At 57.9% G+C, this 57671-nt stretch carries 55 protein-coding genes and 1 tRNA gene (2 of these 56 only partly in view); 9 read left to right on the top strand and 47 right to left on the bottom strand.

What is annotated here, in order from left to right; genetic code table 11:
• The 28 genes from AC097L_RS09115 to ureE all read right to left on the bottom strand — a co-directional run.
• Positions 1-80: the beginning of an NAD-dependent epimerase/dehydratase family protein gene (locus AC097L_RS09115; protein ID WP_479586012.1), read on the bottom strand. Its footprint begins 841 nt before the window's first position; the window shows 80 of its 921 coding nt (coding positions 1-80); its start codon is at positions 78-80; its stop codon lies beyond the left edge, outside the window.
• Complete coding sequence (locus tag AC097L_RS09120) at positions 73-954, bottom strand: glycosyltransferase family 2 protein (protein ID WP_479586334.1); 882 nt, start codon at positions 952-954, stop codon at positions 73-75. Before AC097L_RS09120 ends, AC097L_RS09115 begins: the two co-directional genes overlap by 8 nt.
• Before the next feature lie 99 nt (positions 955-1053).
• Complete coding sequence (locus AC097L_RS09125; protein ID WP_479586013.1) at positions 1054-2094, bottom strand: glycosyltransferase family 2 protein; 1041 nt, start codon at positions 2092-2094, stop codon at positions 1054-1056.
• Positions 2085-3038, bottom strand: coding sequence for a GDP-L-fucose synthase family protein (locus AC097L_RS09130; protein WP_479586014.1), 954 nt, complete (start codon positions 3036-3038; stop codon positions 2085-2087). Before AC097L_RS09130 ends, AC097L_RS09125 begins: the two co-directional genes overlap by 10 nt.
• 12 nt (positions 3039-3050) lie before the next feature.
• Entirely contained in the window at positions 3051-4145 is a 1095-nt protein-coding gene (gene gmd, locus AC097L_RS09135) for a GDP-mannose 4,6-dehydratase (RefSeq protein ID WP_479586015.1), read from the bottom strand.
• 150 nt (positions 4146-4295) lie between these two features.
• Positions 4296-5276, bottom strand: a complete 981-nt coding sequence (locus AC097L_RS09140) for a lysylphosphatidylglycerol synthase transmembrane domain-containing protein (protein ID WP_479586016.1) — start codon at positions 5274-5276, stop codon at positions 4296-4298.
• Positions 5277-5284: 8 nt separating this feature from the next.
• Positions 5285-5971, bottom strand: a complete 687-nt coding sequence (locus AC097L_RS09145; protein WP_479586017.1) for a glycosyltransferase — start codon at positions 5969-5971, stop codon at positions 5285-5287.
• Between the two features lies 1 nt (position 5972).
• The gene (locus tag AC097L_RS09150) at positions 5973-7181 is read right to left on the bottom strand and encodes a protoporphyrinogen/coproporphyrinogen oxidase (RefSeq protein WP_479586018.1); all 1209 of its coding nucleotides are present in this window, start codon (positions 7179-7181) and stop codon (positions 5973-5975) included.
• Between the two features lie 21 nt (positions 7182-7202).
• Positions 7203-9437 carry a hypothetical protein gene (locus AC097L_RS09155; RefSeq protein ID WP_479586019.1) on the bottom strand — a complete coding sequence of 745 codons (2235 nt, stop codon included), beginning with the start codon at positions 9435-9437 and terminating at the stop codon, positions 7203-7205.
• A gap of 262 nt (positions 9438-9699) precedes the next feature.
• A complete protein-coding gene (locus tag AC097L_RS09160) occupies positions 9700-11595 on the bottom strand; it encodes a hypothetical protein (RefSeq protein ID WP_479586020.1) in 1896 nt (631 codons plus the stop codon).
• A gap of 23 nt (positions 11596-11618) precedes the next feature.
• Positions 11619-12599, bottom strand: a complete 981-nt coding sequence (locus tag AC097L_RS09165) for a rhamnosyltransferase WsaF family glycosyltransferase (protein ID WP_479586021.1) — start codon at positions 12597-12599, stop codon at positions 11619-11621.
• A gap of 254 nt (positions 12600-12853) precedes the next feature.
• The gene (locus AC097L_RS09170) at positions 12854-13837 is read right to left on the bottom strand and encodes a glycosyltransferase family 2 protein (RefSeq protein WP_479586022.1); all 984 of its coding nucleotides are present in this window, start codon (positions 13835-13837) and stop codon (positions 12854-12856) included.
• Positions 13838-13845: 8 nt separating this feature from the next.
• Entirely contained in the window at positions 13846-14778 is a 933-nt protein-coding gene (locus tag AC097L_RS09175) for an NAD-dependent epimerase/dehydratase family protein (RefSeq protein WP_479586023.1), read from the bottom strand.
• A complete protein-coding gene (locus AC097L_RS09180) occupies positions 14775-19037 on the bottom strand; it encodes a rhamnan synthesis F family protein (protein ID WP_479586024.1) in 4263 nt (1420 codons plus the stop codon). Before AC097L_RS09180 ends, AC097L_RS09175 begins: the two co-directional genes overlap by 4 nt.
• On the bottom strand, positions 19038-20135 hold the full coding sequence (locus AC097L_RS09185) for a DegT/DnrJ/EryC1/StrS family aminotransferase (protein ID WP_479586025.1): 1098 nt from the start codon (positions 20133-20135) through the stop codon (positions 19038-19040).
• On the bottom strand, positions 20132-20542 hold the full coding sequence (locus AC097L_RS09190) for a sugar 3,4-ketoisomerase (protein ID WP_479586026.1): 411 nt from the start codon (positions 20540-20542) through the stop codon (positions 20132-20134). Before AC097L_RS09190 ends, AC097L_RS09185 begins: the two co-directional genes overlap by 4 nt.
• A gap of 12 nt (positions 20543-20554) precedes the next feature.
• Positions 20555-21511: a GNAT family N-acetyltransferase gene (locus AC097L_RS09195; RefSeq protein ID WP_479586027.1), complete on the bottom strand. Its 957-nt coding sequence runs from the start codon at positions 21509-21511 to the stop codon at positions 20555-20557.
• A complete protein-coding gene (locus AC097L_RS09200; RefSeq protein WP_479586028.1) occupies positions 21508-22434 on the bottom strand; it encodes a glycoside hydrolase family protein in 927 nt (308 codons plus the stop codon). Before AC097L_RS09200 ends, AC097L_RS09195 begins: the two co-directional genes overlap by 4 nt.
• 3 nt (positions 22435-22437) lie before the next feature.
• Positions 22438-23115: an acetyltransferase gene (locus tag AC097L_RS09205; RefSeq protein ID WP_479586029.1), complete on the bottom strand. Its 678-nt coding sequence runs from the start codon at positions 23113-23115 to the stop codon at positions 22438-22440.
• Positions 23116-23122: 7 nt separating this feature from the next.
• Entirely contained in the window at positions 23123-23881 is a 759-nt protein-coding gene (locus AC097L_RS09210; RefSeq protein ID WP_479586030.1) for a class I SAM-dependent methyltransferase, read from the bottom strand.
• Positions 23882-23919: 38 nt separating this feature from the next.
• The gene (locus AC097L_RS09215; RefSeq protein WP_479586031.1) at positions 23920-25305 is read right to left on the bottom strand and encodes an ABC transporter ATP-binding protein; all 1386 of its coding nucleotides are present in this window, start codon (positions 25303-25305) and stop codon (positions 23920-23922) included.
• On the bottom strand, positions 25295-26128 hold the full coding sequence (locus AC097L_RS09220; RefSeq protein ID WP_479586032.1) for an ABC transporter permease: 834 nt from the start codon (positions 26126-26128) through the stop codon (positions 25295-25297). Before AC097L_RS09220 ends, AC097L_RS09215 begins: the two co-directional genes overlap by 11 nt.
• Positions 26129-26428: 300 nt before the next feature.
• Positions 26429-26516: transfer RNA gene (locus tag AC097L_RS09225), tRNA-Ser, on the bottom strand.
• Positions 26517-26570: 54 nt separating this feature from the next.
• The gene (locus AC097L_RS09230) at positions 26571-26936 is read right to left on the bottom strand and encodes a 6-carboxytetrahydropterin synthase (RefSeq protein ID WP_479586033.1); all 366 of its coding nucleotides are present in this window, start codon (positions 26934-26936) and stop codon (positions 26571-26573) included.
• Positions 26937-26939: 3 nt separating this feature from the next.
• Positions 26940-27578: a 7-carboxy-7-deazaguanine synthase gene (gene queE / locus AC097L_RS09235; protein ID WP_479586034.1), complete on the bottom strand. Its 639-nt coding sequence runs from the start codon at positions 27576-27578 to the stop codon at positions 26940-26942.
• A 61-nt stretch (positions 27579-27639) separates the two neighbouring features.
• Positions 27640-28296, bottom strand: a complete 657-nt coding sequence (gene ureG, locus AC097L_RS09240; RefSeq protein ID WP_479586035.1) for an urease accessory protein UreG — start codon at positions 28294-28296, stop codon at positions 27640-27642.
• Positions 28297-28344: 48 nt separating this feature from the next.
• Positions 28345-29133 (bottom strand): urease accessory protein UreF, encoded by a 789-nt coding sequence (locus AC097L_RS09245; RefSeq protein ID WP_479586335.1) that lies wholly within the window; start codon positions 29131-29133, stop codon positions 28345-28347.
• Positions 29111-29686: an urease accessory protein UreE gene (ureE, locus tag AC097L_RS09250; protein WP_479586036.1), complete on the bottom strand. Its 576-nt coding sequence runs from the start codon at positions 29684-29686 to the stop codon at positions 29111-29113. The genes AC097L_RS09245 and ureE overlap by 23 nt, the downstream gene beginning before the upstream one ends.
• Positions 29687-29753: 67 nt before the next feature.
• Here ureE and AC097L_RS09255 point away from each other — a divergent pair, with 67 nt between their 5' ends.
• Positions 29754-29978, top strand: a complete 225-nt coding sequence (locus tag AC097L_RS09255; RefSeq protein ID WP_479586037.1) for an AbrB/MazE/SpoVT family DNA-binding domain-containing protein — start codon at positions 29754-29756, stop codon at positions 29976-29978.
• Positions 29975-30361, top strand: coding sequence for a type II toxin-antitoxin system death-on-curing family toxin (locus AC097L_RS09260; protein ID WP_479586038.1), 387 nt, complete (start codon positions 29975-29977; stop codon positions 30359-30361). Before AC097L_RS09255 ends, AC097L_RS09260 begins: the two co-directional genes overlap by 4 nt.
• A gap of 18 nt (positions 30362-30379) precedes the next feature.
• Here the strand turns inward: AC097L_RS09260 and ureC are convergent, their stop codons facing one another.
• The 4 genes from ureC to AC097L_RS09280 are packed head-to-tail and all read right to left on the bottom strand — an operon-like array spanning position 30380 to position 32895.
• Entirely contained in the window at positions 30380-32098 is a 1719-nt protein-coding gene (gene ureC, locus AC097L_RS09265; RefSeq protein ID WP_479586039.1) for an urease subunit alpha, read from the bottom strand.
• Positions 32098-32403 (bottom strand): urease subunit beta, encoded by a 306-nt coding sequence (locus tag AC097L_RS09270; protein ID WP_479586040.1) that lies wholly within the window; start codon positions 32401-32403, stop codon positions 32098-32100. Before AC097L_RS09270 ends, ureC begins: the two co-directional genes overlap by 1 nt.
• Complete coding sequence (locus AC097L_RS09275) at positions 32400-32585, bottom strand: hypothetical protein (RefSeq protein ID WP_479586041.1); 186 nt, start codon at positions 32583-32585, stop codon at positions 32400-32402. Before AC097L_RS09275 ends, AC097L_RS09270 begins: the two co-directional genes overlap by 4 nt.
• A gap of 7 nt (positions 32586-32592) precedes the next feature.
• Positions 32593-32895 (bottom strand): urease subunit gamma, encoded by a 303-nt coding sequence (locus AC097L_RS09280; protein ID WP_295954086.1) that lies wholly within the window; start codon positions 32893-32895, stop codon positions 32593-32595.
• 88 nt (positions 32896-32983) lie between these two features.
• Between AC097L_RS09280 and AC097L_RS09285 the strand changes: the two genes are divergently transcribed.
• From AC097L_RS09285 to AC097L_RS09295, 3 genes are read left to right on the top strand one after another with little or no spacing between them, the layout of a single operon-like run.
• A complete protein-coding gene (locus AC097L_RS09285) occupies positions 32984-36553 on the top strand; it encodes an ATP-binding protein (RefSeq protein WP_479586042.1) in 3570 nt (1189 codons plus the stop codon).
• Positions 36543-37556, top strand: a complete 1014-nt coding sequence (locus AC097L_RS09290; RefSeq protein ID WP_479586043.1) for a response regulator — start codon at positions 36543-36545, stop codon at positions 37554-37556. Before AC097L_RS09285 ends, AC097L_RS09290 begins: the two co-directional genes overlap by 11 nt.
• Positions 37557-37561: 5 nt before the next feature.
• Positions 37562-38191: a flavin reductase family protein gene (locus tag AC097L_RS09295; RefSeq protein WP_479586044.1), complete on the top strand. Its 630-nt coding sequence runs from the start codon at positions 37562-37564 to the stop codon at positions 38189-38191.
• A 48-nt stretch (positions 38192-38239) separates the two neighbouring features.
• Here the strand turns inward: AC097L_RS09295 and AC097L_RS09300 are convergent, their stop codons facing one another.
• Positions 38240-39166: a LysR family transcriptional regulator gene (locus AC097L_RS09300; protein WP_479586045.1), complete on the bottom strand. Its 927-nt coding sequence runs from the start codon at positions 39164-39166 to the stop codon at positions 38240-38242.
• A gap of 104 nt (positions 39167-39270) precedes the next feature.
• On the opposite strand from AC097L_RS09300, the gene AC097L_RS09305 reads away from it, so the two are divergent.
• Positions 39271-40149 carry an aldo/keto reductase family oxidoreductase gene (locus tag AC097L_RS09305; protein WP_479586046.1) on the top strand — a complete coding sequence of 293 codons (879 nt, stop codon included), beginning with the start codon at positions 39271-39273 and terminating at the stop codon, positions 40147-40149.
• Between the two features lie 76 nt (positions 40150-40225).
• Here the strand turns inward: AC097L_RS09305 and AC097L_RS09310 are convergent, their stop codons facing one another.
• The 3 genes from AC097L_RS09310 to AC097L_RS09320 form a co-directional block, all read right to left on the bottom strand.
• Positions 40226-40831 carry a hypothetical protein gene (locus AC097L_RS09310; protein ID WP_479586047.1) on the bottom strand — a complete coding sequence of 202 codons (606 nt, stop codon included), beginning with the start codon at positions 40829-40831 and terminating at the stop codon, positions 40226-40228.
• A gap of 156 nt (positions 40832-40987) precedes the next feature.
• Positions 40988-41710 (bottom strand): YebC/PmpR family DNA-binding transcriptional regulator, encoded by a 723-nt coding sequence (locus AC097L_RS09315; protein WP_479586048.1) that lies wholly within the window; start codon positions 41708-41710, stop codon positions 40988-40990.
• A gap of 84 nt (positions 41711-41794) precedes the next feature.
• Positions 41795-42970: an MFS transporter gene (locus tag AC097L_RS09320; protein ID WP_479586049.1), complete on the bottom strand. Its 1176-nt coding sequence runs from the start codon at positions 42968-42970 to the stop codon at positions 41795-41797.
• Positions 42971-43165: 195 nt separating this feature from the next.
• Here AC097L_RS09320 and AC097L_RS09325 point away from each other — a divergent pair, with 195 nt between their 5' ends.
• From AC097L_RS09325 to AC097L_RS09335, 3 genes are read left to right on the top strand one after another with little or no spacing between them, the layout of a single operon-like run.
• Positions 43166-44116, top strand: coding sequence for a diacylglycerol/lipid kinase family protein (locus AC097L_RS09325; protein WP_479586050.1), 951 nt, complete (start codon positions 43166-43168; stop codon positions 44114-44116).
• On the top strand, positions 44113-44916 hold the full coding sequence (locus AC097L_RS09330) for a metallophosphoesterase family protein (RefSeq protein WP_479586051.1): 804 nt from the start codon (positions 44113-44115) through the stop codon (positions 44914-44916). Before AC097L_RS09325 ends, AC097L_RS09330 begins: the two co-directional genes overlap by 4 nt.
• On the top strand, positions 44906-45712 hold the full coding sequence (locus AC097L_RS09335; RefSeq protein ID WP_479586052.1) for a phosphatase PAP2 family protein: 807 nt from the start codon (positions 44906-44908) through the stop codon (positions 45710-45712). The genes AC097L_RS09330 and AC097L_RS09335 overlap by 11 nt, the downstream gene beginning before the upstream one ends.
• A 54-nt stretch (positions 45713-45766) precedes the next feature.
• Here AC097L_RS09335 and rbsD read toward each other — a convergent pair whose 3' ends face one another.
• From rbsD to AC097L_RS09390, 11 genes are all read right to left on the bottom strand, one after another.
• Complete coding sequence (gene rbsD / locus AC097L_RS09340; RefSeq protein WP_479586053.1) at positions 45767-46171, bottom strand: D-ribose pyranase; 405 nt, start codon at positions 46169-46171, stop codon at positions 45767-45769.
• A gap of 8 nt (positions 46172-46179) precedes the next feature.
• Positions 46180-47181, bottom strand: coding sequence for a LacI family DNA-binding transcriptional regulator (locus AC097L_RS09345; RefSeq protein ID WP_479586054.1), 1002 nt, complete (start codon positions 47179-47181; stop codon positions 46180-46182).
• Positions 47182-47185: 4 nt separating this feature from the next.
• The gene (locus AC097L_RS09350; RefSeq protein ID WP_479586055.1) at positions 47186-48148 is read right to left on the bottom strand and encodes an ABC transporter permease; all 963 of its coding nucleotides are present in this window, start codon (positions 48146-48148) and stop codon (positions 47186-47188) included.
• Positions 48149-48164: 16 nt separating this feature from the next.
• The gene (locus AC097L_RS09355) at positions 48165-49697 is read right to left on the bottom strand and encodes a sugar ABC transporter ATP-binding protein (RefSeq protein ID WP_479586056.1); all 1533 of its coding nucleotides are present in this window, start codon (positions 49695-49697) and stop codon (positions 48165-48167) included.
• Between the two features lie 57 nt (positions 49698-49754).
• Positions 49755-50711: a substrate-binding domain-containing protein gene (locus AC097L_RS09360; protein WP_479586057.1), complete on the bottom strand. Its 957-nt coding sequence runs from the start codon at positions 50709-50711 to the stop codon at positions 49755-49757.
• Positions 50712-51155: 444 nt separating this feature from the next.
• Positions 51156-52628, bottom strand: a complete 1473-nt coding sequence (locus AC097L_RS09365) for a GGDEF domain-containing protein (RefSeq protein WP_479586058.1) — start codon at positions 52626-52628, stop codon at positions 51156-51158.
• A 99-nt stretch (positions 52629-52727) separates the two neighbouring features.
• Complete coding sequence (locus AC097L_RS09370) at positions 52728-53921, bottom strand: MFS transporter (RefSeq protein ID WP_479586059.1); 1194 nt, start codon at positions 53919-53921, stop codon at positions 52728-52730.
• 74 nt (positions 53922-53995) lie between these two features.
• Positions 53996-55084: an ABC transporter ATP-binding protein gene (locus AC097L_RS09375; RefSeq protein WP_479586060.1), complete on the bottom strand. Its 1089-nt coding sequence runs from the start codon at positions 55082-55084 to the stop codon at positions 53996-53998.
• 147 nt (positions 55085-55231) lie between these two features.
• Positions 55232-56131 (bottom strand): carbohydrate ABC transporter permease, encoded by a 900-nt coding sequence (locus tag AC097L_RS09380; protein ID WP_479586061.1) that lies wholly within the window; start codon positions 56129-56131, stop codon positions 55232-55234.
• Between the two features lie 3 nt (positions 56132-56134).
• The gene (locus AC097L_RS09385; RefSeq protein WP_479586062.1) at positions 56135-57049 is read right to left on the bottom strand and encodes a carbohydrate ABC transporter permease; all 915 of its coding nucleotides are present in this window, start codon (positions 57047-57049) and stop codon (positions 56135-56137) included.
• A 119-nt stretch (positions 57050-57168) separates the two neighbouring features.
• Positions 57169-57671 carry the final stretch of an ABC transporter substrate-binding protein gene (locus AC097L_RS09390; RefSeq protein WP_479586063.1) on the bottom strand. The gene runs 748 nt beyond the window's last position, so the window shows 503 of its 1251 coding nt (coding positions 749-1251); the start codon falls outside the window, past its right edge — the gene reads right to left on this strand; its stop codon occupies positions 57169-57171.

The following is a 57671-nucleotide window of genomic DNA, read 5'->3' on the forward strand; positions in this document are numbered from 1 at the left end:
GACAAAACGCATGCACCGACCATGCTGCTGGCCCCTAATACGCCGACGGGATGAGGTATATGCGTTTCGATGTTATCCATGGCCTAGACCCAATGCCTTCCCGGTGCGTTTAGCAAGGAAATATGATGCCATCATTGCAAAGCGCAGCCACACGCCTACAGCCACCAAGCCCATCAGCACACCGGGATACTGGTGGCGAAAGAATTTGCGATAAAAGCGCATCATTCCTTTGTGCTTATGCCACTCTACAAAAATGGGCCTACCACGGCTGCTGATACCTAGAGCATGCAAAATATGCGCGGATGGTACGAATAAGATTTTCCAACCCTTTTGCTTAAAGCGCATACACCAGTCCAGATCTTCGCAATGCAAGAAGTAACCGTCATCCCATAATCCCACCGCATCCACTGCTTGCCGCTTGACTAGCATGCAGGCACCTGAGATGGCTTCAACTTCGATAGGGCCGGGAGGTAATGGTTGCTGGTGCAAATGAAAATCAAAAAACAATTTTGGCCAGCGTTTTTCAAAACGATTCAAACCAAAAGCCCGCACAAAAGACCGCCAGGGCGTAGGAATAGCGCGCCGCCCGCCGCCTTGTTCTGAACCATCCAGATTCATCAGCAGACCACCCACCATCCCTACCAATGGGTCCGCTTGCAAAGCCCCCAGCAAAGTAGCAACAGCTGTTGCATCCAGGTCACAGTCGGGATTTAGAAACAGTATGTAGTCACCCTTGGCTCGCAAGAAACCGACATTACAGGCAGCTGCAAAACCTAGATTGGTACCGTTCTGTAACAGGGTTAGTCGGGTATCGGCCAAATACAAACGGGCGCATTCATCCATACTTGTATCGCGCGATGCATTGTCGACCACCAACACTTCATCCACTTGCGGCAGGGCTGAACCTACGCAGTCAGAGAGAAGCTTGCCAGCGTTGTAATTTACGATCACCACAGAAATCAAAATACGCCTTTTATTATGGGTTCTTATCTGGTATCCCTACTTGTGCCATATAACAGGTCACTTTGTACGTCGCAATTTTGTATTTTCCATTTAAGCGGATTCGAATAAGTCGCGAGCAATGCTGTGAAAACCACGCCCAAACTTGTTGTAGCGCCCGGTTAGGGCCTCACGCAACACAGGCAGGCAACGAGCTAAACGATGCCTAGGCAGTGCTGCACGAAAGCGCTGGTGTGCCAGTTTTTTTTGTACTCTTTCAACCACTGCAGAAGGGATGATGTCTCCAAATTGACGTAATCGCGTTAGCAAGATTTCAATCTTCAATGCACGGCTAGCCAAGGTGTGATCACGGGAGGCAAACGCTTTGCGCACCTTTGCAAAAAGCGGTTCTCGGCGCGCACCTATCTGGTTGAGTGCATGTTGACGGTAATCTACCAGCGGCTCTTCAAGCACATCAACGCCGGCCATCGCGGCAGCCACTATAGCCAACCATTCATCGTGTAGCCATTCTGCGGGAAAGGGCAATGTGTACTGCAACAATGAACTGCGAAATACCGTGGTGGCACCAGTAACAAGGTTTCGGCGTAAAAAAACATCTAAGGCGCGTTGCTTGTGAATCCATTCCAACTCAAACGGCTGAACTTCTAATGCGTCAAATAGCGAATCCGGTAAGCCAACTCCATCGCCATCGATAAGCCGGGCATTGCTGTGGAGCAGAAGCAAGCCAGGGCGTTGTTCAAATTCTGCCGTAATGCGAGCCAAGCGGTCAGGATGCCAAATATCATCTTGATCGCACAAAGCAATCAGGTCACCAGTGCATGCAAGGACCGCTTGTTCAAAGTTTTTGGTCACTTTGAGAGGCGCGTTATTGCGCAAAATGTGCAGTTGAAGGGGAGCGGGCGCTTGCTCTTGCAGCTGTTTTTTTTGACAATCAGCAATTGCTGATTGGATTAACTCTACGCAGTTGTCGCCAGACGCATCGTCCGATACAACGATCTGCGTCGGCATCATATTTTGCTGGCAAATACTCTGAATTTGGTCACCTATAAAACGGGCACCGTTATGGGTGCACAAGGCTACAGAAACCAACAGCGCTGGATGCGAGTTTGGCGTGCTATCGAAAGTTAGCGGCACAAGTAGTTTTCATAAGTCTGCTGAATCCCATCGGTCAGGCTGGTGGTGGGAGCCCAACCCAACTGTCGTATCTTGCTGATATCCATCACCTTACGCATTGTGCCGTCAGGCTTGCTAGTGTCTTGCACAAATGTGCCCATGTAGCCCACTACACCTGCAATCGTTTCAGCCAACGCCCGGATAGTCAGATCTTCGCCTGAACCAACGTTAATCAGAGGGCAGCGCAATGGATCAGTAAGTGCGTCATAGCGTGTGGCATCCAGGGTCGCCAGAAACACCAGTGCATCTGCAAGGTCATCTACATAAAGGAACTCACGCTTGGGGGTACCGCTGCCCCACAAAACGACTTCTGCTGCGCCGGATACCTTGGCATCGTGCATTTTGCGAACCAAGGCCGGTAGCACATGCGAATTGTTGAGGTCGTAGTTGTCGCCAGGGCCATACAGATTGGTAGGCATCGCCGCCAACCATTTCGTACCGTATTGGCGGTTGTAAGACCAGCACATCTCAATACCAGCAATTTTGGCCAGGGCGTAGGGGCGGTTGGTGGGCTCCAGCACGCCGGTCAGCAAATACTCTTCTTTGATGGGCAGCGGGCAATCTCGTGGATAAATACACGAACTGCCCAAAAAGACCATACGCTCCACTTTGCAAGCATGTGCCGCCCGGCAAATATTCGCCTCAATAAGTAAATTACCCATCAAGAAATCAACAGGGTACATATTGTTGGCTTGGATACCACCTACCCTCGCTGCAGCCAGGAAAACTAGCTGGGGGCGCTCTTGTTCGAAAAACCGCTGTGTGGCGACTCCGTCTTCCAAGTCGAGTTCGGCATGTGTACACACCACCAGATTAGTATAGCCATGAACTTGCAGATTGCGCATGATGGCACTACCAGCGAGGCCCCGGTGGCCTGCTACATAGATTTTGCTATTTTTGTCCATTTTTAAAACTCTTCATTCGTGATAATCGTAAGTGGTATAGCCGTGTTTCTTAACCAATTCATCGCGTTGCGCACTTCGCAGATCAGACCGCACCATCTCCGAAACGAGCTCCTGAAAGCTAATCTGCGGTGTCCAGCAAAGCTTTTGCCTGGCCTTACTTGCATCGCCTAGTAGTGTTTCCACTTCAGTGGGACGGAAGTACCGTGGATCTACTTGAACAATACATTTGCCAGTCGCAGAGTCGTAGCCTTTTTCATCAACGCCTTGGCCCTCCCAGCGCATATGGATACCTAGTTCCAAAGCTGCTGTATTGACGAAGTCGCGCACGCTGTATTGCACGCCCGTGGCTATAACAAAGTCTTCGGCTTGCGCCTGCTGCAACATCAGCCATTGCATTTCTACGTAGTCTTTGGCGTGGCCCCAATCACGTAACGAGTCAATATTACCGAGGTACAAACAGTCTTGCAGGTCAAGCTTAATACGTGCCAAGGCCCGTGTAATCTTGCGTGTGACGAATGTCTCGCCACGGATGGGGCTTTCGTGGTTAAACAGAATGCCGTTGCAGGCGTAGATACCGTAGGCCTCGCGGTAATTTACCGTAATCCAGAATGCATACATCTTGGCCACCGCATAGGGGCTGCGTGGATAGAACGGAGTAGTTTCCTTCTGCGGAGTTTCTTGTACCAAGCCATATAGCTCGGAGGTAGAGGCTTGGTAAAAGCGGGTCTTCTTTTCTAGTCCTAGAATGCGGATGGCTTCCAAGATACGCAGCGTACCAATACCGTCGGCGTTAGCGGTGTACTCCGGGGTCTCAAACGACACCGCCACATGGCTCATCGCAGCCAAGTTATAGATTTCGTCCGGTTGCACCAGTTGGATAATGCGAATCAGATTGGTGGAGTCGGTCAGGTCACCGTAGTGCAGCTTGAATTTTGCATTATCGACATGCGGGTCCTGGTAGAGATTGTCAATACGATCTGTATTAAAGAGCGAGGAACGGCGCTTCACGCCGTGCACGATGTACCCTTTTTTTAACAAAAATTCAGCTAAGTAAGCGCCATCTTGGCCTGTGACGCCTGTAATCAGTGCAACTTTTGGGTCTTTCAATTTGATATCCTAGTAAATAAATTTATGAATTATCGTCGCAGTTTGAGTTCTTGGACTAAATTTAGCCCTAAATTTTAACCGGTAGACTGAAGTGAACTTTTAAGAAAGCGGTTTAAAAATAAAGCATTAATATTTTTGATGAATTTTTTCTTATTGTAGAGAAATATGATGACTCTTTAAAAAATATGGTAAACCGAGTAGTCGCGAAAGCGCTCCGATGATTTGAAAAAGTAAGCCAATAACGGCTCCATTTTGAATCAATAATAGGTGGGAAAGCAAAAAATCAAATGCTGCAGTTCCCAGGCCAAAACCTCCAGCAACACCAAAAATTCCGCCAAATATAGCAAGTGGAAAAACTATGAATCCTTTCAATGGATTTATGATATCCCCAACAGCATAAGCAATAAAAAGTAACGCAGTGCACCAAAAAATATGGTTAAAAATAGAAAGTACTAAGCTCGCGACAAGTACACTTGGGTTCTCGCGTAAGGCATTGAACGAGCCAATCATTTGCTTTAAATGAAGTCCCCAAGAATGTACCATTAACCAGTTATTGATGCGGTTATTATTGTAAAGACGGCGTGCCCCTGCAATACGAAGAAAAATTAACGGCCCAATTCCTGCTAAAAATGATAAAGCTACTACTAGAAATCGAGAAGGCAAATCTACCAACAAATTCCACCCGATGACACTAACTATCGCTGCAAGCAAAAAAAGTCCCAATAAGCCGATGACGCGATCTATTGCCACCGCCATAACTGCACGGGTCCGTAAGCCTGCGCCAACATATTCAGCGACATAACCAGCTTTCACAAAATCACCTCCATTTGAACTGGGCATTGCAAGATCAAAAAATGAGCCGATCATTGTCCAGCGCAATACTTGGGGATGTGAAACATTAATGCCCTGACTCGAAAGTATTAGCTTGAAGCGATAAGAGACAATCCAGAATGGAGGCAAAGTCAGCAAAAATGCACCCGCGAGCCATGGCCAAGTTTTTGTTAGTGTAATGATTACAGATATATCAATCCGATTGAAATGAATCAATAGTCCAATGATTGAAATTGCAATAACTAATTTAAACCATATTGATTTTACAATTTTACGAAGCATGCTCGGGTGATTATTCATGTTTTTCCTTAAGCGTTTCGTCGTAATTCAAACCACAAATAAGACAGCAACCGCTTACCCGTAGGCCAGATTTTGAAGTGTGTCTCGCCGTAACCTCGAGAAATTTCTTTAGTTGGAAATTCAACTCGCAAAACTCTTAGTTTGTATGAACGAACCACCATTTCGATATCGATAGAAAGCCCCACATCGAGTATTTTCATACGGTTAAAGGCTTCGCGTTTCCAGCCTTTGAAGCCGTGTAATACGTCTCGCACCCATGGACCTTCGCGACACCAAACCAAGGCGGCAGCGGCGGCTAGGCCCATGACGGCCCATTTACGCGGACGGAAAAAGTGCTCATCTTCTTCGTTCACAGATCCCGGCAGTTGCCTACTTGCGATCACCAGATCATTCCCCTTATCAAAAAGCGGTCTGAATTTGAGGAGGTCTGCCGTCGGCAATGTGCCTTTTGCGAAAAATACGACCACCGCGTCCCCTGTTGCCACTTCATTGGCATGAACGTACGCGGCATTCAATCCACGCTTGGGTTGACGATGAACCTTTATCCCCTGGCCTTCCAGGTATTCAACAGTGCCATCGGTGCTGCCACCATCAACTGCAAATACTTCATCGAACTCACTAATCGGCAGATTAGGTACATCAGCCTGACAACCCTGTAATTCATTCCAAACTATCAAACACAAAGAAATTTTCACACTACGACCCAAGTTTCAGTTGATTTGCCATCTGCAGCGCTTCGGCCACAGCGACGTCGGAATTCATGTGTTCCCAACGGCCCCAACGGCCAAGTCCGATCACACCATTGGCTTTCGCCCACGTCAGAATCGTCTCAACCGCTTCCGGCTTGCCGAGCGTGTTGATTGGATACGCGAACTCGTTGTGGAAGCGAGGCCCATGTGTTGCCGTTGAACGTGAAGCGTTAGCCTCCGTCCAGTAACCGCGAGCACCCGTCGAGAAATTGGATCGGAGCAGCAAGCGATGGTGCGGAACCGATTCGTCTGGTTCGTAAGTCCAATGTGCCTTGCTATCCAACGTCTCCTGATGATAATCGACGTCGATCGGGGCATTCTTCAAAGAAGATATGGCAGCTTTGACGTCATCAGGAATGGCGCAATACCCTGTCCACAACGTCCACGGAATGGACGATACGATTGTTTCAGCTTGCCACCGCCCGTTGACCGTACGGTTAGCCAGATCGATGCTCTCTACCGAGCAATTAGTGACCAGAGAATCTCCCAACGCTTCGCCCATGCGGCGCCAAACTTCGCCATAGCCGAATTTCTTGGGGTACAAAAATGTGCCGTGTGCAGGCAATGCCCCCATCGGCTTGCCTTCAAGGCAACTCAACAAGGTTTCGCGGAAAGAAACATTGGGAAGCTTGTACAACCAGTAAGTACCCAGTGCATCTGGATCCATCGACCAGATTTTGCGGTTGTAGGGCAGCATATATTCCTGCGCAATACGATCACCCAATTTCCAGTTGATCCACGCGGCGAAAGATTCAGGCATCGCTTCCCCACGAATGCAACCGGCCTGCGCTATGGACTCTAGGTAGTCAGCCTGTACCTCGGTGGGAAGTTGCCAGAGATTTGCTTCCAGCGGATGGTCCACCTCGACATCCCGAATGCGGATCTTTGATACGCGATCGTAGAGGTCCCATTCTTCACGCGGCATGTAGCGGAACACGAAGTCCAGTACCTCCTTGCGCTTCAGGTCCAGAAAATGCCCGCCGCCAATGTCCAGCGGGGCGCTGTCCACCATTTCGGACCGGCATAGACCGCCGGAAACGGCTTCTTTTTCGACCACGAGGATCTGATTAAGTGGACAACCCGCATCGACCAAGGAATGGGCGAGAGTCAGCCCGCTGGGACCGGCGCCGAGAATGAGGTATTTGATTTTTTTCATATTAACAATTAAAAAATAAAACTAAGAACTTCTTCGTTTAATGCGTATGCCTTGCATAAATGGAATATCCGTTGACTCTGAAGATGAAGTCAATTTAACTTTGAAAGATGTTGAGTTTTGCCTGGCAAGATGAATAAAAAATGGATTTTCTTTATTTATAGCAATTGGGTCAATTTTACCGAGAGAAATCCATTTGCCATCGTCCCATGAAACACTCACATCAAAAATACGCTGACCAATTGTAATTGGCCACAATTCCCAAAAATCCAAATCAATCTCAATATCTGATTTTTCAAATTCAATACCATATTCAAAATTTCCATTGCGATTAGTTCTGTAGTAATCGGAGTTTATGGAAATATTTGGATACTCATATGTTCTATCATCGCCGGAAATCCACCCGTAATTTTTCAGCCACGAAATGCCTGTGGTTTTGAGAAAAACATCAAAATGTTTATCTGAGAGAGTTCCTTGGCTTAATCCAATCTTTCCCATTGCTCCCAAATCAATTGCAACAGTTTCACCAGGATAGGCGGAGTCCTTCCCCAATTTTTTTTCCACTGATTTTGAGAAAAAATATGAATGAAAGTCTTCAAAATTCTCAAAAACTTTAACAGTTTCACCCTTGGGGTCGCGTGAATTAAAACCAGTATTGGCTACGACAATAATTTCAGAAGGATCAATAGTTCCGGGATTATCTTGCCATGGGGGGCAAACTAATTTTAATTTATCATTACGCCACCCGCCAAGTTCACAGGTATATGGCGCGCCCAATATCTTTGTTATATTTATAAAAGCCGGCCAATATGTTCCAAATTTTGCTTGAGATAACTCGGAGCTTGCGACGTCGCGCATTGCCGGGCCAGGTGTATAGGCATCGATTGATGTCAAAGGAAACTGTTTTTCAGAAGATGAAAAAAATACAACGACTTTCTTTGGTGATTTATTTATTGCTAAGGCAATCTTATTGGAAATCGAATTGTCAATAGCTCGCACTGAAGGCACTATAAAAAACTGCAGTCGAATGAAAAGAATAAAAATAAAACCGACAAGAATACCAAGAATGATATTTCTGATGCGCAGATTTAGTCGGAAAGAGTCTGGCATGAGACATAAGACAATGAATATCATAGTCAAAGGCACATATCCATAGCGTCTTGGCAGTACATGCGGAACGCTATCCGTTAAGACAACTATAAAAACATAAAAAGCAAAATAAAATAAAACAAAAATCCCAAGCGAAAAATTGAACCACAAAGGGTTCGCTTCCTCTTTGTTGACTGTATTTTCTTTCCTTTTCTTTTCGTGGTGAGTTAATAAAAAATAAACCCCGGTGGCAAGTAGTGTCCATGTCAAAATTAATTTTCGATAATTCTCTCCAGATAACTCAATTATTTGATAGACTAGGAATATCCATATACTCTTTATTGCAACATGAATTCTGTAGTTCCAATAATCGGTGTCGTGTGAAAGACTCAAATTAAAACGGTGTGGTTGAACGGAGTTTGCTGCAAAAATCTTCCATACAATGTAATGAAAAAGGATAGAAAAAATCATTGTCGAAACAACAACTATTGCTGTTCGTAAACGTAATCGGCTACCTCCAAAATAAGAAAATAATATAATTAAAATAGAAGCCGGCAAAAGGTGCATTTCCCCGGTAAGCCCAAGAAGTACTCCGAAAAAAATCGCCGCAGCATTCTTGTTTTTTTCTTCGATCCACCAACCTAGAAGAAAAATGCTGCAAAAAGCTAATTGAACTGGAAAAATCAAATAAGAAAAATGATGAAAACATGATGTCCAAATAAATGGAGAGAAAATCCAAATCAATCCTGATGATAAAGCCGCGGCAGCGCTAATCTTCAAATTCTTCAGTGTTAAAAATAAAAACCAACCCGTCACTGCTTGAGACACAGATATAAACAACGAATAAATCTTAGCTGAATGGATGCCTAACGACCATAGAATGAATTGAATAACCCGAGAAATTCCATATGTTCTATATTCATTTGGTAGGTCCAAACAAAAAATCTTTACTAAAGTTCTTGTCCATCCAATTTGATCCACGAGACTAGAAAAGCTTGAGGGGAACGCGATGTCATCGTATACCAGCGTGGCATTGGTCCAGTAACAAATTATCACTACAATTGCAGCAATGGCAAAAATAAACTCATAACGTAAAATTTCATCTCGAAAAATATAAAATTTCTCGAAATTATTTTTAACTCTATTTTTTAAATAAATGTCTCTTAACATATTGTGAAAATTGAGGAGTTAACCTAAGAAATTGCCTTCTTAGATATTTGAAAAATATCGCAAAAGTACTTAAAATATACCTAAAATTTTAAACTTATCAAAAATTTTTGGAAATAATGCGGCCAGTCAAAATGGTTAAGCTAATAATTGATGGCGAGATGCCGCTTGAGGGGTTAATTAATTCAGAAGTACGTGCAAACTAAATATTATTTTAATCAGGTGGAAATCCGATCTTTTCATTACATCTGACCATTATTATTGTTTAATATGATTCGTCTGTGTATTCCGTTGGTATCTTGTTGTCCCTAATAGAATATCTAGATATATAAATTAGTCCAAGTACACCCACAACGCCCATAAACGGAAAAATCGGCAGCATATAGCGCGCTTGGCTGCCGCTCCACGAGCTAGCGTCCAGGATGGCAAACAAGCCCACGCGCGCAAAAATCGCCGCCGACAGGAGCATGAACAACATGGACTCGGCCGACCTTGTGCGCCGAACCAACCAGATGGCGTCAAACATTACGAATGCGCCGCAAAGCAAATAATGCAACCACACATACACGCGACAGAGATGGTTGAGAAATCTGCTGGCCCGTTCCCGTGGTTCGGCCACCTCCAGGCGATCCACTCCCACTCGCAGGTCAGTGGACAGTCCAGCGTAGGCCAATGCGGTCACGCGCCCCTGCTGCAAGGCTGATAGCGCCACTGATTGAACACGTCCCTCGGGCGTTTGCAACTGCAAGGTCGCCGGGGCCTTGAAACCCTGCGCCGATACCAGGAAGCCGTAGGCGCCTGGCACGTCGGCTCTGACCGGCCCCAAGCTCTGCCAGACGATTTGCCCGTCCTCGCCGTCCAGTCCGACCTTGCTTCCCATTGGCGCCGTCACCCAGCCGCCCACTGTGGCCGCCAGCGCTGGTGCCCTGCGGCCGGTCACGGCCACGTACTGGGAAAATTGCGCCGGACTGGCGTTTTCCGTCGGAGTTTCTAGATTTTCGGCGGCAGGACGAATGACCAGCAGCAGAATCCGGCGTAGCGAAGCCGGCAAGTCTGGCGCCCATTTCTTGATGTCCGGGTCGACAAAGGATGAGAGTACGAATCGCTTCTTCAGGCGCCTATCAGCAAAGGCCCGCTGCAACTCTGCGGCCACTGCTGCGTACTTGCGCTCGGCCAATGCCGCTGAGGCATGCCAGCCACTGCGCGCCGCCACGTCCCGCAAGGCCCAGTAGAACCATCCATTCGCGATCTCCCCCTTCGCAGACACATAAGGGCTGGCGATCGCAACCCATTGTTGGCCCGTGGCACCCGTAATTGCAGGTTGCAGTTCCCGCAGGGTGGGACTTGCCTGGAAGCCGAGTCTTAGCATTTCCTGCGTGACTGTAATCTGCTTTGGCGTGGGACCTGTGTCAATGCTGTTCAATGCTGTCATGGCACTCTTATAGCCCGGTGCATCCAGCTCTTGACTGGCCCAGATACCCCATTTCGCATAGTTTGCTGCCGAAAACCCGAGGCCCAGTAGTACGGTTGCCAGCAGTGGCAGCCCAAGTAGCGGGATCAGCAAGCTGTAACGAGAGGCTGGCGACCACCAGTTCCAACGGTCAACCAAGGACCAGAGGGCCAGCAGCCCCAGCGGCACCAGCAGGACGACACCTTCTGAACGTGTGTGATACGCCGCACCAAAACCGACTCCGTAGACCACCATTGCACAGCGGCGCGCTGCCGACGGCCCCTCTTGGCGGCGATTCCACAGTTCCATGCCCGCCGCCAGCACTGCTGTCGACAACACCGTCAAGAGCGTCTCAGCCAGGGCGCGGTCGAAGATGCGAATGATGTAGGGGTGGAAGGCCAGAAAAATGAATAACACCACGGCCGCCCAGGTTACCTGTGTCAGCCGACGCAACGCGTACGCGAGATACCCGCAGGCCACGAGCCAGGCAAGGTCGATCGCCAGTCGGGCAGGAATACCCAAGAGATCAACCCCCATCAGCCAGACCGCGTAGGTGGGCAGATGGATCAGTGTCATCTCACTATAAGAACCCTGCCAGATGCGGTTGAACGCCGTCTCTACGTACCAAAATTCGTCATGCGGGGCGTTAAGCGCCAGGATGTCCCGATTGCCCGTGAGATAGAGCCGAAAGGCCATCAGGAGCAGCAACACGGCCCAAAGCATTCTTTTTCGCGTCACGGCTGTTCACCCGTCAGTTCAGCCAGCCCTTCGGCCATTCGGGCGGCTTCGTGCTCCCACGATGTGGCCTCCGCAAACGCTGCGCCAGCCTGTCGTATACGCTGCGCCACAGTCGGTGTTTCTAGCACCTCCACCACGGCTTCCACCAGGCTCTGGATGTCGGGGTCGGCTAGTTTGGCATTGTCATCGTTGAGCAACCACTGCGTGTAAGGCGCGCGGTTGCTGATCACCGGCACGCCGCTGGCCATCAGTTCCAGCGGCAGTAGGGAAAGATTGGAGCAGGACAGCACCAAGGCTGCGTCACAGCGCTGGTACAACGCAGGCAATTGGTTGAGTGCCATCAGCCCGGCGTGCTCGCAGGGAAAGGGAATCTCATAACCACGCACATCCCACCCGGCAAGCACTACGCGCATCGAGGGCACCCGCTTGGCCACCTCTCTTAACACCAATACCCCCAACTCGAAGGCGCGCCGCGCCGTGGGCGGCCGGGCGTAGAACATGACGCGGCGTACTCCGTCGTCGATACGCGGCGCCAGCGGGAGGTGGTACAGGTCTCGGTCGTAAGAAAAACCAACGGCATAGGTTTGCATGCCGTGTTCGTTATGCAGCTTCTGCGCTAGCCAGCCTCCGGCCGTGAACGCAGCAAAGCCGAAGCGGTATGTTGCTTCGGCCAAAAGGGCATCGCTGCCAGCAGGGTAGAACCAGGGCTCGTAATCCTGCACGAAGTAGCATTTCTCCAGACTGCCACGGAATCGCCGCACGTAGTAGGCCGTGGGCCAGGACGTGGCCATGGCAAACCAGGCAGCCGGCGTGCGAGCATCGTCACCCACGTAGACATCCGCTTTAAGCGGAAAGAACCAATCGGTGATTTCTCGCCGAGCCGCCTCGGCCGACTTGGGGGCGGGCTCACCGACGATGACGATGTTGTTCTGGTAGCCCAGGTCTTCCAGATTGCGGATGAATCTGAAGATGTTCAAGTGCCCGCCCGAGCCTTTACCGACCGGTGGGATGAACCAATTAATGGTTTTGGGCGACAACTGCTGCGCTGTCGGAGCCTCAGGTCCGAACGCCGCTCCCAGCAGCGCGTCGTATGGTCTAGTGACCGAGACTTTGCCAAACAGCTTGTCGCCCTTCACGAGGCGCCGATGCAGAAAACGGGCCAACGCCCCCCAGCCGTTCTGCTGGGCATACCGAACCGCCTGGCCGCACTTGCGCCAAGTACCCGCCGCGCTCATTCGGCGCTAGCTCGCGCCGGCATGGCAAGCAGGCGCTGGTCGCGTGACAAGCACTTGCGCAGGGCAAGAGGAATCCGGGCGCCGTGGCCTCCAAGAAAGTGCCCCATGACACGCATCCAGTTATCGAGCGGCATGGCCAGCACTTCTCCCCAGTGGCCTTTGACAGCGCCAGTTCGAAAGGCAAACTTGGCGTCCCGCAGCGTAAGACCAATGAAGGCGCGCAACGCGTGCCGCAGACCTGTGCCGTGCTGGTAGTCGAACAGCCTGCGAAGCGCATAGGACTCGTCAAAGCTGCGCTGAAAGCGTTCAAAAAAACCGTAGTCGTGGGAATGAGCTACGACGGCATCGGACGCGTAAGCCTTGCGGTAGCCGGCCTCGACGATCAACCGCGCCCAGGCCTGGTCTTCTGCGAAATCGACCTCTGGGTAGGGGATTTCCTGCCACACTGTTCTCCGCAGCAAAGCATTGTTATCTGAAAAGAAATAAAGAAACTGCCGGTAGCCCTCTTCATTGGCATACCGCACCGGGTCATCAAGCTCCACCACGGGCCGCGCCAAAAAGCCCTGAAAGTGCGCCACTAACTCCTGCTGAGTGAAGATCGAGGCCTTAGGATAGGCCACATGCCGGCCAAAGACCCCCGCAATCTGCGCGTCGGACTCGGCCGTCTTGAGCAGTGCGGCCAGCCAGCGGGAATGCATGGGCAGCGCGTCGTGGGTGATCATGGCGATGAATTCACCCGTGGTGTTGCTGATGGCGAAATTACGTGTCTTTCCATGACCGAATTGGTGCGACTCTATTTCGATCAATCGAATCTGCGGATATTGCCGAACTAATTCGACCGTTCCGTCAGAAGAACCAGAGTCGACGACAAGCACCTCGAATGCACCGTCAATCTCCTGGCGCACTACGGCGTCCAAAACAGCCTTTAAGGGTAGACCCGCATTCTTGGTCGGGATGATGATGGAAGCCTTGAAAGGCATGGAAACACTCATTTCTCAATTAAATGCCGCATGTACGCTGCCGTTTGCACAATACCTTCTTCCAGACTGATCTTTGGCGACCAACCCAATTCGTCGCGGGCCAGTGTGTTGTCCAGAATGCTGACGGGCACATCAAACGCGCGCCCCGGGCGGTAGTTCCTCACCATTGGTGCCCCCAATACTTGCTCAATCAATCTAATGACGTCGTTGAGACTAGTGCCTTGACCCGAGCTGATGTTGAACACGGATTTCGGGCCGTCGTAGACCACCGCTCGGGCAAAGGCGTCCGCCACATCGCTGACGTACAGGTAATCCCGCGACACGCTGCCATCGCCCCATATCTCAATCGGTTGACCCTGGATGGCTCTGCTCAGAAACACTGCCACCGCACCTTGTGCGGTTTCCACGCGCTGCCGATTTCCGAAGGGATTGGACACCCGCATGATGTTGGCCTTGATGCCATGCAGGCTCTGGTACATCAGGAGGTACTTCTCGATCGCCAATTTGGTGATGCCGTAAGACACCAGTGGTTCTGTTGGGTGTTTTTCATCGATCGGCAGGTAACTCGGATTGCCATAGACGGTACCACCCGAGGAAATAAAAATGATCTTTTTGATTTTCTGCACCACCATGGCATTCAACAGCTGGAGGGTGGCCACCAGGTTGCTCTGTACGTCGTAGATCGGATCTTCGTTGGAGCTCTTGGGCAAGGTGGTCGACACCAGGTGGAGCACCACATCTACGCCACTGACAGCGATAGTGACGTCATGCACACTCATCAGGTCACCCGTGAGCCATTCGACCTTTTCGTCAGCAGAGAACACACGGTACGGCACCACCCGAGGCCGCTCGAAAACACGTAGCTCGTGACCGTCCAACAGCAGGCGGTCGGCAATAGCAGAGCCAATGAATCCCCCGCCTCCAAAAATAGCAATCTTCATCGTGATACACCTTGGATGTTCGTTGTTGCGATTTTCCAAGAGCCACAGGGTACAGCCAGCGCGATCAGTCGCTCAAGGGCGTGCAGCAAACTTCCATCGTAGGGAAGTGGCTCTTCAGGATAGTCTTCCCAGCCCAGTTGCAAATCAGCAATGGGCTTCAAAGCGGCGACTCTGGACCAGAACATGGTCCCGACAGGATAAGCAAAATGTGAGGGAATGCTGGAAACGCCAATATTCCGGCCGATGGATTCCGCAATGGCTCCATTTTTTTCGATACCGGTGATGTAGGGGTCGTCCGGGAACACCATGCCGATGGATGAATCCTGCTGCAAGCGGTCGATGATGATGTCCATCATCGGGCCAGAGGTGCCACCGATGAGGTTCTCCATCAGAAAATGGAACCAGGTCTTTCCCATGTTTTCGTCTTTGACGTCTTTGCTCTTCTTGGTGTGGATGTGGCCCACCAGGTCGTAGGACGTCAGTATTTCTGGCAAGAAGCCCGTCAAAAACGGGCCAATGTCCCGGCCACGGTTGGGCACTACCCGCATCGCAGTCACGCGGCCGGGATAGGTCGCCAGATAGGTCTTTGCCAGCCCAAGCGCCGACTCATCCTTGACGCTGATGAACAAATCCGCCCGGTGCTGGTTCAGGCCCAGACGCTGGATGATCTCCGGCAGCAGGTCTACATAGTAGGCGTGGACGTGCAACGCGACCCGCAGGCCGTCATGCGCCACGGTGACCGGCCCATCGAGCGGCGTGAGCACCGGGTAACGCCAGGCCCCATCAGGCTGGCCAGACTGCAAATAGTCGGCCAATGGATCTGCGCCAGATGCAGCGACGCCATGCAGTTCTTGGTAGATGCCTGGGTGGAACCCGGGGAACGGCTTGCGACGTCCGATGCCGCTGGCCCAGGCACGCACATAACGACGTGCCACCTGTGCTGCTGGGAGCGCATCCGGGTAACAGGCCACATCGGAGCGCAACACCTCTGCGGCAAGCACGGCTTGATAGTCACCCTTTTCGCGTAGAGTACGTTGGCCAACCGTATGGGCAAGCGCCTCAAGATTCTGAACGTAGCGCTCCATGTCGAAGTACTGCAGCGCCGCTTCACGGCATTTGGCACCAACCTCTTCGAGCAAGCCGGGTACTGAAGAGAAACGAAGAATTTTCTCGGCCGCATCGGCGGTATCCAGGTACGCGGCGACGCAGGTTTCCGCCAGCCCGCTGGCCTGCAGAAAATCGGCAATGCCGGTGGTTTTGTCGAAGCAGACCACGGGCACGCCGATCGACATGGCATCAATCGCCACATTGGGCAGAGGATCCAGCCGAGAGGACAGCAGCAGAACATCCGCTTCGTCGTAGGCCGCCTCGATGGCAGAAGTTTCACCGAGAAAGGCGACGTGGTCCTCTAGCCCGGCGCGCCGGATCTGGTCATGCAGGTAGACGGAATAGGCCACGTCGTGGTCTGGGTCATAACCGCTGCCGATCCACACAAAACGAACTTTGCGCGGTCCGGCGAGACGCTGGACGCGGGCCGCGCATTCGAGGAACAGGTCGACCCCCTTGCGCAACTGCACAAAGCCGGCGCCTAACACTACCAGGGAGTCCTTGTCCAGCCCGGAAGGCCGGATCAACCGGCGCAGCTTCGTCGCCTCCTGGTGCTCCGCTGCGGCGTCTTGCGTCGACGTCGGCAGCAAGCACTTGCCCTGCGGCATGACATGGACCGCCACCGCATCCAGATCGGGAAAGGTCGAGAACGCATTTTCCTTGGTTACATTGGCGGAAAACACCACCTCGCTCGACCAAAACAAGGCATCTCTGAAAGCACTTTTCGGTCGGGTGTACGACGCAAACTCATGCACGAGGCTAATGGCCGGCACAAAATGCTCGGCCAGAACGGGCAGCAGGTAACGCGACTCGATGCTATTGACCAGGGCAAACTTGAAATCGAAACCCTGGCACAGCTGGGTACCCACATGATGTGCCACGAAGGGATTGCCACGCACTGAGAGCGCGACACAGACTGTCGCGCCGGTGTCCTTGAAGGCGTCGAGCAGATCGCCGCCCCCCAGCAGCAACGCCACAACGTTGTACTTCCTGACCAGCGATTGCACTAAGTTGAAGCTCAGGATAGGGGCTCCGGTACGCGACGCCTCGTGGCTCACCACGAGCACCGTCTCTCGCCCCGCAACAAACTGCGGGCTCTTCGAGAAGTCGAACTCGGGTAGTGCCCAGAGCCGGGCTTCTTTGTGGCCATGTAGCAGAAAATGATCTCTCGGGTCGACACCGGCCGCAGCCAGATCCGGATTCAGTTTCAGATAGGTTACGCCGTCGAAATTTGGCGGCAGGCTCTTTTCCGCCACCAGATAGCGCTGCACCCGCAACTTGAGTCGGCGTGCAATCCCGACCCGTGAAATCAAATGGCGAATACTCATGGTCAACGGACGTTTTTTTAGCAAGTCCGACAGAATTCGGATCGGTTTTGTGATGCGCCAGCTCGTCGAGCTGCGCAGAGCTAACACCTCGCGGGTCAGCGCGTGAACGTGCTCACTGTCAGCATGCGCTTTGGCTTCGGCTGTCAGTAAGGTTTGCTGCTTCTCGTACAGGCTGTTTTCCATGACGACAGCTTGCTCCCCAAGATGGGTGACCTGGCTGGCCAGCGCGTGAAGTTGCTCACCGTCAGCACGCGCTTTGGCTTCGGCTGCCAGCAAAGTGTGCTGCTTCTCGCCCAGATCAACCTCCAGCGCCATCGCGTTACGTACCACCTGGTTCAGTTGCTTACTTAAGATTTGTGACTGCGCTTCGTACTTGACCAATTCCTCGCGCTGCGCATCAATCAAATGCAGCTTGGATTCCAACCCGAGCTCCTTGGCCCTAAGTTCGTCTAGAAAGCGCTGAAAAACATTTTCGCGGTAAACACGTAATGGTGGAATCAGTCGTGCATCGACAGGCCGGGAGAAATCACAGCACCGGACCAGGACATTTTCATCATGGAATTTTTCGTAGTGAGACTTCGCCATTTCGGAATGCCTGCGCAATATGTCGGCACCGAGTCCTTCGATGGAGCCCAGAAATTCGGCCTCGTCGCGCCACACCAAAGCGTCCGGGTAAGCGATGTCTACACCACCGTGGAACCGCGAACGATAGCTCTCGTGCATTAAAAGAGGTGTGCCCGCAGCCATGGCCTCCAGCGTCGCCTTGCCCCCACCGAGAGGAAAAGATGAGATGTAGAGATCGACCCGCTGCACCACCAGCGTATTGGCCACCGAGTCGACCCAAGGCAGATGGATGAAACGGTCGGCAGGCACGCCCTGATCCGCCAGGCCGGCCAGTAATTTTTCGTGTTGCCCTGCGTGCAATTCACCGATGTGCACATGAACGCCTTGGGTGCGAGCCAACAACTGCGGAATCAGCGACCAATAGTCATACAGGTACGCACCTTGCTCGAACTTTTCCGGCCGGCCGCTGGAACAAGTCACCAGGTGGCCTTGGCTCATAAAAGGAGTGTGTCGCGGCTGGATCGCCCCCAGATTCACCGTCAACGGCCAATAATGATTTCGGGCATGACCCAGCTCATTCTTGCAGTGGAAATATCCCATCTGGTGGGGGTCCACATGAATGAACTCTGTGTTCGCCGCACCAAGACTCAAATGGTGGTCGCCATGGTGGATGAACACAACCTCTTCTACCCAGCCAATTGCTTTTGCAGCAAAAGCGGACGCCACACCCAAGGCATCTTGGTTGTGGGTGAGCAGCAGCAGCCTTTTGGGTGCCAGCGAGTAAATCAGCTGAAGTATGTTCGAAAATTTTTCTTCACCGTCACGGCCTGTCAGGATGGTCGCCGGAATCTTATTTTCGAGCGAGAAGTCGGCAGAAAGCTTCGAGTCCAGTCGCGAAAAACAGTCGGTCAGCACGAGGCTGACAGGGCTGTCAAAGAGATGTAGCCGAGCTATATCCTTGATCAGTTCGTTGTGTCCCCCGGCTTTCGATATTTCGCTCGCCAGGATCAGCGTGCCCGTCAGTGCCTTCAGCTGCTCGGTCACCATGCTGCTGGCTTTGGCCTCGCCAATTTGCTTGCACAAAAGGTCCAGTTCGGGACTCACAAATATCTTCGCCACCGATGCTGGGTCGAAGATGATGTCTTCTGCAAAAGTTCGAACGGCTTCAAGTGCTTTGCCAAACTCTCCCGTGCCCACGCTCGCAGATACATCCGATTTCAGTGCAGAAATCAGCCCTTTTCTCTGTTCTACGACTTGCATTTAAATGGCATCAATCAATTTCTGGCAGACGTAGTCAATTTCGTTTGGCGCCAGATGCGGCCCCATGGGCAGACTCAGAACGCGCTCAGCCATACGCTCGGCAATTGGAAAATCCCCGCGACGCCATCCGGAAGAGGCATATGCCTCTTGCAGATGCGGCGGAATGGGGTAATGGATCAAGGTGCCGATCTGGGCGTCAGTGAGATTTTTCTGCAACGCATCGCGCTGTGGCGCTTCGATCACAAACTGATGCCAGACGGGCTGACATGTCTCCGGCACATATGGCAACTTTAAGACTGTTTTTTGCAGCGCATGGATATAACGTTCAGCGGCCAATACACGCCGTGTATTCCATGCCTCAACAACTTTTAGTTTCTCGCGAAGAAAAGCCGCATGCAGCTCGTCCAGGCGCGAATTAAATCCCTTCACACTGTTTTTGTATTTTATTTCGGAGCCGTAATTCGCCAGCACTCTGACTTTTTCGGCAACTCCGGCGTCATTGGTGGTGATGGCCCCAGCATCCCCCAACGCCCCTAAATTTTTCCCCGGATAGAAGCTGAAACCAGCAGCATCTCCCAGCGAGCCTGCAGGACGACCTTTGTACTTCGCGCCATGGGCCTGCGCTGCGTCCTCTATGACCTTTAAGCCGTGCTTTTGAGCTATAGCATTAATCGGATCCATATCAGCCGTCTGACCATACAGATGCACCACGAGGATGGCTTTGGTTTTCGACGAAACTGCGCCCTCAATCTTGGCTGGGTCGATATTGTAGGTTCGGTCGTCTGGCTCGACGGGGACAGGCGTTGCACCAGCATATTCAACGGCCAGCCAAGTGGCGATGTAGGTGTTCGACGGCACGATCACCTCGTCACCGGCGCCAACATCGTAAGCGCGCAACAGCAAATGCAACGCGTCTAGGCCATTACCGACACCGACGCAGTACTGGGACTTACAGTACCCGGCAAACTCGGCCTCAAACGCTGAAACCTCTTGGCCGAGGATATACCAACCAGATTTCAATACCCGCGTGAACGCGGTCTGCATTTCATCGGCCAGCTCTTCATGCGGTGCCTTCATATTCAGCAGCGGAACTCTCATGCTTTTTTGGCCTCGGCTAGAAACTTAGTATGGTCACGAATGTAGTCAGCCTCATCAAAATACGCGGATGTCAAAACCATGCAGACGGCGCCTGACGAGAAGTTATCCAAAAAGCTCCAAGTCATGGGGCATACATAAAGACCATAATGGGATCGATTAAGCGTTATTCTTTTTTGCTCGTAGCCGTCGTCTAGCACCACATCAAAACTTCCCGACATGGCGACAATGAATTGATGCAAGGTTTTGTGCGCATGGGATCCGCGATCAGACCCACCGGGGACATCGTACAAATAGAAAACCCGCTTAATATCAAACGGGATATGCTTTTTGCCTTCAATAAATGACAAGTTCCCACGCGGATCAGTGATTTTAGGAAGTTCGATCAAATTACATTGTTGAATAGACATGGTCAAAATCTCTCAGCTGATACGCAATGTATAAAACTCATGAACAACACCGCCTCCACCGAATTCTGACTTGAATTCATACAAGCTATTGTTCAAGATCGTGCCACCCTGCTCATTACTGGTACCAAAATCAAACCAACGGCACCCCACCGCGGCGGCGGTTGTGATGCAGTAGTCAAAAATGGCATCAAGCGCAGACAGTCGATAACCTTCGACACTGGACGCGATGTATTGGGCGTGGTGCACACCGGGGGTGTTGAACAACAGCACGCCAGCAACGATTTTCTGCTGCCAACGGGCGACGACGCAGCGGACGTTTTGCGGGAAGCGCTCCGCAAGAAGGCTTATCTCCGCCAAACTATGAACAGGCACAGCTTGGTGTTTGCGCTGGAGATTGTCAGTCAACACCTCCCAAAGAGCAGGCAGAAAGGTGTGCCCCTCTGCCATTTCAACCCCGGCCGCAAGCGCCTTTCTTAGACCGCGCCCTCGCCTGGAACTGATTCGCAGCCGCTGCTGCAAATCGATCGTGCAACTGAGATCAGCACGCACCCTGACTCCCCCCAACCGAAACAGCGCGTACAAGTCGTCCTGTGCAGGTGCTCTGTGGTAAATCGCGGGTACAGCTTTGTACAAAATTTCCTGAAAACCCTGTTGCCGGTAGTAGGCCTGAATTTGCCGCAGAGACTCCATGGCAGAGCTCCCCTGCAGCTGCCCGCAATGAAGCAGGCCGCCATAGGTGATACCTGGGTGGGAAATGATGCACTTACGACGGACAGGGTCAGACGCTGCTGGAAACAGGCCAACCCATTTCTTGTCGCGCTCCAGAATCAATGATTGATCGACAAAGCGATCGCCGTGATAGGACAGAAATCGGCGAGTATGCAGAAAGGTTCCCTGCAAGGCTTGGCCGCAGTAGGAATCCCACGCGTCGGCATCCCTGGCTTCGAAAGGCCGCACTTGGATCGTCATGCCGTATCCAGGCGCGCCACGGCGAACCCTTGAGATCCAAAGTTATTGCCGTTGTAAAACAAATACGTCTCGCCGCCCACTTCGAAGGGAACTGCGTACATGATGGCTTCTGAATCAAAGCCCGTAACCGAAACATCAAAATTAAGCTGCTTGTCTCGACGTTGCCAACTTTGGCCGTCGGGGGAAATCGCGTAACCAAGACGATAGGCGGCCAAGGATCTGCGTCGTACCGAATAATGCATTTGATAGCCACCATCAAGTTTTTTGCTTACATAGGGACGTCCAAAACCATGTTCATCAGAATCGCTAATTTCGATTTGGGTGCAACCTTTAGATGGCCAGTGGATACCATCAGTAGATTCTGCATAGCGAACCTCATAGACCGGCATAGGTTTGCCATCTATGTTCGTCCATGTGCTGCCTGCAACATACCAAAGTCGGAAACGTCCCCCCTCAAAGAGGCAACATGGACCGCCGCGGAAAAAAAGCTCATTAGGGGTTCGCTCCAAAATCGGCGTTATTGAATAGCGCTCGAATGTTTCCCCGTTATTTGTACTGATGGCCAGCCCAGTGAGCAACCGATAGCGGATTTTGGTTCCCAACTCAAAGCCCGCGTAATACATGAACATTCGTCCGTCATCTAACTTGATAACGGAACAAGCCAATACACCATTTTCGTCAAAGGTGCCGGGTTGCCCGATATCGAGTAATGGTAAATGAGATACCTGCAGAACCTTAAGGGGGTCATGTGCAGAGATATCAACATAACCGGGACGACTAATTCCCTGGGCATCGCAGCACGTCACGAACACCCGCACGACGTCGGAACTCAACGCAACTGGTGTAGGAATCATCGCATGCGATTGGGCCCACGGTAACGATCCATCAGGACCATAAACCAGTCCCATTTTTTCCCAACGCATACCTTAGTCCCTCAGCTTGAAAAAGCGTGGGGCCGACACCTTAGCCACCTCTGACTGCTTCGTCACGAACAAAGCACCTGCCTCGGTATTTTTCATAATGGTCGAACTGGGGCCGATCCAATTTTCACGTCCAATAATGACGTTGTTGGCAATGGCGGCATTGACTCCGATAAAACAATTTTCACCAACATCGCAAAATCCCGAAATCACCACATGCGAAGAGATAAAACAGTTACTGCCTATTTTTGAATGGTGTCCAATGTGATTGCCACTCCAGAACACAACATTGTCACCAATACACACAAAGGGCTGCACCGTGTTGTCTTCAAAGATAAAACAATGTTCGCCGATTTTTGCATTTCTCCAGACAAAGGCACGAGAGCTCACATAGGACGCCAACCTAAAACCTTTGGTTTTGGCGGCCTGTGCTAGCCGGGAACGCAGGCGATTGAGTTGGGTATACACCACGGCCACGTAAATCTCGTGCGCATCTGGGTCAAAGCGGGTCTCCAAGGTCTCAAATGACACTACAGGCAGACCACGCATTTCCTGGTTCTTGAGATATGCCTGCTCGACGCTAAAGGCTACTACCTCGTACTCAGAGTCCGCATCAAAATACTCATGCGCTACTTCGGCAAAAGCGGAATCGCCAACGATGATCAGTTTTTTTGTTTTCACCATGTTGTTCTCATGGTCGGACAATCAAAATATCTTCTCTTCGATTTGACATAGGCAAATTTTTTGCCTGTGGCAATAAGAATGCATGAAATCCAGCAGAACGCGCCCGCTGCACGACGCTCATCATGATTGAATCATCGATCTGCTTTGCTTCAATCTTATTAAATTCAATGCTTGGAATATCATTTGAGTTCGTAAACTCTTGATGGCTTTTAATTCCAGTTTCACTAGAAAAAAAACGTTTTCTCATAGAGATATTAGGTATATCCCCAATCAAAATTCGACCACCCGGGGCTAAGAGCCCAAGCGTCCGATCGAGGAAATCAAATATATTCCCCTCGGCAAACACATACTGAATGACAGAATAAACAATAGCAGCATCGACACGCCCTTTCAACTCCTCCAAAAGCTCAGGACAGTCTGGATATCGGGCAGGAAATTTTCTGATCAATGCCGACCCACTCTCCGGCAATTGACTCAGCATTTCAAACGAGTCAAGCAAAATAAGTTTTTGATTAAATTCACTTGCACGCTGAATCAGCAGATTCGGCAGAGTACTGCAGCCGCAGCCAATATCAAAAACAACCGAGTCACGCTGCAATAAGACGGGCAATTTTAGTTGCAAATCCTCAAAAATATGCTGCTCGTACAAATTGCGATACGCGTCAGGAAATCCTATTTTTTCGAAAGGCGATAACTCTTGATTCAGCGCCATTGCCTGAAAATCCTCATACGTTAGATTTTCAAAAAAATTATAGTCTTTAGGCATGGAAACTCCAAAAAACTCTTATTAGATTCAATATAATATCAGGCAAGCGCAATATGATCAGTTGACACCGAAAATACACCTGCTTTTTTTATTTGAATTTCCATTTGCTTCCACACTAGCCCGGGGAAAATATTGTGAGCGTCACTGCCAAAACTACTCTGAAAGGTAATGGCATTTTCAACAACATCAATATATTCATGTGCCAAATTTCGCTCAACCATATTTTCCATACCCAACGTAAGTGTGTAGGTGCCTTGTGCCAACACATTTTCACCGGAAATTTCCACGATGAAAGCCTGGCCGGCTGGCAGACTAGGGACATGACAATTTCGGTAGTTGGTGGTCATAGAGCTGATGACTTGATTGCCTTTTAGGTCTCGAAAAGAAAACCCAAAAACCGGCTGCTCTATATAGGTTTCAGCAAAAACCGAGAACCTGATGAAAAATTTCTCGTGCAGTTGCAACGTCTCAAATGGCTTTCCCTGTTCATTCAAGAAAAACACATTTCTAATATAGGCTCGACCATCTCCATAGCGACGCCAACCTTTGGCGAATGAGATATGCGGCTTCATAGAAAGCAACGGATCTTCGAGCTTGGCGTTTTCAGTTGCCACGTGCTCGTTCGTTGCTGGACGCACTTTAGCCAGGTGGCTATTGATCGTTAAATGCGCTTCCGCTACATAATTTCCAATAATTTGTTCTGGATCGCCGAAAGCCTTGGACTTCCCAGCATCCAGCCACAAAACCTTTTGGCAAAGGTTTCGCACACTAGAAGTATCGTGGCTCACAAACAAAACAGTAGCTCCGTCGTCCATAAGACGCTTCAACGCCATCATGCATTTTGCCTGGAATGCAATATCCCCCACCGCCAATGCCTCGTCAACGATCAGCACATCAGCATCCACGTGGATTACCACAGCAAAGGCCAAACGGACGTACATGCCCGATGAATACGTTTTTACTGGTTGATCCAGAAAATCACCAATATCGGCAAAATCGGTGATGTCATCAAAGCGCGCCGCTATTTCTTCAGAACTCAGCCCGAGAACTCCGGCATACATCTGAATATTCTCACGACCGGTAAATTCACCGTTAAAACCAGCGCCCAGTTCCAGCAGAGCCGCGACGCGCCCATTTAGCTCAATTGATCCACTCGTTGGCGTCAATGTTCCACAAATTATTTGCAGTAGGGTTGATTTGCCGGCACCATTGCGCCCAATAATTCCTACTGTTTGGCCTTTTTTGATTTCAAACGATAAATCCTTGATTGCCCAAAATTCGCGAAAATACTGCTTCACCAAGCGACCGATTAGGGCCTGCAAGAGGGGTAGAAGAAATTGTTTTAGTCGATCCCTTGGCGTGTTATAAATTTCGTAACATTTACTAAGATTTTTAACGCGAATCACAATATTGTTAGAGGACATCCGCAAAGCCCTTCTTGGTTTTTTGAAACCAAGCGTAGCCTGCCCAAGCTATCGCGGTAGCCGCGGCGGTGTACACACTTAAGCCCGCCCAGTCTGGCAGATGTCCCCAAATCAGCACTTCACGTGCCTGCTCGATTATGAATGTCAGAGGATTGGCCATGATGTATGGCCTAAATCGCTCCGGAACAGCGGATACCGGAAAAAATACAGGCGAGAGGAACATCAGAATGGTCGTAAATACACCGATAGTTTGGCCAATATCACGCAAAAATACACCTAAAGATGCAAGCATCCAGGCAATACCAGTGGCTAGGATTACGAGGGGAAGTAGCACAAACGGGGTTAAAGCTGCGGTCCAGTGCACGTAGCCGTTGAAAATGGCAAATGCTAGGAGCAATACGCCGAGGCTTACCAAGCTATGAAACAAGGCAGCTCCTGTTGCGACAACGGGCAAAATTTCTACGGGGAAAACTACTTTTTTGACGTAGTTGACGTTGCCCACTATTAAGCCAGGAGCGCGATTCAAGACTTCGTTGAACAAGTTCAACACAATCATGCCTACAAATAGAACTAATGCGAATTGAGTTTTACTGTCATTTCCGCCAGCGCCACCCCAGCGAGATTTAAAGATTTCAGAAAATACGAAGGTATAAACCACTAGCATGAATACTGGATTGAAAAATGACCATGCCATTCCAAAGATGGAGCCTTTATATCGTCCTACCACTTCGCGTTGTGTTATTTGCAAAATAAGCTGATGATTACGCCAAAGGCAGCGACCTAAAGACCCGAGAGATGTTGGATGTTCGGCATGCGGATTCATTGTTTAAATTTCTCAACCCATGTAAGCATTAAGCTGCATGCTGGGTTAAGAATAAAAATTTTAAGGTTAAATTATTGAATAAGTGGAGCTCAATGCCACGAATTTATTTTTAGAAATTTGAATTCACCATGTAACTGCACTATTTTTGTGTCAGTTTTCTAAATCTTGTGGGTAATTTACTATTAATATTTATTAAACCCTTGCTTTGCGTTAGTTAGCTGGGTTCGCTTTATGTCAGAGTTGAACATATCAGCCGAATTAGATATGAGCTCTTCGTACCTTGTACTGCATCATTAAATTTGGCGGAAGCGGTGAGATTCGAACTCACGGATAGTTTCCCATCGCCGGTTTTCAAGACCGGTGCAATCGACCACTCTGCCACGCTTCCAAGCCTTCCATTCTAACCTTGGTATTTACACCTAGGTTACAAAACGTACACCATTTAGAGGATGTCTAAAACGCAGGAATCGCCTAGTGCATCGCGCCATACGCGGACACGGCTTACGGGGGGGCGCACGTCGGCTAGCTGTGTTGCGATAAAAATACACAGGTTCTCCAGTGTGGGGGTACCCAGATCGGGCACTTCGTCCAGCAGGTGGTGGTCGAGTTGTTCGCGTACGGCTTCCAGGCGCAGGCGCAGAAAGCCCAGGTCGAGGACCATGCCGTTGGCGGGGTCGCGGGGGCCGCTGACGCTGACTTCTGCGTGGTAGGTGTGGCCGTGTATGCGGCGGCTGCCTGCGGCTTCGATCTCGCGTTGCAGGGTGTGGGCCGCGTCAAAGTAGAAGCGTTGGCTGATGGTGTACTGCATGGTTTACCGGATATGCGTGATTTTGTGGGTCTGCAAGCTGAGTCGCCAGCCGGGGTGTTGCATGCAGGTGTCAATGCACAGGGCGATGTGGGCTGCTTGGTGGGGGCCGTCCATGGCCTGCAAAAAGCGGTGGGTAAATTGTCCGGTGCTGGCCAATGTGGCAAGGTCCAGGCCGGGCTGAGGCCAGACTACTTTGAGTTCCTGGCCTTGCTGTTGAATCCAGGGCGCGCCTGCTTTGGGACTAATGCACAGCCAGTCTATACCCTCGGGGGCGCGTACTGTGCCGTTGCTTTCCACGGCAATGCGAAAGCCGCGTGCATGCAGGGCTTTGATGAGGGCGGGGTCTACTTGCAGCAGGGGTTCACCGCCCGTCAGTACCGTGAGCCGGTTTTGGCTGTCGCCTGCGGGCCATTGGGCGGCGATTTGCTCGGCCAGGGCTTCTGCATCGGCAAATTTGCCGCCCAAGGTGCCGTCGGTACCCACAAAGTCGGTATCGCAAAAACGGCAGACGGCGGTGGCGCGGTCGCTTTCGCGGCCGGTCCAAAGGTTGCAACCCGCGAAGCGGCAGAACACGGCGGGGCTGCCTGCCTGGCCGCCTTCGCCTTGCAGGGTGTAGAAAATTTCTTTGACGCTATAGGTCATGGGACAACGGTCATAGGGAAACGCCGTTGCATACGGCGTGGAGCTGGCTAAGCCCTTGATTTTACGGGGCCAGCATTCCCTTGGTTTCGATGAAGGCGACCACCTCGGACAGCCCGGCCAGGGTTTTCAGATTGGTCATCACAAAAGGCTTGAGGCCCTGGGCGTTGGTGCGCATGCGGCGGGTGTCGGATTCCATCACGTCCAGGTTGGCACCCACGTGTGGGGCCAGGTCGGTTTTGTTGATGACGAACAAGTCGCTCTTGGTGATGCCGGGGCCGCCTTTACGGGGAATTTTTTCGCCCGCGGCCACGTCGATCACGTAGATGGTGAGGTCGCTGAGTTCGGGGCTGAAGGTGGCGGCCAGATTGTCCCCGCCGCTCTCAATAAACACGATGTCGGCATTGGGGTGCTCAACCAGCATGCGGTCAATGGCTTCCAGGTTGATGGAGCAGTCTTCGCGGATGGCGGTGTGCGGGCAGCCGCCCGTCTCCACGCCCATGATGCGCTCGGCGGGCAGGGCACCGCTGACCGTCAGGATGCGCTGGTCTTCCTTGGTGTAGATATCGTTGGTGATGGCCACCAGGTCGTATTTATCACGCATGGCTTTGCACAGCATTTCCAGCAGCGTGGTTTTGCCGGAACCCACCGGGCCGCCGATACCGACGCGCAGGGGAGGGAGTTTTTTGGTGCGGTTGGCGATGTGGTGCAGAGTGGACATGGTGTTTTGCTATTAAAAAAAGAGCTGCTTGTGCTTATGGAATAAGCGCTAGGACCTGAAAAGCCTTGAATATTGCACTTCATGCTGGCTGCTCAGAATGGCCAGCATGGGCGAAAACGCTTGGCGCTGGGTGTCGGGCAGCTGGGTGGCGCGGTCTACCGCGGCGGGAATGTCGGCGGCCAGGCGCGCCAGGATGCGCTGCCCGGCGCATTGGCCCAGCGGTACCGATTTGATGGCCGACTGCGTCATGTTTTCGGCCCAGCCAAAGGCGTAGGCCAGCAGGCAGTCGCGCAGCGGAGCCTGGGTGGCGGCAGCGGCCAGGGCGTAGGCGACGGGGTAGGTGGGCTGCATCTGGGCGCAGGCCGCTATCTGCGTAGGTGTGGCGGTGTGGTGATTGCGCAGCCATTCCAGCAGGGAGCGGCCCATCTGCTCGGCCTGGGCGCGCAGTTCGCTGGTTTCGCGGGTCTGCAATACCCAGGCGTTGAGCTCGGCTACATGGGCCAGATCGCTACGCCGCCAGGCAGGAATGGCTTTGGCGATGGCGGCCAAGTCACCCCGGGCCAGCGCCAGGTGCAGTTGGTCGATCAGCCAGTTGGATGCTGCGCTTTCTGTAGCTACTCCTGCTCTATCTACAGCCGCTTCCAGTCCTTCAGAGTAAGAAAATCCGCCTACCGGCAGGGCCGGCGATGCCAGCCAGATCAGCTGTAGCAGGCTGGGCGTGGCCGATTCTGGCGGACTGGCGGCGTGGCTCGTTATGGCGGGGCGGCGGCGGACCGGTGGCACCAGCGGGCGGACTCTGCGCACAGTGGTGGGCTTAGTGGGAATGGCCGTGCCCATGGTCGTGCCCGCAGCCAGGACCGTGGACATGGGAGGCGGCTGCAATCGGAATGGTCACGGGTTTCGGTGCTGCATGGCTATGGTCGCCATGGCTGTGTCCGCCCGCCGCATAGGCTCCGCCTTCGGGCTCAAATGCCACCGTGGCTTCCACCACCGTCAAATGCATGGCGCGCAGCATCTCGGCCAGCACGTGGTCGGGCTCGATCTTCAGGTGGTCAGGCTGTAATTCGATTGGCACATGGCGGTTACCCAGGTGGTAGGCGGCGCGGGTCAGGTCGAAAGGTGTGCCGTGTCCGTGGATGGTAATGACCAGCACCGGCTGGGAGGCCGCCACCACCTGGACCAAGGAGCCGTCTTCCACCACCAGCACGTCGCCACCACGCACCATTGTGCCGCGCGGCAGAAATACGCCGAGCTGGCGGCCCAGGGAGTCGGTGGCATCGAAGCGGCTTTTTTGCCGCACGTCCCAGTCCAGTTCGACAGTGCTGCCACGTTTGAGCAGGGCAGGGGCCAGGCCTTTGCCTTGGGGGATGAGTTTGGAGGTTTGGAGCATGGCGGGCTTGTATGGGGAGAGCGTATGAGGAATAATATAACAAACGTTATAACTTTAGGGGTTCGCTATGGCTGCACTCAAATTGACACAAATCGGCAACTCGGTGGGGGTGATCTTGCCTAAAGAACTGCTCACTTTGCTCAAGTTGGAGAAGGGTGACTCGGTATTTTGGACCGAGGCGGCGAACGGGGTGATGTTGACTCCGTACGATTTGGAGCTGGACGAACAGCTCAAGCTAGGGCGCGAATTCATGCACGATTACCGCGACACCTTCCGCCAGTTGGCCAAATGAGCGGCTGGCGGTGGGTGAGTCGGCAGGTGCTGCTGCTGCTGCATGACGAGGGTTTGGTAGAGCATGGAGGGGCACCCGGATTGCGCGACGAAGGTTTGTTCGATTCGGCTTTGGCACGTCCTTTGAATTTGGCTGCTTATGGCGAACGGGATGTCGCCAGCCGGGCTGCCGCTTATGGGGTGGGTTTGGCCAAAAATCACCCGTTTGTGGATGGCAACAAGCGGGTGGCGTTTTTGGCTGTGGGTTTGTTTTTGGCAACCAATGGCTACCGGCTCACTGCCAGCCAGGTCGATGCGACCTTGACTGTGCTGGCCGTCGCTGCGGGGGAGCTGAGCGACGAGGCTTTTGCGGATTGGATTCGTAGCCACATGCAGCCTCGCTAGTTGTTTTGAATTGGCCGCTTAAAAAAGAAAATACCGCTGCGACATCGGCAAGCTTACCGCCGCTTCACACGTCAGCAACACCCCATCCGCCCGCACGCTGTAAGTTTGCGCGTCAATTTCCATCTTCGGTAAATAGCTGTTGTGCACCATGTGCTGCTTGCGCACGGCGCGGATGTCTTTCACGGCGCTTAATGTTTTGGCCAGGCCGAAGCGTTCCTTGATGCCGCCGGTCAGACCGGCTTGCGACACAAAGGTCAGCGAGCCGCGTGCCAATGCCGTGCCGTACGCGCCGAACATGGGGCGGTAGTGCACCGGCTGGGGCGTGGGAATGCTGGCGTTGGGGTCGCCCATGGCGGCCATGGCGATGAAGCCGCCTTTCAGGATGAGTGCCGGTTTCACGCCAAAGAAGGCGGGTTTCCACACCACCAGGTCGGCCCATTTGCCCACCTCGACGCTGCCCACCTCGTGGCTGATGCCGTGGGCCAGCGCCGGGTTGATGGTGTACTTGGCCACGTAGCGCTTGGCGCGGAAGTTATCGTTGCGCGAAGAATCTTCTGGCAACGAGCCGCGCTGGGTCTTCATCTTGTGCGCCGTCTGCCAGGTACGCAGGATGACTTCGCCGACCCGGCCCATGGCCTGGCTGTCGCTGCTCATCATGCTGATCGCGCCCAGGTCGTGCAGCACGTCTTCGGCGGCAATGGTTTCCTTGCGGATGCGGCTTTCGGCGAAGGCCAGGTCTTCGGGAATGCTGGCGTCCAGGTGGTGGCAGACCATCAGCATGTCCACGTGCTCGTCCAGCGTGTTCACGGTGTACGGCATGGTGGGGTTGGTGCTGCTGGGCAAAAAGTTCGCTTCGCCCACGACCCGCAAGATGTCCGGCGCATGGCCTCCGCCCGCGCCTTCGGTGTGGAAGGCGCAGAGGCCTCGACCCTTGGTGGCGGCAATGGTGTTTTCGACGAAGCCGGACTCATTGAGCGTGTCGGAATGGATGGCGACCTGGGTGTCGGTGGCATCGGCCACATCCAGGCAGTTGCTGATGGCGGCCGGTGTGGTGCCCCAGTCTTCGTGTAATTTGAGGCCAATCACGCCTGCGCCGATCTGCTCGTGCAGCGCGGCAGGCAGGCTGGCGTTGCCCTTGCCCAGAAAGCCCAGGTTCATGGGGAAGGCGTCCGCCGCCTGTAGCATGCGCTCGATGTTCCAGGGGCCGGGCGTGCAGGTTGTGGCAAAGGTGCCGGTGGCCGGGCCGGTGCCGCCGCCCAGCATGGTGGTCACACCGCTGGCCAGGGCTTCCTCGATTTGCTGCGGGCAGATGAAGTGGATGTGGCTGTCGATGCCACCGGCGGTGACGATGTTGCCCTCGCAGCTGATGATCTCGGTGCCGGGGCCGATGATGATGTCCACGCCCGGTTGCACGTCGGGGTTGCCCGCCTTGCCTATGGCCACGATGCGGCCGTCCTTGAGGCCGATGTCGGCCTTGACGATGCCCCAGTGGTCCAGGATCAGCGCGTTGGTCATTACGCAGTCCACCGCGCCCTCGCTGTTCATGCGCTGGCTTTGTGCCATGCCATCGCGGATGGTCTTGCCGCCGCCGAACTTGACTTCTTCACCGTAGGCACCGGCCGCCAGGGTGAAGTCTTTTTCCACCTCGATCAGCAGGTCGGTGTCGGCCAGGCGGATCCGGTCGCCCACGGTAGGGCCAAATATTTCAGCGTAAGCGCGTCGTCCAATCGTTGCCATCAGAGTTTCCCTTGCACAAGTGCGCGAAATCCATACACCGTGCGGTCGCCCGCGTAATCCACCAGCTCCACCGTGCGCTGCTGGCCGGGCTCGAAGCGCACCGCGCTGCCCGACGCAATGTTCAGCCGCATGCCTTGGGCGGCGGCCCGGTCGAAGCCCAAAGCGCCATTGGTTTCGGCAAAGTGGTAATGGCTGCCGACCTGGATGGGCCGGTCTGCGGTGTTGCTGACCACCAGGGTGACGCTGCGCCGCCCGGTGTTTAGCGCATGTTCGCCATCGTCTACCAGCAGTTCGCCGGGGGTCATTTGCCGCCCCGGTCGCGCCACACGGCCCAGGCCGATACCCCCGCCAACGCTGCCAGCACGCAGTAACCCACGGCATCTGATGTGTGCCAGTGGCTGCTGCCCAGTCCGGGAATATCATGGCCAAATACGGCGCCCGCGCTTATCAGCACAGCACAAGCAGCTATCAATTTAGTAGTTTTCATGTTGGGCTCACAGAATGGGTTGGTGCACGGTGACCAGCTTGGTGCCGTCGGGGAAGGTGGCTTCTACCTGGATGTCGGGAATCATCTCGGCGATGCCATCCATCACGTCGGCGCGGGTCAGGATGTTGCGGCCTGCGCTCATCAGCTGGGCCACGCTCTGGCCGTCGCGCGCACCTTCCATCACCGCCGCGCTGATGAAGGCGATGGCTTCGGGGTAGTTCAGCTTCAGGCCCCGGGCTTTGCGCCGCTCGGCCAGCAGGGCGGCGGTGAAGATCAGCAGCTTGTCTTTCTCTCTCGGCGTAAGTTCCATGGAGGCTCGCTAAATGTGATGTTTGTCACGCATTATTAAGCAAGCGGTATGCCTTGGGCCTACGCCAAATGGCGCACAAGCTTGGTGCATGGCTGGGCACAAAAACTGCGAAGATCCCGCAGTGACCGATTCCGACCTGACCCCCCTGAACGACGCCCCCCAGCAGGTGGTGAAGATCCGGCGCGACTACAACAGCTGGGTGGCCAGCGAGACCCTGGAAGACTACGCCCTGCGCTTTGCCCCGCAGCGCTTTCGCAAGTGGTCCGAGTGGCGGGTGGCCAACACGGCGTTTGGTGCGGCATCGTTTTTGATCCTGGAGGCTGTGGGTGCCACCTTGCTGGTGCAGCACGGCTTTGTGAACGCCTTCTGGGCGATTGTGGCCACCGGGCTGATCATCTTTCTGGCCGGGCTGCCCATCAGCATCTATGCCGCCCGCTGCGGGGTGGACATGGATTTGCTCACCCGCGGCGCGGGTTTTGGCTACATCGGCTCCACGCTCACCTCGCTAATTTACGCGTCCTTCACCTTCATCTTCTTCGCACTGGAGGCCGCGGTGATGGCCTATGCGCTGGAGCTGTCGCTGGGTATACCGCCGCGTTGGGGTTATCTGGTGTGCGCGCTGGTGGTGATTCCGCTGGTCACGCACGGTGTGTCCATGATCAGCCGCCTGCAGGTCTGGACCCAGCCGCTGTGGCTGGTACTGCTGGTGGTGCCGTTTGCCTACGTGTGGATGCGCGAGCCCGGCGCGTTTGCCGGGGTGCTGCACTACGGTGGGGTGGCGGGGCACGCCGATACCTTTAACCTGCTGTCGTTTGGCGCGGCGCTCACCGTGGGTATTGCGCTCATCACCCAGATGGGCGAGCAGGCCGACTACCTGCGATTCATGCCCGCCTACACCCCGGCCACGCGCCGCCGCTGGTGGCTGGGCGTGTTGGCGGGCGGGCCGGGCTGGGTGCTGCTGGGCGTGCTGAAGATGCTAGGCGGCGCGCTGCTGGCCTACCTGGCCATCACCCATATGGTGCCGCCCGAGCGCGCGGTAGATCCCAACCAGATGTACCTGGCGGCCTACGAATATGTGTTTCCGCAGTACGGCTGGGCGGTGGCGGCCACGGCCTTGTTTGTGGTGCTGTCACAGCTCAAGATCAACGTCACCAATGCCTACGCCGGGTCGTTGGCCTGGTCCAACTTTTTTTCGCGCATCACGCACAGCCATCCGGGCCGGGTGGTGTGGGTGGTGTTCAACACGCTGATCGCCTTCATGCTGATGGAGATGAACGTGTTCGAGGCGCTGGGCGACGTGCTGGGGCTGTACTCCAACCTCGCCATTGCCTGGATCATGACGGTGGTGGCCGACCTGGTCATCAACAAGCCGTTGGGCCTGTCGCCGCCGGGCATCGAGTTCAAGCGCGCGTATTTGTTTGATATCAACCCCGTCGGCGTGGGCTCGATGGCGCTGGCCTCCACCTTGTCGATGCTGGCCTACCTGGGCCTGTTCGGGCCGATGGCGCAGGCGTTTTCAGCCCTGATCGCGCTGGGCACGGCCATGCTGGCTTCGCCCTTTTTGGCCTGGTGGACCAAGGGCCGTTACTACATCGCCAGGGGCCCGCAATCGGACTGGAAAGGCATCACCCAGCCGATGGCGGACGATAGCTACCAGCGCCTGCGCGTGCAACGCTGCGTGATTTGCGAGCGCGAATACGAAGCGCCCGACATGGCCCATTGCCCCGCCTACCAGGGCGCGATCTGCTCGCTGTGTTGCACGCTGGATGCGCGCTGTGGCGACTTGTGCAAGCCCCAGGCCAGCCTGAAAGTGCAGTGGGCCGCGGCCATGCGATGGCTGCTGCCGCAGCGTGCCTGGCCGTACCTGGAAACCGGTTTGGCGCACTTTATTTTGCTGATGCTGGTGGTGGTGCCGATTTTGGCCACGCTGTTTGGGTTGCTATACTTTCAAGAGCTACAGGCGCTGGTAAAGTATGCGCAAGAAGCTGATTTCGACCCCAGTTCTGCGCTGCGCTCGGGCTTCGTCAAAGCCTACATGGCCCTGGTGCTGATGGCCTGCATCGTGGCCTGGTGGTTTGTGCTGGCGCACAAAAGCCGCCAGGTGGCGCAAGAAGAATCCAACCGCCAAACCCACTTGCTGCAACGTGAAATCGCCTCGCATGCGCAAACCGACAAAGCCTTGCAAGCGGCTACCTTGGTGGCAGAGCAGGCCAGGGGGATTGCAGAGCAAGCCAAGCTCGCGGCCGACCATGCCAACCTGGCCAAAAGCCGCTACATCAGCGCCATCAGCCACGAACTGCGCACCCCGCTCAACAGCATCCTGGGCTACGCGCAGCTGATGGGCGAAGACACCGGTGTGCCACCGCACCGGCAGCAGGCCATCGGCGTGATCAAGCGCGGCGGCGAGCATTTGCTGTCGCTGATCGAAGGCACGCTGGACATCGCCCGCATCGAATCCGGCAAGCTCACCCTGACCACCCGGCCCATGTCGTTTGCCGACCTGCTGCACGAGATGGCCGAGATGTTCGAACCCCAGGCCCGTGCCAAGGGCCTGCAGTTCCACTTCGACCCGCAGGGCGTGCTGCCCGAGCAGGTGCGCGCCGACGAAAAGCGCCTGCGCCAGATCCTCATCAACCTGCTGGGCAACGCCATCAAGTTCACTGCCACGGGCCGCGTGCGCCTGCGCGCCCGCTACGCGCTGGAGATGGCCTTCATCGAGATCGAAGACACAGGGCCCGGCATGCATGCCAACGAGCTGGCCCAGGTGTTTGAGCCGTTTGAGCGTGGCACCTCCCAAACCACCAGCCCCGGCAGCGGCGGTGCCGGTCTGGGTCTGACCATCGCCAAAATGCTCACCGACTTGATGGGCGGCGAGATGACCGTGGTCAGCACGCCCGGCAGCGGCTCGGTGTTCCGCGTCAAGCTCTTCCTGCCCGAAATCCACGGTGCGGAGTTGAAAGTTGTACGCAGCACCGCCCCACGCCTGCGCCGTGCCTACCTGGGTCTACGCCGCAAGCTGCTGGTGGTCGACAACGAAGAACCCGACCGCGAACTGCTGGTGCAACTGCTGCAACCCTTGGGCTTCGAGGTGCGCACCGCCGCCAGCGGCCACGACGCGCTGGACCTGCTGGCCGCAGGCTACGCCCCCGATGCCGTGCTGATGGACCTGGCCATGCCGGGTATTGACGGCTGGGAAACCATACGACGCCTTCGGGCCGACGGCCACAGCACGACACACGTGGCGGTGGTATCTGCCAACGCCTTCGACAAAGGCCTGGACAACGATGTCGGCATCCGCACCGACGACTTCATCACCAAACCCGTGCGCCACAGCGAGTTGCTGGACTGGCTGGAGCGCCGCCTGCAACTCCAGTGGGTGGATGCGCCCGCTGTGGCCGCGCCGCCGCCGCCCCCGCCCGTGATGCGTGTCTGGCCCGACGCGGCCCGCCTGCAGGCGCTGCGCCAGGTGGCCGAACTGGGCTTTTACCGGGGTATCCTCAACCAGTTGGCCGCGCTGGAACAGGCGCAGCCCGCATGCCGCGGTTTGGCGCAGGAGGTGCGCACCCTGGCCCAACAATTCCAGTTTGAAGCCATCGGTCGCCTGCTGGCCCAGGCACCCGCCAGCCCCCCTAGTCCCGCTTCCAGCCATGCTCCCTGAACCCGAAGCCATACTCGACCGCAGCAACTCCGACGTGGTGCTCATCGTCGATGACGTACCCGACAACCTGGCCGTGCTGCACGATGCGCTGGACGAATCCGGCTACACCGTGCTGGTAGCTACGCGTGGCGAAACCGCCTTGCAGCGTGCCGCCCAGGCCTTGCCCGACATCGTGCTGCTCGACGCGATGATGCCCGGCATGGACGGCTTCGAGGTGGCCCGCCGTTTGAAGGCTAACCCGGCCACCGCCCACATCCCCATCATCTTTATGACCGGCCTGACCGAGACCGAGCACCTGGTGGCCGCGCTGGAGGCCGGTGGGGTGGACTATGTGACCAAGCCCATCAAGCCCAAAGAGGTGATGGCCCGCATGAACGTGCACCTGCAAAGCGCGCGCCGCGCCCGCCAGCAGGTCCACCAGGCCGGCCAGGCCCGCAACGCGCTGGACGCGTTCGGCTACGCCAGCATCACCGTGCGCGCCAGCGACGGTAAGTTGATGTGGCAAACCCCGCTGGCCCGGGATCTGCTGCGCGACTACTTTGGCACCAGTGCGCCCTTACCCCAGTTCGCGCCCAAGCTCGTGGTGGACTGGCTACAGCAGCACCTGCCCGCCGCCCAGCAGCAGATCGAACCCCCGCGCCTCAGCGTAGAGCAGGGCGCACGCCGCCTGAGCTTTCGCCTGCACCAGCAAACCGGTGACGATGACAATGGGAACGAAGGCGGAGGCGACTGGTTGATCGTCATGCGCGAAGTGTCCGACGCGGCGGTGATTGAGGCCATGAGCCTGAGCTTCAAGCTCACCACCCGCGAGGCCGAGGTGCTGTACTGGGTGGTCAAAGGCAAAACCAACCGCGACATCGGCGAGATTCTGGGCAGCAGCCCCGCCACCGCCAAGAAGCACCTGGAGCGCGTCTACGTGAAGATGGGGGTGGAGACCCGCACCGCCGCCGCCGGGGTCGCCATGACCAAGATCCGGCAACTCCATCCGCAGTTTGAAGGCTAAACCCCATGAATATCGACTTTGCCACCCTCACCGAATACCAGCGCTACAAGATGATGGCCAGCCTGATCGTGCCCAGACCGATTGCGCTGGTCACCACGCTGAGCGAGGGCGGGGTGGTCAACGCCGCACCGTTCAGCATGTTTGCCATGATGGGTGAGGAGCCGCCCATCGTGATGATCAGCCTGAACCGCCTCAAGGACGGCCAGCTCAAGGACACGGCCGCCAACATCAAGCGCAGCAAAGAGTTTGTGGTGCACATGTGCGACGAAGACCTGGCCGAGCAGATGCACCGCTGCGGCGAGCGCCTGCCGCCCGACCAGAGCGAACTGGAGGCCGTGGGCCTGACGACAGCGCCGTCCTGCGCCATCGCCCCGCCGCGCATTGCCGAGGCCCCGGTGGCGTTTGAATGCACGCTGTGGGAGCTGATAGAAACCGACAGCCGCCAGATATTCATCGGCAAAGTGCTGTGGATGCATGCACGCGACGAGCTGATCGACACTGCAACCTGGCGCGTGCGCCTGCAGCACTACCACCCGGTGGGCCGCTTCGGTGCCAGCTTTTACGTCAAAACCCGCGAGCGCTACGCGCTGGAAACACAGCTCCTGGAACGCTCCACACCGATTGACGAGATGTAAAGTTTTTAGGCCTCTAGCGCATATCCTGCCTACGCAAGTAGCTATTTTTTAGATAGCGAGTCGCCCGCATTGCCAGGGCGGCATGGCCTTGACGAAATCCACAAAGGCCCGCAGCGTGGCGGGCAGGAGGCGGCGGCCGGGGTAGTAGAGGAAGGGCCCTGAAAAGCGGGGCCACCAGGGTTCGAGTACGGGCTCCAGCTCCCCCCGCGCAAAGTAGGGCCGCAACCAGTCCTCGAACAAGTAGACGATGCCGGTGCCCGCCACAGCCACATCCACCGCCAGGTCGGCGGTCGCACCGATGCGCACCAGCAGCGGGCCGGTGGGCTGGATCTTGACGCTCTCGCCCTTGCGTTCAAACTCCCAGGCGGGGATGGCTCCGCTGGAGAACTGGCCGCGCAAACAGGCGTGGTCCAGCAGCTCGCGCGGGTGCTGGGGTCGGCCATGCTGCTGCAGGTAGCCGGGCGAGGCGGCGGCGGCAAAGCGCTGCTCGCGCGGGCCGATGGGGATAGCAATCATGTCCTGCTCCAGGCGCTCGTCGTAGCGTATGCCGGCATCGCAGCCCACCGCCAGCACATCGACGAAGCTGTCTTCGGCCACCACTTCGAGGCGGATGTCCGGATAGGCCGCCAGAAAGGCCGGCACGATGCGCGGTAGCACCAAACGCGAGGCGCTGACGGGCACGTTCAGCCGCAGCGTGCCCGCAGGCTTGTCACGAAAACTATTCACCAGATCGAGGGCCGCATCGACTTCTCGCAGCGCGGGTTCCAAACGGTCCAGCAGGCGCGCACCGGCTTCGGTCGGGGCGACGCTGCGCGTGGTGCGGTTCAGCAGGCGCACGCCGAGCTGGTTTTCCAGGCGGCGCACGGCTTCGCTCAGGCTGGATGCGCTGCTGCCTGTGGCGCGGCCCGCTTCGCGAAAACCGGCGGCGCTTGCTACGGCCAGAAATGCGTGGATATCGGCGAGGTTGCTAGCCATGGTGAATTGTTCGGTTTTCCGCACAGCCCGTGCGGAGTGAGGCGGATTGTCGCACGCTCAACGGCCGCCTACAGTCGCCCCATCAACCACCGAAAGAGCATTCCATGAGCACAAACCACACCGCCGCAGCAGGCACTTACCCCCTCGGCGACCGCAGCGTGCAACGCCTCGGCTATGGGGCCATGCAACTGGCGGGCAAGGGCGTTTTCGGCCCGCCCAAAGACCCACAAGCCGCGCTCGCGGTGTTGCGTGCGGCAGTCGATGCGGGCATCAACCACATCGACACCAGCGACTTCTACGGGCCGCACATCACCAACCAGCTGATCCGGCAGGCGCTGCACCCGTACCCGCACAATCTGGCGCTGGTCACCAAGATCGGTGCCGTGCGCGGCGCAGATGCCTCATGGATGCCGGCGTTTTCGGCCGCTGAGCTGCGCACCGCGGTGCACGACAACCTGCGCAACCTGGGCCTGGATGTGCTGGAGGTTGTGAACCTGCGCCTCATGTTCGATGTGCACGGCCCTGCCGAAGGCTCGCTGGAAGCCCCGCTGACGGCGCTGGCCGAGCTACAGCAGCAGGGGCTGGTGCGCCATATCGGCCTGAGCAATGCTACGCGCCAGCAGATCGCCGAGGGCCGCAGCATCGCCCGCATCGTCTGCGTGCAAAACCAGTACAACCTGGCGCAGCGCGGTGACGATCCGCTGATCGACGAGTTGGCCGCTGCGGGCATAGCCTACGTGCCTTTTTTCCCGTTGGGCGGCTTTTCGCCTTTGCAGTCGGACGTGCTGACCCGCGTGGCGGGCGAGCTGGGTGCCACGCCCATGCAGGTGGCGCTGGCCTGGCTGCTGCAGCGCGCGCCCAACATTCTGCTGATTCCCGGCACCTCGTCACTGGCGCATCTGCAGGAAAACCTGGCTGCCGCGAGTTTGGCATTGCCGCCGCAGGCACTGGCTGCGTTGGAGACTATCGGCACAGCGGCTTGAGGTCGTTACGTAACCCAGGGTTGTATGGCTCCCGTACTGATCCCACCAGCGCGAGCAGCTATTTTTTAGATAGCAATCAGCCTCCCACCAGGCTGCAATACGCCTTGCGGGTTTCGGGCGACACCGCGGCCACCAGTTGGGCGTAGGTGGTTTGGTGGCGGGCCATCATGCGGGCCGAGGCCACGGTTTTGGACTTGCAGAACCAGTGGCAGGTGTGCTGCATCAAAAACAGCTCGGCCGACATGGTGAAAGCCTTGTCTTTGGCCGACGTGCCGACAGCCATGTCGGCGGCGCGGGCAATGCCCTGGGCGTGGATGGCAAAGGCACGGCGCAGGTCGAAGGTGGCACTAGGGAACAGCGAGTCGGCATAGGGCAGGGCGATGGCGATTTTGCTGACACGGGTCTGCTCGGTACCGGCTTTGGCAAATTCGCTGGCAAAGCGTTTGAACTGCTCGGCCAGCTGGGCTTCGCTGGTGTTCAGCAGGGCCCAGATCTGTTCTTGACGGGTTGCGTCTTTTTCGCCCAGCGCCCGCAGGTAGCCCTGGGTCACGGTCTCCATCAGCTTTTCGATCTGGTACTGGCTGAGGTGGCTGCCCAGCGTGGCAATGCGCTGGCGCTGGTCGCGCGAGGTCAGCGCGTAGCTGCCGATGGCGATCAGGATCGCCAGGATGAGAAAGTCCATTGGGCTTGAGAGGTAGGGGCTAGCCTGCGGGCAGGCGAGAGGGGCCGAAGCTACGTGACTTCCAGAAACACCGCAGAACTGGCTTTGCCAGGCCGCTGGTGTTGCCCCCTGCAGGGGGTTGGCGAAAGACGCGTAGCGCTGCAGCCTGGGGGGGAATCAATTCAAGCCTGCATAAATGTTTTGCACGTCATCGTTCGCGTCGATGGCGGCCAGGAAGGCTTCGACTTCTTCCAGCTGCTCGGCACTCAGGCTGGTAGCGGCGATGGGGTTCTTGGCCTTGTAGCCCAGCTTGGCCGACAGCACGGTGAAACCGTGGGTAGGCAGGGCGCGGCTGACCAGGTCGAGGTCGGCGGGGTCGGTCAGGAAGGTGGTGCTGCCGTCTTCCTCGCCGGGTTCAAAGTCCTGCGCACCTGCTTCGATGGCGGCCAGCTCGGGGTCCGCGCTGTCCTTCCCATTTTGGGCAGCGGGCTCGGCTTCGATCATGCCGACGTGGTCAAAGTCCCAGGCCACCGAGCCGGACGTACCCAACTGCCCCTTGCGGAACAGCACGCGCATCTCAGGCGCGGTACGGTTGACGTTGTCGGTCAGGCACTCGACCATCAGCGGCACGCGGTGCGGGGCAAAGCCTTCGTAGATCACGTGCTCGAAGTTGACGGCTTCGCCGGTCAGGCCTGCGCCTTTTTTGATGGCCCGGTCCAGCGTGTCCTTGGGCATGGAGACCTTGCGGGCTTGCTCTACCAGCAGCCGCAGCCGGGCATTGGCGGCCGGGTCGGCCCCGCTGCGCGCCGCGATCATGATGTCTTTGGACAATTTGCCAAACACGCGGCCCCTGGCGTTGGCTGCCAGTTCTTTGCCTTTAGCTTTCCATTGCGCGCCCATGCTGATCTTTCTGTGGTTGCTCGCCCCGGCATGCCGATAGCGGTGATTGAAGGGCGTTGGTTATAACACCCCGCAGCAGCGAAATCAGGCACGGGCCAAGTTATGGGTTCGTTTGGGGCTGCGGCCATCCAGCCGCGCGCTGTACAGCGTCAAGGCCAGCGCGCCCAGTGTGACCCCGGCGGCCAGCAAGGGCAGGGTGCGCAGCGACCAGCCTGCGGCGATGGCGCTGCCGCCCAGCCAGGCCCCCAGGGCGTTGCCGAGGTTGAAGGCGCCGATGTTCAACGTCGATGCCAGGCTGGGCGCATCCCCGGCCTGCGACACCACCCGCACCTGCAAGGGCGCGCCGGTGGCGAACGACACCACGCCCCACAGCACCAGGGTGGCCACGGCGGGCCAGACCCACTGGCTGGTGACGAAGAACGCGGCCAGCACCACGGCGATGGCCGCAAAGATGCACATCAGCGACGGCATCAGCCGCCAGTCGGCCAGCCGCCCGCCCAGCAGGTTGCCGATGGTCAGGCCCACGCCGCACAGCAGCAGCACGTAGCTGACGTTTTGCGGGGCGATGCCGGTCACGTCGCGCAGGATGGGCGTGATGTAGGTAAACACGGTGAACATGCTGGCCGATGCCAACATGCTCATGCCCAGCGCCAGCCACACCTGTTTGTGGCGCAGCACGCGGAACTCGCCTAAAGCGCTGCCGCTCAGCATCTGGCGCAGCGCAGGCACCCAGCGCAGCACGGCGGCCATGGCCAGCACGCCGATTACCGACACCGCCCAAAAGGTACTGCGCCAGCCGGTTTGCTGCCCCAGCAGCGTACCCAGCGGCACGCCCAGCACATTGGCCAACGTCAGGCCCGCAAACATCATCGACATGGCCTGGGCGCGCTTCTCCGGTGCGACCACCTGGGTGGCCACCACTGCGCCAATGCCGAAGAAGGCCGCGTGGCAAAACGAGGTCAGCACCCGCGCCACCATCAGCCAGCCGTAGCTGGGGGCCAGCGCGCAGCCGATGTTGCCCACCACAAACAAGGCCATCAGCCAGGCCAGCGTGGTCTTGCGCGGCATCTTGGCCGTGGCCACGGCCAGTACCGGGCCACCCACCGCCACGCCCAAGGCGTAGGCCGACACCAGCATGCCCGCAGCGGGAATGGTCACGCCCAGGTCGGTGGCGACTTCGGGCAGCAAGCCCATGATGGCGAATTCGGTGGTGCCAATGCCAAAAGCGGCAACGGCCAGGGCCAGCAAGGGGAGATTCATAAGAGTGAGGGGGGGCTGGGCCGCAGAGCGCGGCGGGGATGAAGGTACGGGTAAGTCCGAAGATTCTAGGGGGATTAGCCATTTCGTGCAGAAGCCGAATTTTGTAGGGTTTTTAGGCCTCTAGCGTAATAACTGTATGCGCTGTCAGCTATTTATTTGGTAGTGAACAATGCGGGGCTGCTAGGATATCGGACTATGACGCAATGCCCTGATCTAGACCCCGCCGCACCGCTTATTTTCATCATCAACGCCGCCTCGGGCCGCAGCGATGCCGATGCCAAGCGGGCGGTGATCGACCAAGCCCTGCAAGCCGCCGGGCGTACCGGCGAACTGCGCTTTGCCCGCCCTGCCGAGCTGGACCGTGTGGCCCGCGAGGCTGCGGCCACCGCACTGGCCATCCGTTCGGCGGTGGTGGCGGTGGGCGGCGACGGCACCATCAACGCTGTGGCCCAGGCGGCACACGCCGCGGGCTGTGCCATGGGCGTGGTGCCGCTGGGCACGTTCAACTACTTTGCCCGCACCCACGGCATATCTACCGAGCCCGCGCAAGCCGCGCAGATGCTGATGCAGGCCGTGCCCACGCCGGTGCAGGTCGGCACGGTGAACGGGCATGTGTTTTTGGTCAACGCCAGCCTGGGCCTGTACCCGGTGCTGCTGGAAGACCGCGAAACCTACAAATCCCGCTTCGGCCGCAGCCGCTGGGTGGCCCTGGGTGCCGCCTGCATGACGCTGCTGCGCGGCCACCGCCAGTTGCATTTGCACGTTGACCAAGGCGGCGTGGTGCGCAATGTGCGCACGTCCACCCTGTTTGTAGGCAACAACCGGCTGCAATTGGAGCAGGTAGGGCTGAACCTGAGCGACCACCCGGCGCGGCCACTAGACGACGGCCAGATCGCCGCAGTGATGCTCAAACCCATGGGCACCCTGGCCATGGTGGGCCTGATGCTGCGCGGGGCTATGGGCACGCTGGGCGATGCCGAGAACGTGGACAGCTTTGCCTTTTCGCGCATGGTGGTGCAGCCGCGCCGGCGCAAGATCAAGGTGGCGTTTGACGGCGAGGTGACCCGCATGCGCACCCCGCTGGAGTTCCGCGTGGCCGCGCAGCCGCTGTACCTGCTCAAACTCGCCGAGGGCTCCCGCGCATGACGGTGCTGCTACAGATATCCGACCCGCATTTCGGCACCGAGCAGGCCCCGGTGGTCGAGGCGCTGGCGGCCCTGGCCCAGCAGCAGCGGCCGGATTTGCTGGTGCTGTCTGGCGACATCACCCAGCGCGCGCGCGCGGGCCAGTTCCGTGCGGCGCGGGCCTGCATGGACCGGCTGGGCGCACCGTTGCTGGCGATTCCCGGCAACCACGACCTGCCGCTGCTCAACCTGTGGGCCCGCTGGAAGCACCCTTACGCCCAACACTGCGCGGCTTTTGGGGCCGATCTGGAGCCGGTGTTCCGTTCCGCCGATGTGTTGGCCATCGGCGTGAACACCACCCGGGCCTACCGGCATGAAAACGGCGAGGTGTCGGCGGCGCAGATCGACCGGGTGGCCACGCTGCTGGCCGGGGCCACGGCGGCGCAGTTGCGCATGGTGGTGGTACACCAGCCGATCGCGGTGCAGCGGGCCGAAGACATGAAAAATCTGCTGCACGGCCATGCCGAAGCCCAGCGCGTCTGGGCGCGCGCCGGGGCCGACCTGGTGCTGGGCGGGCACATCCACCTGCCGTTTGTGCTGCCACTGCCGGGCCTGGCGCGGCCCCTGTGGGCGGTGCAGGCGGGCACGGCGGTGTCGCGCCGGGTGCGGGAGGGTGCGCCGAACTCGGTCAACCTGCTGCGCTGGCAGGCCGCAGAGGCGCGTTGCGATGTGGAGCAGTGGGATTTCGCTGCCACGCTCGGGGCTTTTGTCTGCGCCAAAGTAACTTCTCTTCAAGTCGAAAGGGGGCAGCATGCCGTTTGATGTACAAGCCTGGGCCCCGTGGGCGGTGGAGATTTATGGGGTGCTGCTTGCTTTGCTACTGCTGACCGCCACCGGCGGCTGGTGGCTGGTGCGGCGCATCCATGTGCCGCGTAACCAAAGCAGCCTGCCGCCTGCGCTGTACCTGGGCCTGCGGCTTGCAGCGGGCTTTGCGGTGGTTGTGGGCGGGGCCTGGGTGTTTGCTGAAGTGGCTGAAAAGCTGGGCACCGATGGAACGATGGGCCGGGCCGACCAGGCGCTGGCCGACAGCCTGCGCACCCAGCTGCCGCTTGCCGCGCTGCAGGTGTTTGCCCTACTGACCCGCCTGGCCGATACCTCCACCGTCACCGGCCTGTGCATCCTGGTGGCCGTGCTGTTGGTGTGGCACGGCCGCCGCTGGCTGGCGCTGGGCTGGGTGGTGGCGGTGGCGGGCAACGGCGTGCTCAACACCACGCTGAAGCAGATTTTTGCGCGCGTGCGGCCGGTGCACGACGACGGGCTGGTGGCGGCCCAGGGCTTCAGCTTTCCCAGCGGCCACAGCTCGGGTTCGGTGGTGCTGTACGGCATGCTGGCCTATGTGCTGTGCCGCTTTGTGCCGCCGCGCTGGCATCTGCCGCTGGTGCTGGCGGCGGTGGCGCTGGCGTTTTCGGTGGGCGTGAGCCGAGTGTTTTTACGCGTGCACTTTGCCAGCGATGTGCTGGCCGGGTTTGCGTCTGGCACCGCCTGGTTGGTGGTCTGCATTACCAGCATCGAGCTGACAAGGTGGATGACCCACAAGCCCGGTATTTATGAAAAATAGGCCGCTAGCGCATATAGCACCTGCGCTAGTAGCTATATATTCGATAGCAATCGTTTAAAACGCCACCCCGGCCACCAGGATGATGTTGGCGTAGGGGGTGCACTCGCCGGTGCGCACCATGGCGCGGGCCTGGGAGCAGAGCTTTTTGAATTCGGCGTGGCTGACGGTGGCGGGCGGGCTGCCCAACTGGTCGGCGCACCAGGCGGGCAGTTGGCGGTTGTCGCCCACCAGGGCTTCGGTGGCGATGGTGCTGCCTTCGACCTGCAGCTCGGTCAGCACCGCTTGCAACACGGTGCGCAGGTCGGGCGTGCCGGGGCACACGGCCAGGTCGATGCGCTGCGGCGCGCCGGGGCCCACGGGGATGGGCAGGCCCGCGTCGCCCAGCACCAGCATGTCGCCATGGCCCATGCTGGCAATGACCTGGGAGAGTTCGGCGTGGAGCAAAGCAGTGCGTTTCATGGTGCGTTTCAGGGTGTCTGTGGTGCTGAGGTGGATGCGCGCACAGCCAGTTCGGGCTGCAGCAGCATTTGTTTGGCATCCAGCCGCCCGCCCTGGATGCGTTCGAGCAGCATGTCGACCGCCAGTTGGCCGATGCGCTGTTTGGGTTGCACGATGGTGGTTAGCGGCGGGCTGGTGAAGCGGGCCAGTTCGATGTCGTCAAAGCCGATGACCGACAGGTCTTGCGGGATGCGCAGCCCGGCCTCGTGTGCTGCGCTGAGCGCGCCTATGCCCATCAGGTCGTTGCACACAAACACAGCGGTCGGCTGCTGGCCCGATTGCAAAATTGCCTGCATGGCGTTGAAGCCGCCCTGGCTGCTGAAGTCGCTGTGCCAGAGCAGGTCGTCTGCCAGCCCGGCGGCGGCCAGCGCCTGCCGCCAGCCCCGGATGCGCTGGGCGCTGGGGCTGAGGTCGGCCGGGCCGCCGATGCAGGCGATGCGCCGATGGCCCAGGGCGACCAGGTGATCGGTGGCCATCTGGCCGCCTTGCAGGTGGGCGGTCTCCACCAGGTCGCAGTGCACGTGGGTGACCTCGCGGTCAAGCAGCACGGTGGGCGTGGTCAGGCCCTGCAGCAGGTCGTGCAGGTCGCTGGCTTCGCCGGTGGAGATGATGATCAGGCCGTCCACCCGCTTCTCGGCCAGCACCTGCAGGTAGATGCCCTGGCGGCGCGGCTCGTCGTCGGTGTTGCACAAAATCAGCGTGTAGCCGCTGGCAAAGCAGTGGTCTTCCACGCTGCGCACGATCTCGGCGAAGTAGGGGTTGGAGCAGTTGGGGATCAGCATCCCCAGGGTCTTGGTGGTATTGCTCTTCAGGCTGCGGGCCACGGCGCTGGGCACGTAGTCGAGGGCGCGGATGGCCGCCTCTACACCGGTGCGCGCCTTGTCGCTGACGAAGCGCGTGCGGTTGACCACGTGCGACACCGTAGAGATCGACACGTTGGCATGGCGGGCGACATCTTTGATGGAGGCCATTGTTTTAGTGGGCCAGGGCGCGTCTTTGGCGCACGGTGTCGATGATCACCGCCACCACGATCACGCAGCCGGTGATGATGCGTTTGCTCGGGTCGCTCACGCCGATCTGGGCCAGGCCGGCTTCCAGCACGGCGATGATCAGCACGCCAAAGAATGTGTTGATGACCGAGCCGCGCCCGCCCATCAGGCTGGTGCCGCCAATCACCACGGCGGCAATCACCTGCAGCTCGATGCCGGTGCCCGCGTTCGGGTCGGCGGCTTCCAGGCGGGCCGACTGCATCAGGCCCGCAAAGCCCGCCAGCAGGCCGGTGGCGGCAAACACCGCGATGCGGATCGGGCTGGGGTTGATGCCCGCCAGGCGCATGGCTTCCTCGTTGGTGCCGATGCCGACCACGTAGCGGCCAAACACGGTTTTGGTCAGCACCAGCTGGCCGACGATGACCAGGGCCACGGCAATGAAGAAGGCCGACGACACACCGCCCACCCAGGGTGCAGCCAGGCCAGAAATGGCATCGCCCACGTATTGGGTGCGCGAGTCGGTCACCACATAGGCCCCGCCGCGCACGGCTTCCAGCATGCCCAGCGAAACGATGAAGGACGGCAGCCGCCACATGACCGCAATACCGCCGGTAAGCGCGCCGCACAGCAGCCCCACCAGCAGGCCCAGCGCGGCGGCGGGCAGCACGCCCCAGTGCCAGAGCAGGATGGCGTTGGCCGTGGCCGCCGCCGACAGGGCCAGCACCGAGCCCACCGACAAATCAATGCCCGCGATGATCAGCACAAAGGTCATGCCTACCGCCATCACCAGCAGGGCCGGGATTTCGTTGGCGATGGCGACAAAGGTCTCGGCGCTGAAGAAGTATTCGCTCAGGCTACTGAACAGCGCGACCATGCCCACCAGCACGGCGCTCAGGCCCAGGTAGGTGCCGAGCTGGCTGCTGGTGGGGGATTTGGGGGATGTAGACATATTAAAAATTTAAGAATCAGCCGTGGGTGCCGTTGAGCACAGCGGTATCGGTAAAGGCGGCGGCCAGCAAGGATTTTTCGGTCCACTCGCCGCGCTCGAACACGGTGACCAGGCGGCCCTGGGCCATCACGCCGATGCGGTCGCACATCTGCATCAGCTCGCGCAGGTCGCTGGAGACCATCAGCAGGGCCTTGCCCGCCTGGGCCATTTTTTCCAGCTCAGCATAGATGTCGGCGCGTGCGCCTACGTCCACGCCACGGGTGGGTTCGTCCAGCAGCAGCACGTGGCATTCGCGGTGCAGCCAGCGGGCGAATACCACTTTTTGCTGGTTGCCGCCGCTGAGTGTGCCCACCGCCTGCTCGGGGCTGTTGCAGCGTATCGACAGGCGCTGCACCATGTCCTGGGCGATGGTGTTTTCGCGGGCCACGTCCAGCCACCCGGCGTGCGATACCGCGCCCACGTCGCTCAGCGTGGTGTTGATGCGGATGGGTTGGGCCAGCAGCAGGCCCTGAGACTTGCGGTCTTCGGTGACCAGGCCGATACCGGCGGCAATCGCCTGAATGGGCGAGCGCCAGCCTTTGTGGCTCGTGCCCTGGACGGTGATCTCGCCGGTGTCGGCGCGGTCGGCGCCGAACAGCAGGCGCAGCAGCTCGGTACGGCCACTGCCCACCAGCCCGGCAATGCCGAACACTTCACCGGCATGGACTTCCAGGTCCACGCCCTGCACGGCCTTGCCGCGGCCTAAATTCTTCGCGCTCAGCAGCAGTGGGCCGCGTGGGCGGCGCGGGCGGTGCATGTCCTGGTCGACCGCGTGGCCCACCATGAGCTGCACGATGTCGGGCTCGGTGACGCTGTGCATGGGGCAGACCTGCACCAGGCGGCCATCGCGCAGCACGGCCAGGGTGTCGGCAATTTGCACCAGCTCTTCCAGCCGGTGCGATACGTAAATGATGGCCACGCCCTGGGCCTTGAGCAGCGCAATCTGGTTAAACAGATGCTGCGTCTCGCGCGGCGTGAGCATGGCGGTGGGTTCGTCCAGGATCAGCACGCGGGTGTTGTCCTGCAAGTTGCGGGCAATTTCCACCATCTGCTGCTGGCCGATGCCGAGCTGCGACACGGGGGTGCGCGGGTCGATGTCCTGGATGCCCATCTTGGCCAGTTGTTGGGCGGCGCGGGTGTGGAGCTGCGCGTGGTCTATCCAGTGGGCACGCCAGCGGCCCCGGTGGGGAATGGCGCCGAGCAGCAGGTTTTCGGCCACGGTGAGGGTGGGCACCAGGCTCAGCTCCTGCATCACCATGCGCACGCCCAGGGCCTCGGCTTCGCGGCGGGCGGTGGGGGCAAACGGCTGGTCGCCCAGCAGCATGCTGCCCAGGCTGGCGCGTTCTAGGCCGGAGATTATTTTCGACAGCGTACTTTTGCCTGCGCCGTTTTCGCCCGTCAGCGCCAGCACCTCGCCGGGGCGCAGCGACAGGGACACGCCGTGCAGCACGGTGTTGCTGGCGTAGGTTTTGCTGACCGACTGGATGCTGAGGACGGGGGAGGGGGTCATGGGATTCGCAAATGGGGGCGTGGCGCAGACACATGCCTGCGCCACGGGGGGCCGAGCTTACTTGGTGTCTTTGGTGACCAAAACGACGTCGGTCTGGATGGCGGCGGGCATTTCTGCTTGCTTCTTCTTCTTCTCGGCCAGCGCCTTCAGCGCGATCTCGATGCCGAACACGGCTTGCTTGGCACCGAACTGGTCGGCGGTGGCCAGCATGCGGCCGTCTTTCAGCATGGGTTTCACGGCGGTGATGTTGTCGTAGCCCACCACCTGCACTTGGCCGGTCTTGCCCGCAGCCTTGACGGCGGCGACGGCACCCAGGGCCATGTTGTCGTTACCGGCCAGCAGGGCCTTCAGGTCGGGGTGTTCGCGCAGCATGCCCGAACCCACGGTGTTGCCCTTGTCGATTTCCCAGTTGCCCGACTGCACGCTGACCACGGTGGCACCAGCGGCCTTCATCGCGTCCTGGTAGCCCAGGGTGCGCTGTTGCGCATTGAAGGTGGTGGACACGCCTTCGATGATGCCGACCTTGTCGCCCGCCTTCAGGCTCTTGGCCAGGAAGTCGCCGACCAGCTTGGCACCGGCGCGGTTGTCCGGGCCGGCGAACGGGATCTGGATGCCCTTTTCCTTTTGCGCATCGGCATCGAGCTGGTTGTCGATGTTGACCACCAGAATGCCCTTGTCGATGGCGGTCTTGAGCACCGGCACCAGGGCCTTGGAGTCGGCCGGGGCGATGACGATGGCATCGGCCTTCTGGGCAATCATCTGCTCGACCATGCGGATCTGGGCCGCGGTGTCGGTTTCGTTCTTGATGCCGTTGGACACCAGGGTGTACTTGGCGGCATTGGCCTTGTTGTGGGCCTTGGCACCGTCTTCCATGGTGCGGAAGAACTCGTTGGCCAGCGATTTCATCACCAGGGCGACTTTGGGCTTGTCGGCGGCGAAGCTGGGGCCGGCGAACAGGCCGGCCATGATGCTCAGGGCGAGGGTGGTTTGGACGGTGCGGCGGGTAAATGGCATGGGTTTGTCTCCAGAGCGTTGTGGAACAGAACTTACGCAAGACCCCCTGCACGCCCAGCGGGCGACGCCGGGGGCGCTGCGTAAGTCCTATGAAAGTACAGCGGGCGGGCGAGGGCGGCGGGGCCGGTCCGTGCGGGCTTCTGTGGCGCGGATAATAACTTGGCAAACGTTTGCGCAAACGTTTTCTTTATCAGGATAAACCCGGGAGTGGGTCATGCTGAAAGTTGGAAAACGCTATAAATTAAATAGCAATAAGCGTATGCTTATTAGGCGCTAGAGCTGGTTTTAATGTTCAATTTTTAACTGCCCAGCTTCCCCGTGCTGCAAAAACGTACGCCGTCCAGAAACACCGCAGAACTGGCTTTGCCAGGCTGCTGCTGGTGTTGCCCTCAGCAAAGAAGTTGGCGAAAGATGCGAACCACGGTCCCCAGGGCATGTGACTCGCTACGCTGAATCCATGTCTAGCAGCACGGTCTGGTTGCGCCCCCGCGCCTTGGCCTGGTACAGCGCCTGGTCGGCCTGCTGCACCAGCAGGTCGGTGGTTTCGCCCACGGCGGGCACGTGCAGCGCCACGCCCAGGCTGGCGGTGACCGTGCCAAACGGCGATTGCGCGTGGGGTAGGGCCAGATCGGCCAGCGCCAGGCGGGCGGTCTCGGCGATGTGCAGGGCATCCGCGGCATCGTGCACCGAAGCCAGCAGCACAAATTCTTCGCCGCCATAGCGGGCCACCAGGTCGCCGCTGCGGTGCAAATGGGCGGCCAGCAGGTGGGCGATGTGGCACAGGCAGTCGTCACCCGCCAGGTGGCCGTAATGGTCGTTGTAGGGCTTGAAAAAGTCCACGTCCAGCATCACCAGCGCCAGCGGCTGGCCGCTGCGGGCGGCACGGCTCCATTCGCTGGCCAGCACTTCGTCGAAGCGGCGGCGGTTGGCGATGCCGGTCAGGCCGTCGGTGGCGCTCAGGGCCGCCAGCCGGGCATTGGAGGCTTCCAGCGCCTGGGTGCGTTCGCGCACTTTGTCTTCCAGCCCGCGTTCGTGGGTTTTCAGCTCGGTCAGCAAAATGGCGAAGCCAATGCCGATGGTGCACAGCGTGAGGATGAACTCTTGCGCCCGGACGATTTCCAGGTGCATATCGACCGCCCCGAACGGCTGGTGGCCGGTGGTCAGGACCCAGGCGGTAGCCAGTGAAATCAGCGCCACGGCCAGCGTCGTCCAGCGCACGCCAAAACGCACGGCCAGGTACAGCACCGGCGGCAGCAGCAGGTCGGGAGTCACCGACACGCCGCCAATTTCGCCGCGGTAGGAGGAAAACACCAGCCCAGCCAACGCCAGGCCCAGCAGCACAACGGTGGCATCGAGCAGGGTAAAGCGGATGGGGGCTGACAGCACCGCCCCAGAGAAGCTCAGCAGCAGCGGGGTGTAGATCAGCAGCCCCAGCGCATCGCCAAACCACCACAGCCGTACCAAGGTCAGGTACGGCGTAGTGGTGGCATCCAGTTGCAGCAGCACGGCCGATGCCAGCAGGCTGGCCAGCAGCGCACCGACGATAGGCCCCGCCACGATAAATTTGCCGAAGTCCCGAAACCGCTGCAGCCCCAGAGACACATGCATGCGCCGCATCAGCAAGTAGGCAAACACCACCTCGGCCAGGTTGACCAGGCTCAGCAACACCGCGCCCCAGGGTGAAAAAGCCGACAAACTTGCCAGCACGTCCGAGCTATAGGTCAGCGCCGCCATGGCCCAGCCACGCTGGCCCTGGTAGCGCATCAAGGCGGCCAGTAGAACGGCATTGGGCAGCCAGACCACGACCTCGGTTTCCGGGGTGACGGCGCAAAAGAGAGTGAGCTTGACGCTGGCGAAATGTAGCAGCGGCAGCAGCAGGTACATCCACCAGGGCGGGCGGTCTTGTCTGTCGGACAAGTAGGGTGGTGGCAGGGTGGCGTTCACCCGCCTATGGTAGGGGACTCTGGTTTTTTAAGGAATTTAGGCATCTAGCGCATACGCCGTCTACGCTGGTAGCTATGTTTTTTGTAGTACGGGCATGGCCGGTTGCCAGATCCGCCGCAGTGCGGGCACCAGCGCCAGGTACACCGCGCCAAAGAGCACGAAGCCCAGGGTCAGCACCTGGCTTTCAAACTGGCTGTTGAGCAGCAAAAACAGGCCCACGCCCACCATGCGGCCAATGCCCAGCGGAATTTCGCGCACCACGATGTAGTCCAGCTTGTGCTGGTCGTAGTCGGGCGCGGACTCTATGGCCGCGTAGCTCCAGGCCATTTCGCAGGTGGTGATGGTGTTCATGCCGATGGCGCTGGCAATGCCGTAGACCACCAGCATGCCGGGCTGCTGCACCAACGCCAACCCGATGGAGGCGGTGCACACCAGCAGCGCCCCCAGGGTGTAGGTGTGCAGCCGGTGCCGGGCCTGGCTGCGCGCGGCCAAGGCCACGCTGGACACCAGGCCCACCAACGCCACCATGGCGCTGTAGGCCCCCAGGGCAAACTCGTCCTGCAGGATCGAAAAGGCCATGATGGTGACCAGAAAGCTGGTGTAGGTGCCTTGCACCGTGGCCATGGCGGTGCTGACCCAGAACATGCCGCGCCAGGTGCGCTGCTTGTTGCGCCACGCGCCCAGCAGGTTGGACTGGCGTGCCAGCGGCTGGCCGGTGATGCGCGTCGACCACCAGGTTGCCGCGGCAAACGTCAGCAGCGACAGGCCAAACACGGTGCTGTAGCCGGGGGTACCCGCGATGTGCTGGATCAGCCAGCCCGCCAGCAGCGGCGCCACGATGGAGGCGCTGCTGGTCAGGTAGTTGGCGACATACAAGAAGCGGTCGCGCTGCGCGTCCTGGGCGTTTTCCAGAAACTGCATGTGCTGGCCAATGACGAAGAAGCTGACCGCCAGGCCCAGCAGGCCGCCAATCAGCACCACGTGCTGGGCGCAGTCTTCCTGCAGCCACAGGATCACCGCGTAGGCCAGCATGAACAGCACCAGCCCGACCCGCGAACTGGCCATGGGCGAGGTGCGCCGCGCGTGCAGGCTGCACAGCGGAAAGCTCAGCAAAATAGCGGCCGACTGGCTCAGGCTGAAGCTGGCCTGGGTGAGCAGCGAGCGGTCGATGTTCCAGATGTAGAGGTTGACGAAGATGTTGGACAAGCCTACGGCAAAGGCTTGCAACATCATCAGGATTAAAAAGCGCCGGGCGTTGAGGGTCATGGTGTGATTGTGGGGGAGGGGGCTGCCCTCAACCCGGCCCGCTCCCACGCTTGGGAGAGGGTGAGGGTAAGGCGTTACAGCCGCTTGCCATCCTCGCCAAACAGCGAAATGCGCCGCGCATCGCACTGCACGCCCAGGGTGTGGCCGCGCTGGTGCGGGGTGTGGCTCTCGGCGATGGCCGACATGGCCGTGCCGCCCAGGTCCAGCCACAGCACCACCATGGCCCCCATGGGCTCAGCCAGGGTGACGGTGGCTTTACCCATGACAGCCAGGGCCGGTTGTTCCAGTGGCACCAGGTCGATGTGCTCGGGGCGGATGCCCAGCACGGCTTTCTGGCCCATGTGCGGCGGCTCGGCGAAGGGGTAGGCCGCCACGTTCACAGTAAGGCCGGGGGCGTGCCACACCAGTTGGCCGTTGTCAGAGGCAATCACGCCTTCAAAGAAGTTCATGGTGGGTGAGCCCAAAAAACCCGCCACGAAGCGGTTCACCGGTCGGTCGTAGACCTCGGCGGGCGTGCCGATTTGCTGGATCTTGCCGTCCAGCATCACGGCGATGCGGCTGGCCAGGGTCATGGCCTCGGTCTGGTCGTGGGTCACGTAAACCATGGTTTTGCCGATGTCGTGGTGCAGCTGCTTGAGCTCGCGGCGCAGCTCGTTGCGCAGCTTGGCATCCAGGTTGGACAGCGGTTCGTCGAACAGATACACCCCGGCATCGCGCACCAGGGCCCGGCCAATCGCCACCCGCTGGCGCTGCCCGCCCGACAGCTGCGAGGGCTTGCGCTGCAGCAGCGGCCCCAGGTGCAGCATGGTGGCGGCGCGCTCCACGCGGCGGGTGATTTCATCTTTGGGGATGCCGGTGATGCGCGGGCCGAAGGACATATTGCGTTCCACCGTCATGGTGGGGTAGAGCGCATAGCTTTGGAACACCATGCCGATGGACCGGTCCTTGGGGTCGGCCCAGGTCACGTCGGTGCCGCCGATGGCAATCACACCATCATGCACGTCGATCAGCCCGGCAATGCTGTGCAGCAGGGTGGATTTGCCGCAGCCCGAGGGGCCGAGCAACACCAGAAATTCGCCATCGACCACTTCCAGGTCCATGTTTTGCAAAATGTCCACATTGCCCAGACGGATGTGGAGTTGTTGGATCGAAACGCTTGCCATAGTGATTCCTCTAATTTTTGTAAAGCCGCCAAGGCAGGTGATAAACCACCCTTCCAGAAACACCGCAGAACTGGCTTTGCCAGGCTGCTGGTGTTGCCCCCTGCAAGGGGGTTGGCGAAAAGCGCTTGCGCTGTAGCCTGGGGGTGTTCAACCCTTCACAGCACCGGCGGCGATGCCACGCACGAACCAGCGACCGGAGATGAGATAGATGAACAGCGGCACCGAAGACGTGAGGATGGTGGCCGCCATATTGACGTTGTACAAACGTTCGCCGGTGGTGGTGTTGATGATGTTGTTGAGCTGCACCGTCATGGGCAGGTTCTCGCGCCCGGCAAACACCAGGCCCAGCAAAAAGTCGTTCCAGATGCCAGTCACCTGCATGATCACCGCCACGATCAGGATGGGCGTGGACATGGGAAGCATCAGCTGGAAGAAGATGCGCCAGAAGCCACCGCCGTCGATGCGCGCGGCCTTCACCAGCTCTTCGGGCAAGCTTGCGTAGTAGTTGCGAAACAGCAGCGTCATCACCGGCATGCCGAAGATGGTGTGCACCAGCACGATGGCGGGCAGGGTGCTGAACAGGCCCAGCATCGACAAGCCGCGTACCAGCGGGTACAGGTGCACCTGGTAGGGAATGAACGCGCCCAGCAGCAAAATGGCAAAGAACCAGCCCGCCCAGGGCCTGCGCCAGTAGGCCAGCGCATAGCCGTTGAGCGCACCGATAAAGATGGACAGCGCCGCGCTGGGGATCACGATCTTCAAAGAGTTCCAAAAACCCACCTGGATGCCGGTGCACTCCAGCCCGGTGCAGGCGCTGGACCAGGCCACCACCCAGGCATCGATAGTCGGCCGACTGGGCAGGGCGAAGATCTGGCCCAGGCGGATTTCTTCCATGGGCTTGAGCGAGGTCACCACCATCACGTACAGCGGCAGCAGAAAGAACAGCGCGCTCATCAGCAAAAAGGCGTAGATGCCGAGCCGGGCCGGGGTGAAAAAGCGTTGTTTAGGGCGCTGGTTGCGCACTTTGAGGAGTATCCCAGAGGTCATGGTTTAGTGGCCCTTGTTGTTCGCATGTTCCATTCGGTTTTTGGCGTACAGCCAGGGCAGCAGCAGAGCCAGCACCGTCAGCAGCAGTACCACCGAGGCGGCCGAGGCCAGGCCGATGTTGGCGCGGTTGAACAGGTAGTCCATGATGAATTTGGCAGGCACCTCGCTGGCAATGCCGGGGCCGCCGCCGGTCATGGCGACCACCACGTCAAATACCTTGATCACGCCCAGCGACAGCAGCACCGTGGCGGTGGCAATGCTGGGGGCAATCATCGGCAGCACGATGCTCAGGTAGACGCGCCAGACGGGGATGCCGTCGATGCGCGCAGCCTTCCAGATTTCTTCGTCTACGCCGCGCAGGCCGGCCAGCAGCAGCGCCATCACCAGCCCGGCCGACTGCCACACGGCGGCCAGGGCGATGGCGTACATCACCTTGTCCTGGCTGATGATCCAGTCGAACTCAAAGTTGGGAAAACCCAGCTGGCGCACCGCCTCTTGCAGGCCCAGGCCGGGGTTCAGCATCCACTGCCAGACCAGGCCGGTGGCCACAAAGCTCATGGCGTAGGGGTACAGAAAGATGGTGCGCAAAATGCCCTCGCCGCGCACCTTCTGGTCGATGAACACGGCCAGAAAGAAGCCCAGCACCAGGCAGGCCACGACAAAGATCACGCCAAACAGCGCCATGTTGTGCAGCGACAGCCACCAGCGGTCGGTGGTGAAGAGCTTTTCGTACTGGGCCAAGCCGACGAAGTTGGTGTTGGGAAAGGTTTTGGCGCTGGTGAACGATACGGTGATCGACCACAGCACGGTGCCCACGTAGCACAGCAGCACGGTGATGGCCATGGGCAGCAGGGCGAAGTTGACCGCCCAGTTTTGGCGCTTGCCGCGCCGGAGCGGCGGTTTTGGAAGAGTGGCCATCAAAGAGGTCCTAGGTACGGTACAGGGATGCAATACACAACAATGCCGACGTGTTTTCGCACGTCGGCACCGTGGGGGCTAGCGGGAAAGCGCTAAGTTAACGCTCCCGCCCATGGTGTTTAGCCCTTGATCGCGCCTTGTAATGCCTTCACCACATCGTCCACCGACTGGTTGTTGTTCCAGTATTTGGAGATGGTGTCTTGCACTGCACCAGCCACATCGGGCGGCAGCAACGCGTCGGGGTTGGCCAGGTGGCGGCTCTTGTCCTTCATGATGGTCAGGCCGGTTTGGGCGCACAGGTCCATCTGCGAGCTGTCTACGTCGGTGCGGATGGGGATGGAGCCCTTTTTGTTGTTGAACGCGACCTGGGTGGCGGCCGAGGTCATCGACGTGGCCAGCATCTGCTGCGCCTTGATGGCAGCCGGGTCTTTGGTGCGGGGGAATACAAACACGTCACCGGCAATGATGTACGGCGACTTGGGGCCAAAGCCGGGGAAGCAGCCATAGTCCTTGCCCGCCACCTGCTTGGCGTTGTTGAATTCGCCCTTGGCCCAGTCGCCCATGATCTGCACGCCGGCCTTGCCGGTGATCAGCATCGAGGTGGCATCGTTCCAGTTGCGGC

Source organism: Rhodoferax sp. RT5P35 (assembly GCF_056521385.1).

Bases quoted from the DNA above. Each gene is read 5' to 3' on its own strand.
- AC097L_RS09130 (WP_479586014.1), bottom strand. From the start codon at position 3,038: ATGGACAAAAATAGCAAAATCTATGTAGCAGGCCACCGGGGCCTCGCT.
- AC097L_RS09140 (WP_479586016.1), bottom strand. From the start codon at position 5,276: ATGAATAATCACCCGAGCATGCTTCGTAAAATTGTAAAATCAATATGG.
- AC097L_RS09150 (WP_479586018.1), bottom strand. From the start codon at position 7,181: ATGAAAAAAATCAAATACCTCATTCTCGGCGCCGGTCCCAGCGGGCTG.
- AC097L_RS09155 (WP_479586019.1), bottom strand. From the start codon at position 9,437: ATGTTAAGAGACATTTATTTAAAAAATAGAGTTAAAAATAATTTCGAG.
- AC097L_RS09170 (WP_479586022.1), bottom strand. From the start codon at position 13,837: ATGCCTTTCAAGGCTTCCATCATCATCCCGACCAAGAATGCGGGTCTA.
- AC097L_RS09175 (WP_479586023.1), bottom strand. From the start codon at position 14,778: ATGAAGATTGCTATTTTTGGAGGCGGGGGATTCATTGGCTCTGCTATT.
- AC097L_RS09180 (WP_479586024.1), bottom strand. From the start codon at position 19,037: ATGCAAGTCGTAGAACAGAGAAAAGGGCTGATTTCTGCACTGAAATCG.
- AC097L_RS09185 (WP_479586025.1), bottom strand. From the start codon at position 20,135: ATGAGAGTTCCGCTGCTGAATATGAAGGCACCGCATGAAGAGCTGGCC.
- AC097L_RS09190 (WP_479586026.1), bottom strand. From the start codon at position 20,542: ATGTCTATTCAACAATGTAATTTGATCGAACTTCCTAAAATCACTGAT.
- AC097L_RS09195 (WP_479586027.1), bottom strand. From the start codon at position 21,511: ATGACGATCCAAGTGCGGCCTTTCGAAGCCAGGGATGCCGACGCGTGG.
- AC097L_RS09200 (WP_479586028.1), bottom strand. From the start codon at position 22,434: ATGCGTTGGGAAAAAATGGGACTGGTTTATGGTCCTGATGGATCGTTA.
- AC097L_RS09205 (WP_479586029.1), bottom strand. From the start codon at position 23,115: ATGGTGAAAACAAAAAAACTGATCATCGTTGGCGATTCCGCTTTTGCC.
- AC097L_RS09210 (WP_479586030.1), bottom strand. From the start codon at position 23,881: ATGCCTAAAGACTATAATTTTTTTGAAAATCTAACGTATGAGGATTTT.
- AC097L_RS09215 (WP_479586031.1), bottom strand. From the start codon at position 25,305: ATGTCCTCTAACAATATTGTGATTCGCGTTAAAAATCTTAGTAAATGT.
- AC097L_RS09220 (WP_479586032.1), bottom strand. From the start codon at position 26,128: ATGAATCCGCATGCCGAACATCCAACATCTCTCGGGTCTTTAGGTCGC.
- AC097L_RS09230 (WP_479586033.1), bottom strand. From the start codon at position 26,936: ATGCAGTACACCATCAGCCAACGCTTCTACTTTGACGCGGCCCACACC.
- queE (WP_479586034.1), bottom strand. From the start codon at position 27,578: ATGACCTATAGCGTCAAAGAAATTTTCTACACCCTGCAAGGCGAAGGC.
- ureG (WP_479586035.1), bottom strand. From the start codon at position 28,296: ATGTCCACTCTGCACCACATCGCCAACCGCACCAAAAAACTCCCTCCC.
- AC097L_RS09245 (WP_479586335.1), bottom strand. From the start codon at position 29,133: ATGGGCACGGCCATTCCCACTAAGCCCACCACTGTGCGCAGAGTCCGC.
- ureE (WP_479586036.1), bottom strand. From the start codon at position 29,686: ATGCTCCAAACCTCCAAACTCATCCCCCAAGGCAAAGGCCTGGCCCCT.
- AC097L_RS09255 (WP_479586037.1), top strand. From the start codon at position 29,754: ATGGCTGCACTCAAATTGACACAAATCGGCAACTCGGTGGGGGTGATC.
- AC097L_RS09260 (WP_479586038.1), top strand. From the start codon at position 29,975: ATGAGCGGCTGGCGGTGGGTGAGTCGGCAGGTGCTGCTGCTGCTGCAT.
- ureC (WP_479586039.1), bottom strand. From the start codon at position 32,098: ATGGCAACGATTGGACGACGCGCTTACGCTGAAATATTTGGCCCTACC.
- AC097L_RS09270 (WP_479586040.1), bottom strand. From the start codon at position 32,403: ATGACCCCCGGCGAACTGCTGGTAGACGATGGCGAACATGCGCTAAAC.
- AC097L_RS09275 (WP_479586041.1), bottom strand. From the start codon at position 32,585: ATGAAAACTACTAAATTGATAGCTGCTTGTGCTGTGCTGATAAGCGCG.
- AC097L_RS09280 (WP_295954086.1), bottom strand. From the start codon at position 32,895: ATGGAACTTACGCCGAGAGAGAAAGACAAGCTGCTGATCTTCACCGCC.
- AC097L_RS09285 (WP_479586042.1), top strand. From the start codon at position 32,984: ATGGCTGGGCACAAAAACTGCGAAGATCCCGCAGTGACCGATTCCGAC.
- AC097L_RS09290 (WP_479586043.1), top strand. From the start codon at position 36,543: ATGCTCCCTGAACCCGAAGCCATACTCGACCGCAGCAACTCCGACGTG.
- AC097L_RS09295 (WP_479586044.1), top strand. From the start codon at position 37,562: ATGAATATCGACTTTGCCACCCTCACCGAATACCAGCGCTACAAGATG.
- AC097L_RS09300 (WP_479586045.1), bottom strand. From the start codon at position 39,166: ATGGCTAGCAACCTCGCCGATATCCACGCATTTCTGGCCGTAGCAAGC.
- AC097L_RS09305 (WP_479586046.1), top strand. From the start codon at position 39,271: ATGAGCACAAACCACACCGCCGCAGCAGGCACTTACCCCCTCGGCGAC.
- AC097L_RS09310 (WP_479586047.1), bottom strand. From the start codon at position 40,831: ATGGACTTTCTCATCCTGGCGATCCTGATCGCCATCGGCAGCTACGCG.
- AC097L_RS09315 (WP_479586048.1), bottom strand. From the start codon at position 41,710: ATGGGCGCGCAATGGAAAGCTAAAGGCAAAGAACTGGCAGCCAACGCC.
- AC097L_RS09320 (WP_479586049.1), bottom strand. From the start codon at position 42,970: ATGAATCTCCCCTTGCTGGCCCTGGCCGTTGCCGCTTTTGGCATTGGC.
- AC097L_RS09325 (WP_479586050.1), top strand. From the start codon at position 43,166: ATGACGCAATGCCCTGATCTAGACCCCGCCGCACCGCTTATTTTCATC.
- AC097L_RS09330 (WP_479586051.1), top strand. From the start codon at position 44,113: ATGACGGTGCTGCTACAGATATCCGACCCGCATTTCGGCACCGAGCAG.
- AC097L_RS09335 (WP_479586052.1), top strand. From the start codon at position 44,906: ATGCCGTTTGATGTACAAGCCTGGGCCCCGTGGGCGGTGGAGATTTAT.
- rbsD (WP_479586053.1), bottom strand. From the start codon at position 46,171: ATGAAACGCACTGCTTTGCTCCACGCCGAACTCTCCCAGGTCATTGCC.
- AC097L_RS09345 (WP_479586054.1), bottom strand. From the start codon at position 47,181: ATGGCCTCCATCAAAGATGTCGCCCGCCATGCCAACGTGTCGATCTCT.
- AC097L_RS09350 (WP_479586055.1), bottom strand. From the start codon at position 48,148: ATGTCTACATCCCCCAAATCCCCCACCAGCAGCCAGCTCGGCACCTAC.
- AC097L_RS09355 (WP_479586056.1), bottom strand. From the start codon at position 49,697: ATGACCCCCTCCCCCGTCCTCAGCATCCAGTCGGTCAGCAAAACCTAC.
- AC097L_RS09360 (WP_479586057.1), bottom strand. From the start codon at position 50,711: ATGCCATTTACCCGCCGCACCGTCCAAACCACCCTCGCCCTGAGCATC.
- AC097L_RS09370 (WP_479586059.1), bottom strand. From the start codon at position 53,921: ATGACCCTCAACGCCCGGCGCTTTTTAATCCTGATGATGTTGCAAGCC.
- AC097L_RS09375 (WP_479586060.1), bottom strand. From the start codon at position 55,084: ATGGCAAGCGTTTCGATCCAACAACTCCACATCCGTCTGGGCAATGTG.
- AC097L_RS09380 (WP_479586061.1), bottom strand. From the start codon at position 56,131: ATGACCTCTGGGATACTCCTCAAAGTGCGCAACCAGCGCCCTAAACAA.
- AC097L_RS09385 (WP_479586062.1), bottom strand. From the start codon at position 57,049: ATGGCCACTCTTCCAAAACCGCCGCTCCGGCGCGGCAAGCGCCAAAAC.